The sequence below is a fragment of the Bradyrhizobium sp. LeoA1Lang genome (genome assembly GCF_055413685.1).
Genome location: NZ_JBVAPG010000051.1, coordinates 1 through 52369 on the forward strand (window position 1 = coordinate 1; position 52369 = coordinate 52369).

General features: G+C 61.5%; 36 protein-coding genes and 3 pseudogenes. 27 read left to right on the forward strand and 12 right to left on the reverse strand.

Annotated features, from left to right (window positions below):
- Positions 1-70 precede the first annotated feature (70 nt).
- The 5 genes from ACZYOF_RS18790 to ACZYOF_RS18810 all read right to left on the reverse strand — a co-directional run bounded on the left by ACZYOF_RS18790 (position 71) and on the right by ACZYOF_RS18810 (position 7951).
- Entirely contained in the window at positions 71-709 is a 639-nt protein-coding gene (locus tag ACZYOF_RS18790) for a response regulator transcription factor (RefSeq protein WP_463716684.1), read from the reverse strand.
- A gap of 147 nt (positions 710-856) precedes the next feature.
- Positions 857-2722 (reverse strand): tetratricopeptide repeat protein, encoded by a 1866-nt coding sequence (locus ACZYOF_RS18795; RefSeq protein ID WP_463716685.1) that lies wholly within the window; start codon positions 2720-2722, stop codon positions 857-859.
- Positions 2719-4125 (reverse strand): HlyD family type I secretion periplasmic adaptor subunit, encoded by a 1407-nt coding sequence (locus ACZYOF_RS18800; protein ID WP_463716686.1) that lies wholly within the window; start codon positions 4123-4125, stop codon positions 2719-2721. The genes ACZYOF_RS18795 and ACZYOF_RS18800 overlap by 4 nt, the downstream gene beginning before the upstream one ends.
- Positions 4088-6244 (reverse strand): peptidase domain-containing ABC transporter, encoded by a 2157-nt coding sequence (locus ACZYOF_RS18805; RefSeq protein WP_463716687.1) that lies wholly within the window; start codon positions 6242-6244, stop codon positions 4088-4090. Before ACZYOF_RS18805 ends, ACZYOF_RS18800 begins: the two co-directional genes overlap by 38 nt.
- Before the next feature lie 324 nt (positions 6245-6568).
- Positions 6569-7951: a TIGR03118 family protein gene (locus ACZYOF_RS18810; protein WP_463716688.1), complete on the reverse strand. Its 1383-nt coding sequence runs from the start codon at positions 7949-7951 to the stop codon at positions 6569-6571.
- Between the two features lie 20 nt (positions 7952-7971).
- On the opposite strand from ACZYOF_RS18810, the pseudogene ACZYOF_RS18815 reads away from it, so the two are divergent.
- Both ACZYOF_RS18815 and ACZYOF_RS18820 read left to right on the forward strand, forming a co-directional pair.
- Positions 7972-8181, forward strand: a pseudogene (locus ACZYOF_RS18815) (transposase); the annotation flags it as partial.
- A pseudogene (locus ACZYOF_RS18820) lies at positions 8171-8290 on the forward strand (winged helix-turn-helix domain-containing protein); the annotation flags it as partial. The pseudogenes ACZYOF_RS18815 and ACZYOF_RS18820, both read left to right, overlap by 11 nt.
- 4 nt (positions 8291-8294) lie before the next feature.
- On the opposite strand, the gene ACZYOF_RS18825 reads toward ACZYOF_RS18820, so the two are convergent.
- Positions 8295-8705 carry a helix-turn-helix domain-containing protein gene (locus tag ACZYOF_RS18825; protein ID WP_463716716.1) on the reverse strand — a complete coding sequence of 137 codons (411 nt, stop codon included), beginning with the start codon at positions 8703-8705 and terminating at the stop codon, positions 8295-8297.
- Entirely contained in the window at positions 8662-9594 is a 933-nt protein-coding gene (locus tag ACZYOF_RS18830; RefSeq protein ID WP_463716689.1) for an HpcH/HpaI aldolase family protein, read from the reverse strand. The genes ACZYOF_RS18825 and ACZYOF_RS18830 overlap by 44 nt, the downstream gene beginning before the upstream one ends.
- A gap of 252 nt (positions 9595-9846) precedes the next feature.
- Between ACZYOF_RS18830 and ACZYOF_RS18835 the strand changes: the two genes are divergently transcribed.
- The 14 genes from ACZYOF_RS18835 to ACZYOF_RS18900 all read left to right on the forward strand — a co-directional run bounded on the left by ACZYOF_RS18835 (position 9847) and on the right by ACZYOF_RS18900 (position 32949).
- Complete coding sequence (locus tag ACZYOF_RS18835; protein ID WP_463716690.1) at positions 9847-10959, forward strand: helix-turn-helix domain-containing protein; 1113 nt, start codon at positions 9847-9849, stop codon at positions 10957-10959.
- Positions 10960-10984: 25 nt separating this feature from the next.
- On the forward strand, positions 10985-11602 hold the full coding sequence (locus ACZYOF_RS18840; protein ID WP_463716691.1) for a beta-keto acid cleavage family enzyme: 618 nt from the start codon (positions 10985-10987) through the stop codon (positions 11600-11602).
- Positions 11590-11859 carry a 3-keto-5-aminohexanoate cleavage protein gene (locus ACZYOF_RS18845; protein ID WP_463716692.1) on the forward strand — a complete coding sequence of 90 codons (270 nt, stop codon included), beginning with the start codon at positions 11590-11592 and terminating at the stop codon, positions 11857-11859. Before ACZYOF_RS18840 ends, ACZYOF_RS18845 begins: the two co-directional genes overlap by 13 nt.
- Before the next feature lie 114 nt (positions 11860-11973).
- Positions 11974-12423, forward strand: coding sequence for a PaaI family thioesterase (locus ACZYOF_RS18850; RefSeq protein WP_463716693.1), 450 nt, complete (start codon positions 11974-11976; stop codon positions 12421-12423).
- Between the two features lie 120 nt (positions 12424-12543).
- The gene (locus ACZYOF_RS18855) at positions 12544-13452 is read left to right on the forward strand and encodes a cupin domain-containing protein (RefSeq protein ID WP_463716694.1); all 909 of its coding nucleotides are present in this window, start codon (positions 12544-12546) and stop codon (positions 13450-13452) included.
- 41 nt (positions 13453-13493) lie between these two features.
- Complete coding sequence (locus tag ACZYOF_RS18860) at positions 13494-14414, forward strand: DUF6282 family protein (RefSeq protein ID WP_463716695.1); 921 nt, start codon at positions 13494-13496, stop codon at positions 14412-14414.
- Between the two features lie 317 nt (positions 14415-14731).
- On the forward strand, positions 14732-16153 hold the full coding sequence (locus ACZYOF_RS18865; RefSeq protein WP_394569669.1) for an MFS transporter: 1422 nt from the start codon (positions 14732-14734) through the stop codon (positions 16151-16153).
- A 132-nt stretch (positions 16154-16285) separates the two neighbouring features.
- Positions 16286-16477, forward strand: a complete 192-nt coding sequence (locus ACZYOF_RS18870) for a hypothetical protein (protein WP_463716696.1) — start codon at positions 16286-16288, stop codon at positions 16475-16477.
- Between the two features lie 35 nt (positions 16478-16512).
- Entirely contained in the window at positions 16513-18000 is a 1488-nt protein-coding gene (locus tag ACZYOF_RS18875; RefSeq protein WP_463716697.1) for a porin, read from the forward strand.
- Between the two features lie 157 nt (positions 18001-18157).
- Positions 18158-18832 carry a dioxygenase family protein gene (locus tag ACZYOF_RS18880; RefSeq protein WP_463716698.1) on the forward strand — a complete coding sequence of 225 codons (675 nt, stop codon included), beginning with the start codon at positions 18158-18160 and terminating at the stop codon, positions 18830-18832.
- A 550-nt stretch (positions 18833-19382) separates the two neighbouring features.
- Positions 19383-20120: an STN domain-containing protein gene (locus ACZYOF_RS18885; RefSeq protein ID WP_463716699.1), complete on the forward strand. Its 738-nt coding sequence runs from the start codon at positions 19383-19385 to the stop codon at positions 20118-20120.
- A gap of 69 nt (positions 20121-20189) precedes the next feature.
- Positions 20190-20780 carry an RNA polymerase sigma factor gene (locus ACZYOF_RS18890; RefSeq protein WP_463716700.1) on the forward strand — a complete coding sequence of 197 codons (591 nt, stop codon included), beginning with the start codon at positions 20190-20192 and terminating at the stop codon, positions 20778-20780.
- Positions 20770-21738: a FecR family protein gene (locus tag ACZYOF_RS18895; protein WP_463716701.1), complete on the forward strand. Its 969-nt coding sequence runs from the start codon at positions 20770-20772 to the stop codon at positions 21736-21738. The genes ACZYOF_RS18890 and ACZYOF_RS18895 overlap by 11 nt, the downstream gene beginning before the upstream one ends.
- A gap of 162 nt (positions 21739-21900) precedes the next feature.
- Entirely contained in the window at positions 21901-32949 is an 11049-nt protein-coding gene (locus tag ACZYOF_RS18900; RefSeq protein WP_463716702.1) for a filamentous haemagglutinin family protein, read from the forward strand.
- 117 nt (positions 32950-33066) lie between these two features.
- On the opposite strand, the gene ACZYOF_RS18905 is transcribed toward ACZYOF_RS18900, so the two are convergent.
- From ACZYOF_RS18905 to ACZYOF_RS18915, 3 genes are all read right to left on the reverse strand, one after another.
- Positions 33067-34005 (reverse strand): GlxA family transcriptional regulator, encoded by a 939-nt coding sequence (locus ACZYOF_RS18905; protein WP_463716713.1) that lies wholly within the window; start codon positions 34003-34005, stop codon positions 33067-33069.
- Positions 34006-34286: 281 nt separating this feature from the next.
- A complete protein-coding gene (locus ACZYOF_RS18910) occupies positions 34287-34808 on the reverse strand; it encodes a prolyl-tRNA synthetase associated domain-containing protein (RefSeq protein ID WP_463716703.1) in 522 nt (173 codons plus the stop codon).
- Positions 34809-34832: 24 nt separating this feature from the next.
- Complete coding sequence (locus ACZYOF_RS18915; RefSeq protein WP_463716704.1) at positions 34833-36659, reverse strand: CocE/NonD family hydrolase; 1827 nt, start codon at positions 36657-36659, stop codon at positions 34833-34835.
- 359 nt (positions 36660-37018) lie between these two features.
- Here ACZYOF_RS18915 and ACZYOF_RS18920 point away from each other — a divergent pair, with 359 nt between their 5' ends.
- From ACZYOF_RS18920 to ACZYOF_RS18965, 10 genes are all read left to right on the forward strand, one after another.
- Entirely contained in the window at positions 37019-38557 is a 1539-nt protein-coding gene (locus tag ACZYOF_RS18920; protein ID WP_463716714.1) for an amidohydrolase, read from the forward strand.
- Positions 38554-39594: a CobW family GTP-binding protein gene (locus tag ACZYOF_RS18925; protein ID WP_463716705.1), complete on the forward strand. Its 1041-nt coding sequence runs from the start codon at positions 38554-38556 to the stop codon at positions 39592-39594. The genes ACZYOF_RS18920 and ACZYOF_RS18925 overlap by 4 nt, the downstream gene beginning before the upstream one ends.
- 189 nt (positions 39595-39783) lie before the next feature.
- Positions 39784-41037, forward strand: a complete 1254-nt coding sequence (locus ACZYOF_RS18930) for a sarcosine oxidase subunit beta family protein (RefSeq protein ID WP_463716706.1) — start codon at positions 39784-39786, stop codon at positions 41035-41037.
- A gap of 18 nt (positions 41038-41055) precedes the next feature.
- Entirely contained in the window at positions 41056-41379 is a 324-nt protein-coding gene (locus ACZYOF_RS18935; RefSeq protein ID WP_130580089.1) for a sarcosine oxidase subunit delta, read from the forward strand.
- Positions 41376-44372, forward strand: coding sequence for a sarcosine oxidase subunit alpha (locus ACZYOF_RS18940; RefSeq protein ID WP_463716715.1), 2997 nt, complete (start codon positions 41376-41378; stop codon positions 44370-44372). Before ACZYOF_RS18935 ends, ACZYOF_RS18940 begins: the two co-directional genes overlap by 4 nt.
- A gap of 16 nt (positions 44373-44388) precedes the next feature.
- On the forward strand, positions 44389-44961 hold the full coding sequence (locus ACZYOF_RS18945) for a sarcosine oxidase subunit gamma (protein WP_463716707.1): 573 nt from the start codon (positions 44389-44391) through the stop codon (positions 44959-44961).
- Between the two features lie 4 nt (positions 44962-44965).
- Positions 44966-46339: an L-serine ammonia-lyase gene (locus ACZYOF_RS18950; protein ID WP_463716708.1), complete on the forward strand. Its 1374-nt coding sequence runs from the start codon at positions 44966-44968 to the stop codon at positions 46337-46339.
- 11 nt (positions 46340-46350) lie between these two features.
- On the forward strand, positions 46351-47643 hold the full coding sequence (glyA, locus tag ACZYOF_RS18955) for a serine hydroxymethyltransferase (protein ID WP_463716709.1): 1293 nt from the start codon (positions 46351-46353) through the stop codon (positions 47641-47643).
- Between the two features lie 31 nt (positions 47644-47674).
- A complete protein-coding gene (locus ACZYOF_RS18960; protein WP_463716710.1) occupies positions 47675-48106 on the forward strand; it encodes a dihydroneopterin aldolase in 432 nt (143 codons plus the stop codon).
- Positions 48097-49995 carry a gamma-glutamyltransferase family protein gene (locus tag ACZYOF_RS18965; protein WP_463716711.1) on the forward strand — a complete coding sequence of 633 codons (1899 nt, stop codon included), beginning with the start codon at positions 48097-48099 and terminating at the stop codon, positions 49993-49995. Before ACZYOF_RS18960 ends, ACZYOF_RS18965 begins: the two co-directional genes overlap by 10 nt.
- Positions 49996-50012: 17 nt before the next feature.
- Here ACZYOF_RS18965 and ACZYOF_RS18970 read toward each other — a convergent pair whose 3' ends face one another.
- Entirely contained in the window at positions 50013-50915 is a 903-nt protein-coding gene (locus ACZYOF_RS18970; protein WP_130578644.1) for a LysR family transcriptional regulator, read from the reverse strand.
- 154 nt (positions 50916-51069) lie between these two features.
- Between ACZYOF_RS18970 and ACZYOF_RS18975 the strand changes: the two genes are divergently transcribed.
- Positions 51070-51792: an isochorismatase family protein gene (locus ACZYOF_RS18975; protein ID WP_463716712.1), complete on the forward strand. Its 723-nt coding sequence runs from the start codon at positions 51070-51072 to the stop codon at positions 51790-51792.
- Positions 51793-51857: 65 nt separating this feature from the next.
- Here the strand turns inward: ACZYOF_RS18975 and ACZYOF_RS18980 are convergent.
- Positions 51858-52241 (reverse strand): annotated as a pseudogene (locus tag ACZYOF_RS18980) (N-acetyltransferase family protein); the annotation flags it as partial.
- Positions 52242-52369 lie beyond the last annotated feature (128 nt).

A 52369-nucleotide genomic window follows, 5' to 3' on the forward strand; every position in this document is an offset into this window, starting at 1 on the left:
AGCAGCCGGTTCTCAAGGGTGAGGTCGGCCACAACTTCCTTCAACGCGGCCGTCTCACGACGCAGATCCTTTACCTCGCCGGAGGTTGCCGCACGTGCCGTATCCCCCGCCAGACGGCGCTTACCAGATTCGTCGCAGGATCGAAATGCAGACCCCAGACGTGCTGCAGCAGCAGACTTCGAGTGATGACTTCACCGGTATGGCGAGCAAGATACTCCAAGAGTCTGAATTCCCGGGGCCTTAGCCCGATCTGTCGGCCAGCCCGGGACGCGGTTCGGGCCACGAGGTCCATCTCCAGATCGCCGACCCGCAGCACGGTTTCCTGGCGAACCGAAGTGCCACGCCGGGACAGCGCATCAACACGAGCATGCATTTCTGCGCAGGCGAACGGCTTCACGAGGTAGTCGTCGGCGCCTGCACGCAGACCGTTCACGCGATCAGCAACTTCGCCGAGCACACTGATGATCAATGCGGGAGTCCCGATTCCGTCTTGCCTGAGGCGGCGGATGACTTCGATCCCATCGATGTCCGGCAAAATGCGATCGACGGTCATGACGAGATATTCGGCAGCGCGACCAAGGCGCAGCCCTTTCTCGCCGTCAGTCGCGATTGAAACGTCATAGCCAGCGGCACCCAGGCAGCTACCAAGCTCCCTGGCGGTCCACCAATCATCCTCGATGACGAGAACACGACGCGTACTGTTCGGCATGACATCACCTCCACCGCGGGTTCCGGGCTTCGGGATCGTGTCGGTCGCATTGAGACGTCAATGCACTAACACCGCCGCTGATGGACAATTCCGCAGGCACTTGGAGACGACCGATCATTTTTCAGTCGCAGACTGTTTAGAGCTGCATCAGAGATCCGCGAGATCGGTGACATGACGTGCCCGTTCGCATGGTTGCGTCGGCAGCATGGGACGAATGGATGCGAGATCGAGCTCTGCGTCCGCCAGCCCCTGAGCTGCCGCACGCCCTAGCCATAGACGTGCCGCTTCCGGATCGCGTTCGCCCGCCAGCCCGCGCGCTAAATATCGGCCCAGCATTTTCTGAGCTTCCGCATGCCCCCGCTCAGCGGCCGCTCGGAACCAGTGCTGCGCGACCGTGCGGTCGGTCGGCACGTCATAGCCACCGCCGCTCAGCAAGCCTAGCGCGAACATGGCGCCAACGTGACCCTTGCCGGCAGCCTTCTCGAACAACGCCGTTGCCGCGAGAGGATCGCGCGGTCCACCCCGGCCGTTCACCATCATCTCCGCCAGCGCCGCTTCGGCGTCCGCGATGCCGACCGCGGCGGCGCGCGAAATCCACGCGCGGCCTGCTTCGGCGTTTGCCTCAATGCCACGTCCATCGACAAGCATGCGGCCATACCAATACTGCGCGCTCGCAACTTCGTCAGCCGCTCGGCGCAGATACTGGGTCGCCTGCCGCTCGTCCCGCTCAACGCCAACGCCCGTCGCCAGACAGAGCCCGTAGTTGAGTGCCGCCACCAGATCGCCGGCCGCAACTGCCTGCTCGAGCCAAAGGCGCGCCTTGGCCAGGTCTTCGGGGTCGCCATCACCGACACCTCGCAGGAGAAGGTTGGCGAGATCCACCCGGGCCTGCAGATCGCCGGCGTCAGCGGAGATCCGGAGCCAGTTCGCCGCCTCTCTCGGATCGCGCGCCACCCCGGCGCCGGTCAGATAAAGCAAGCCAAGCGCCCGCGCCGCCGTGTGGTGGCCGGCCTCTGCCGCACGGCGGAACCAGATCGCCGCCTCTGCGTAGTTGGGCGGCAACGATCCGCCCCTGACATATAAGTCGCCGACAAGCGCCGCCGCGTCCGGATCACCGGCCAACCCCGCCCTGCGCAGCCACGACTCGCCTTCTGCCAGGTTTGGTTTGACTCCAAGCCCGCACATCAGTGCGCGTCCCCAGCTCGCCTGGCCGGAGCGATTGCCCTTGACGGCCGCCTGCCGGTAGAGCTCGGCCGCGACCGCGAGGTCGCGTTCCGCTCCAACCCCGCGTTCGGTCATCACACCAAGCAGATAAATCGCCGATACCAACCCTGCCTGTGCCGCATGCCGGAGATTTTCGACCACCTTGCGCTGCCCTTCGTCATCGGTGACCGATCGCGCTAGCGACTGTGCGTATCCCAGCGCGCCCTGAGGACAACCGGCTTCGGCGGCGCGCTGATACCACCGGCGCGCCTCCTCCAGGTTGCGCATCGATTCCGGGCCGGACGTCAGGATGTAGGCAAGCACAGCCTGTCCGTCCGCGGAGCCGTGCTCGGCTGCCCGCCGTGCCCATTTCTCCGCCGCCACAAAATCAGGTTCTAGCGCCACTTGGTCTGAGAACAGGCCTGCCACGCTCGAGTTGCCTGCAACAGCTTGCCGGTTCACTGAGGGGCCAGAGCCGTGGACGTGCAGCGCGGCGAGCAACCACTGGGCCTCAACATGGTCCTGAGCCGCGGCACGCGCGAGCCAACGCACGCTCTCTGTGAGGCTGACCGGGACGCCCGAACCTTCCAGATAGCAGCGGCCGACCCGGTATTCGGCCTCTGCGATGCCAGCGCCGGCGGCACGGGCGAACAGCATGAAGGCCTGCGTCACGCGGGACTGCTTGCTCAGGTGGATTGCGCGCCGCAGTGCTGCCGATGCCGACAGCAGGCTGATGATACGATCGAGAAAACTCAACCGCGTTGTACGTGCATTCTTGCGGCTCGTGGTCACTTTGCCGGTGCATCTCATGGCTCGCGCATTCCCTCCGACATCACTGGTAGAATTTGGCCAAGGAGGTAAGCCATGACAGTGCGCTTGCCGACCTTGATGTCGGCAGCAACCGGCATGCCGGGCATAATGTGAAAGCCAGCCGGCAAGTCGTGGAGCATCAACCGGTCGAGGGTGATGCGCGAACGGTAGAAGGGCTCCGTGTTGGCGGGGTTCACAGGAACCGAGCCAGAGTGGGCCTTCGTGCTGTCCTGCGCGGTGAAGCTGTCGGCGCTGACGGTGCGAACCGTTCCGTACGCCAAACCGTACTGTGTCGACGGAAGGGTGTCGAACTTGACCGCCACCGCGGCACCGACGTGGACGAAGCCGTTATCACGCCCTGCAATGTTCGCTTCGATCTCAAGAGGAGCATCAACGGGCACCAGCGTGATCAGTTGCTCGCCCGTTTGCAGCACGGAGCCCTCGGAAACCTTGGCAACCGTCAGCACCGTGGCATCTCGTTCGGCGTGCAGTTCGATCAATTGGCGCCGCAACCGCGCCTTGTTCAGCGATTCCCGGGCATCGCTCAGCTTTCGGGATCCTTCCGACAGCGCCTGGGCGATCTGGACGCGCCAATTCTGATCGTAGGCGTCACGCTCGGCAATCATGGCGGCGAGTTCGGCCTTGGCGCTCTCGCCCGTTTTGATCGCAGTGGACAGACTGCGCTCGATCTCGAGCCGGTTGTCGGTTGCGATCAAGGCGTTGAGCTGACTGCCGACTTGCAGTGCCTCCAATTTCTTGCGCATCGATTCCACTGTTTGCGCGACGGCCAACCGCTCGCGGAAGGCCGTTACATCCGTGGTCGACCGCGCCGCTGTTGATGCCAGGGCATCGATCTTCTGACGATACGACTCCAGCTTTGACCTCCGTTCCGACTCGCGCTGCGCATGGATCGCAGCCTGCAGCAACATCGGCGGATCAACTCCGGAATATTGGAAGGACCGGTCCTCCACCTCCGCCTGCATGCGCGCCGCCTCGGCCTGCAGGCTGGAGACCTGGGCTTGCAGCGCGCCGACATCGGCGCCGGCGAAGGTAGGATCAAGCCGAGCAAGCATGTCGCCCCGATGAACGCTTTGCCCTTCCGTCACATCGATCGAGCGTACAATCGACGTTTCCAGTGGTTGCATGACCATCATCGGCGCCTGGGAGATCACCTTTCCCTGTGCGGTCACAACCCTGTCGATCGGGATCAGCCACATCGCCACGATGCATGCGGCAAACATGCTGCCAATCATCCAGATTGTGCCGCGCGCCGCGCCGGGGACTGGGGCGGCGATGATGGCTTTGGTCGGCGACTGGAATTCCAAGACCGCCAGAAGCGTCGTCTCCTCCGATCGGCTCGTGAGACTAGCTGCGCTGGGCGGGCGAGTGAGCAAGAGCGACATGACATGGCCCTCGACTGTCGAGATGGCGGCTCTGTTGCATCCAGAGCTGGCGGTAGATGGCGCAGCGTTCGAGGAGCAAGCGGTGCGGCGCGATGTCAACCACCTTGCCCCTTTCCAGGACAAGGATCTGATCACAGTCAATCAACGACGACAGGCGATGCGAAATGATCACCATGGTCCGGCCGCGTGCGATGCGAAGCAGACTGGCGTTCAGCAGGGCCTCGCTCTCCGGGTCCAGCGCGCTGGTCGCCTCGTCCAGGATCAGGATTCGTGGATCGTTGATCAGTGCACGCGCAATTGCAATCCGCTGCCGCTGTCCGCCTGAAACGTTCGGCGAGCCTTCCTCGATCAGCGTCTCGTAGCCATTCGGCATGCGCTCGATGAATTCCTCGGCACCGGCGAGGCGCGCGGCGACCACAGCGTCGTCCAACGTCAACCCGGGCCGTCCGGCGATGATATTGTCGCGTATCGAGCCGCGGAACAGAAAGTTCTCCTGCAGCACGACACCGAAGCTCTGGCGCAGGTGACGCAGATTGATCTCGCGCACGTCGTTGCCGTCGATCTTTAGGAAGCCGCTGTAGTCGCGGTTGATCCCTTGCAACAGCCGCGCCAATGTCGATTTGCCGGATCCGCTGCGCCCAACGATGCCAAGCATCGTGGCGGCCGGCACCTCGAAGGTGACGCGGTCGAGCGCGGGAATCTTCGTGCCTTCATAGGTGAAGCTGACATCCTCGAACGAGATGGCGCCGGCAAATCGCGGCAGGAGCCCGCCAAATGCGGCCTCCGCCTCCGGCGGCCGATTCAGCACGGAGGCGACTTCGCCGATCGCGGCTGAAACCCCCTGGTAATCCTCAATCAGACGCGCCAGCCCGACGAGCGGCTGGGCGACGCGCATGCTGAGCATCATGAAGGCGAACAGCGCACCGACCGCATAGCCGGTATTGTCCGTCAGGGCCATGTAGGCGCCCACCAGCACGATACCGACCGACATGAAGCGTTCGATCGGCGCGACGATCGTCTGGGGCCAATTCGTCAGCTTGCCGAAGGCGAGGCGCCACGCCGCGGCATCTGCGACACGCGCGTCCCACAGCGCCCTGCGCTGCGGCTCCAGGGCGAGCGATTTTATCGTCTTGATGCCGAAAACGGTCTCGCCTAGTGCCGATGCCTTCTCGGTCTCGGCGCGAACCACCCTGCCGAACACGTGTCGCAGCGGCCGCAAGAAAGAAAGAATAACCAGCATGATCGACGCCGCGCAGGCCAGAACCATCGATGCCAGGAAGGTGTTGAGATAGAACAGGAATGGCAGCAGTACGATGAGCGTCGTCAAATCGAGGAACGTGCTCAGCAGCTTGCCGGTGAGGAATTCGCGGACCTTGTACACTTCCACGATCTTGTGCATCGTTTCGCCGGCGGGGTGCCGCTCGAAATAGTCAAGCGGCAGCCGCAGCACGCGATTGAAGACATGCAGGTTCAGTTTTGCGTCAAGTCGCATGCCTACGATGAGAACGATCAGCCGGCGGGCGTAGCCGAGGAGGACCTCGAACACGGCTGCAATGGCGAGCAACGCACTGAGCAGCGCGAGCGTCGAGTAGCTATTGTGGGTCAGAACCTTGTCCACCACGTTCATGACCAGCAATGGCGGAAAGATCGTCAGAAAGCTCAGCGTCAGCGACGCAAGCCCCACATCGCGCAGCGATCGCCTCTCCTGCAGCACCAGGCCGGCGAGCCAGCCCAGGCCAAACGGTCTGTCGGTCTCCGGCTGACCGCGCCGCGCGCGCAGCAGGACCGCCTCGCCTGACCAGACCCGCTCCAGCCGCAGCTGGTCCACCGCAATGTCGCACTCGCTCGCGCCAGCGCGAGGATTCCTGAGGATGACCACATTGTGCTCGGCATTCACGCCGACCAACAATCCGGCGCCACCTTCGGTGAACAAAAGCACCACCGGCCCGGCGTCCTGCAACCGCATCAGTTGACGCCATCGCAGCCGTACCGCTCGCGCCCACATGCCGGCGTTCTGTAGCCAGGCGGAAAGCGCCGCAGCGGACGGCATTTGCTCACCATGGATGCAGGGAAACTCGCGCGGATCGAGCTCCATGCCATGGAATCTGGCCGCATTCATCGTGGCCGCCAGGCGTGGGTGGATCTCGTCGCCGCCGGCACTGCTATGGCGTGCCGCGCCATCCCTCACCGCACGACACCCATCGCCGGGACTGGCTGCGGATACCAGCCCCGCGCTATGGATGCCCAAGCCGAAAGTCTGCCGCCCAAGAGCTCCACGAGCGGCCCCTTCCAATCCATCTTCAACCCAACGGGCGAGGCATTCGCTTCGGCGAGGCGGGCGTTGTCGCCGCTTCAAGCCTCGGCGGAAGCCTGCATCGTCCTCGTTTGAGTCACCCGTGCAGCGGGCAAAGCCAAACGCCATCGGTAAGCGCTGGCCCGGCCCTCAGCCGTGCGGATGAGAGCCCGGCATCGACATGGTGGATCGATCCGGTTCAGGGATCGCCGCCAAGCTGCCAAACAGGCCATGCGCCTCGTTCTCCACGCCGGCCGTAAAGTAGATCTTGTTGGGATCGCTGTTGGCACTGCCATTGCCGGGAACGAGGGCCCAGAGATCGCCAATCGTGATTGGCGCACCCTTGGCGTCGAGCAACTTGCCCTCAAAATGATCGTCCTTCAAATCGAAAACATTAATCGTGCCGTCACCGAAATTCCCGACAAGAAGATCGTTGGCGAACTCTCCAAAGCTGGAGGGCGCGATCGCAAGCCCCCACGGAGAATCGAGCGGCCCGCGCGATGCTACCCTGTTGAGCAAGTGACCTTCCAGGTCGAACTCGTCCACAAAGCCGTGGCCGGCACCAGCAACGTCATCATGCTTGTCCGCATCCTGCAATGCGAACGTAACGAACAAATGGCCATCAAGAACCTGGACGTTGAAGGGCGCATAGCCCTTCGGCAGATGCCGATCGGTGAAGCTGTTCACCTGCTTGAAGTTCTGGTCGAAGACATCGACCGTTCCGTTGTGGAAGTTGGCGGCGAAAAGGAAGGTGCCGTCGTCGTTGCTGCCGATCGCAAGGCCCTTGTAGACGGCACCCTCGCCCGATTTATCGACCGCGATGACCGAGCTTGTGGGGTCTACGTTGGGATTCCATCCGGATATGGTGCCGCTCTCGGTTGCGAACATGAACAGCGAGGATCCTGTCGTGCCGTGGCTGCTGACGTCGAAACCGCCTCCGCCGTTGAACACCTGCCCGGTGGGATCGGAATGGTCCTGGCCCGGGAGCGCGGCGACCGTTACAAGCTTAGGCCCGGCCGGCATTCCGGCACCATCATAAATTGTCGCCACGCCCGTGCCGTTGTCCGAGACCCAAAAAGGACTGGTCGAGCTGTGGGCAACGCCCCAGGGATTGATGAGGTTTGGATCGATCGTCGGCGCGGCGCCAGGGGTATCCGAAACCAGATTGGTCTGCGTGAAGGCGACCTCCTCCTGGTTTTCATGATGGTGATGGTGGTTATGATGGTCGTGATCCAGACTCATTGCGTCCATGGTTTCCTCCAGTTTCGTAACGCGCGTGTCTTCCGCCCCGGTCGACGGCACGTTGATCTGAGGCCATCCCCTTTCGGAGGTGACAGCGCTTCTGGAAAAGGGAAATTCTGAACGCCCGTGGGGCACGAGCGACAACCTATAGTATCTGTTCGGACATCGCGCCGACTCAAATGACCTTTTTGTTAGTTTTTTCACGATCGGGTGACAGTTGGCAGATTTGTTCGCCGTCGAGACCTTTGAGACAAATTGAAGGATTTTGCGGAGGGAGGATTTCTGGTTCATCGTAGCCACCAGGAGCGAAGATGAAACAGAAATCCGGACCGGGCAAAGCGCCGGCAGAACAAGTGCTAAAGGACATTCGGCGTCAGACGCGCCGGCATTACTCGGCAGAAGAGAAGATCCGCATCGTGCTGGAAGGACTTCGGGGCGAGGAGAACATCTCCGAACTTTGCCGCCGAGAAGGCATCGCCGCCTCGATGTATTATGGCTGGTCCAAGGAGTTCCTCGAATCTTATTGATGTCTACGTCGGACGTCTGCGAAGAAAGATCGATAGCGAACAAGCCTATCCAATCATTCATACAGTTCGCGGTGTGGGATTCTGTGTCCGGCCCTCTGTTTGAGACTTCACAGTTGGGTCTCGGACCGAGGTCGAGGTGTACGACCTACACCAGCCTTTTCGCGCGCGATCTCGTGGCGCAGCACTTCGATACCTGGAATATCTGAAGGCGGTGAAAGAAACTCGCGCTCAAAGCCGTTTGCTTTGTCCACGAACGTCAATCGAGCGCTGGATGGCACTACGCGGATCGCGCCACTGGATGCTTCAGCGTCTCCAACGAGCACAGAAAGACTTAGCCCGAGCCCGCGAGCAATCTTGCTCGCGATCGGAATAGTTCGGCTTTTTCCTCTTTCAACTTTCGACAGCCTCGCGCGGCTGACGATCCGCGCGGCCGGATCGCACTTGATTTCGCGATTCCCGGGAAGATTTCCGAATTTAAAGCTGCCACTTCTTCGGATCGCTGTAAGCGTCCAATGCACTCTTGGCGGCAGCCTTCAGAAAGTTTTGGTCGTTCGAGACAACGTAGGCGGTCGCGCCGATGTCTCGCAACGCCGCAGCGTCCTCCAGGCTTGACACTAGCACCATCATCGGCATCCTCGCAGCATTGGCCGCCGCGGCAATCCTTGCGACCGCCTTTTTCATTCCCGTGCTGCCCATCGACGCAGTCAGATCACCCCTTCCGATGAAGAAAGCATCGACCCCACTTTGCGACGCGATGGCGTCGATTTCGTCCAGCGCAGCTTCATCCTCGATCATCGCTACACAGGCGACCCGGGCATCCTGTTCGTCCATGTGATCAGACATGGAGGCACCGCCAAATCGGCCCGCTCGGGTCGTGCTCGAAAAGCCTCGGCTTCCCCCGCGATAGCGACAGGCTTGAGCGATCGCCTTCGCCTTGGCCAATGAATCACAATGGGGAACGAGGACGCCGGTGGCACCGCAGTCCAGAACAGACAATATGCTGGCGGCTGTTGGCTCCGAAATCCGGACGAGCGCAGCCGTTCCACTCGCTCTGGCAGCAAGACAAGCCAGATCAATCGTGCCGCGGTCGAAGGGGGCATGTTCCTGATCGACAATGACGAAGTCGTAGCCGACGTCGCCGATAATCTCGATCGCGTGACTCGTCGGCGTCTTGATGAATGTTCCGAGAACATGCTCACCCTTTCGAAGCCTTGAGCGAAACTCCGTGACTGGCGAACGCAGGCTGGCCATGTTTTCTTCCTCTCGCAAAAAAGCAACTTCGTTCGGCGCCCAATCAGCCGGCAGGTCGGCATCGCTTGGGCGGCCTTTGGAATTGTGGCGCTCGGTTGGACGACGACCGTAAGGCTCCGGACGTTTGTTCTGGAGCGCTTTCGACAGTGATTTCATCAAATGAAACTCGGTTTTGCGCAGGCCAGGGCACCGCAGGCCGGTTGTCCGGTTTCGGACCGGAGTGACCTGAATGTTTCATCTGGTGAAACATTTCTCGAATTGCGTTGGCGAGGGGGATAATCCTGTTCAGTTTAGGAGACGGGCAGGTTAGCTCGGCAATGCGCTAAGCCGCTCGACTCTTGGCGAAGCGCAAACAAACAAGGTCCGATCCACGGGCCGGTATCGAACGGGCACCGGGAGGCCGTTGAAATGAAGCTTGATTCATCAATCTTGATCGATTCCTACGCCAGCCATCTGCAAGACTGGCCTCCCGCTGAGCAACGCCGCGCCCGTGGCGTGTCGCCCGGGGCGGCAATGACCAAAGCGCGCCAGACGTCCGCTGAAGACGCTTGCAGTGAAGGCGGGCCGACGTTGTCTGCGAAAAAGTCCGGTCAGGTCTCATCCCGCCGATTGGAAAGCGTCATGCCTGATCCGGTTTTAGCTTCCAAAGGTTCGGTTCGCGCTGCGCGAGGACGCACAAAGCAACAAAGCGGAGATCGTTGTCGGTCCAACTCGAAAAGGGGCGATGCGCTGCCGGCCGAGTGCTCTTATCAGCCCGTCGAAGCCGCGCAGCGGGTACTGCGCGTGCTTCGCGCGATGAATTCACTCCGCTCCGCGTCGGTTGCCGAGCTTCACACGATCACCGGGCTTTCGAAATCAACCATCGTCAGGATGCTCGATACGCTCATCCATGAAGGCTATGTCATGCGTGACAATTTCATCGGCGGATATCGAGTTACTTCCGAGGCGCAGCACCTCAGCAATGGATTCCGAGGGCTTCCACTCGTTATCGAGGCGTCGCGGCCATGGGCAGTGAAACTCACGGAACGGATCAAGTGGCCGGTCAGCGTCGCCACGGTCCACCACGGCAAACTCAGCGTTGATTTCACCACCTCGGCCATCAGTCCATGGGCGTTTCCATTTGCCACCCTGCACCGTCAATTGAGCTTGGCGAATAGCGCGTTGGGACGCTGCTATCTGGCCTTCTGCTCCCCGAGGGAGCAGGAAGATTTGCTGCGTGGCCTGGGAACGAGCGGAAAAGCTGAAGAGAAATTCGATCCTGTGGTCCTTGACCACGCGTTGAAAGCGGCTCGCCAAAATGGGTTCGCGGTCGAGGACGGGATGCGCGGCTCTCGGAAATTCCAATTTATCGGCGTTCCCGTTTTCAACGAGGGCGTGTGCGTTGCGTGTCTCGGCGTGGGATTCTACGCCACGGCACCGGCGGCGGCGCATATCGTATCCGACGTTTACACTCCGACACGCGAAGCGGCGGATATGATCGAAAAGGGCATCGCGAGATTGCGGGTGTGGTCGGTTGAATAAGCTTGGAAATCCAAGAGGCAGTTTCATGAAGCGTAAGGTCATAGTCACGTGTGCGGTAACCGGGGCAAGCGCACTCACGAGCAATAGCAGATACGTGCCGATCACGCCGAAGCAGATCGCCGACGAGATCGTCAACGCCGCCAAAGCCGGCGCTGCCATTGCCCACGTGCATGTTCGCGATCCGCAAACGGGAGCACCTTCCAGCGATCTGGATCTCTACGAGGAGACCGTCGACAGAGTTCGATCCTCCGCAATCGACATTGTTCTCAATTTAACCGGCGGTCCGGGAGCAGGTTATGATCCACCGGTCGAAGATGGGGGCGAGATTGTGGGTGTGGTTTCGCCCGCCAAACGGACGCAGCACATCGTGCAGCTACGGCCCGAAGTCTGCACCCTCGATGTCGCAACAATGAATTTCGGGTCGCGGGCCATTGTCAATACACCAACCCATCTGAAGTTCATGGCGGCGAGAATGGTCGCGGCCGGCGTAAAGCCCGAGTTGGAAGTTTTCGACCTCGGTCACTTGCGCCTCGCCCTTCAATTGCAGAAGGAGGGGCACCTGCCAACACCCTCTCGTTGTTCCAGTTCTGTCTCGGAATTCCCGGCGGTGCGCCAGCCAATACGGAAGCAATGCTGCTCATGAGAAGCATGGTTGAGGCGGGCACGACCTGGTCGGCGTTTGGCATATCGCGGGCGCAGTTTCCGATGGCAGCGCAATCCATCATTCTCGGCGGGCACGTTCGTGTTGGACTGGAGGATAACCTTTTCCTCTCGGAGGGCGAACTTTCGCCGGGCAACGCTCCGCTGGTAGAGCGCGCGTGCGCCATTGTGGATTCGCTTGGCTGTTCGGTGGCCACACCCAAGGAAGCCAGGGAGCTGTTGTCCCTTACGGCCAGGTGAGTCGTTGGGGGCCGCTTATTCCGCGAATATCCACAACTCCCGAATCGGGTGCGAATACGTCAAGTTCGCAAAACAGCGCGTCGGGTCATGGCCCGGCAAATCAGGAGGTCGTCGTTGGAAGGTGCAGGCAACAAGAAACATCCCGACCCTTCATCGCAGGGGTGGATGATACGGCCAGGAAAAATCTCCACCCTTGTCGGACCATTCTGGGAGCGACGCGTTGGCGGCGACGTACAGATTGGAATCGTTTGCGACCCCCGCCACGACAACGGCAAGGGCAAGATGCACGGCGGCCTGTTGATGACGCTGGCTGACATGGGCATGGGAGCGGTCATTCGTTCAACCGGCGACGATGTCCAGTGTGTCACCGTTCAACTCGACGTCGCGTTCCTGCAAGCGGTCGACATTGGCGACTTTGTTACGACCGAATGTCACATCCAGCACAGGACGAGCCGTACGATCTTCGTGTCGGGTACGCTCAAAACAGGTGAAAAAGCGGTCGCCAGTGCTCAAGGCGTCTTCAAGTCGTTAGCCAATGTCGGGTTGGCGTGGCAGGGGGGCTAACGTTTCAGCGAGCGAAAACATCGAAATACGTTCTTCCAATCCTCGGCGAAATTGGTCTGATTGGCAGACTTTCGCACGCCGGCTGCAAAGCCACATCGCTGCTAAAATCGGAGAAAAGCCGTGTACGCCGCAGACGATCCAAGGAGCACCATGCCTCAAGCGGGGACGACCGCGAACGCCGCCAGGACGTTCAAAAGGGCCGAATATGCCCGCTGGTACGAGCAAGCTCCACAGGAGCAAGGTCCGGGAACGCAGACCTGGTACACCCGCGGCCAAAACATGATCGTGACATACACAAAGGCAGATGTGGGGGCAGTGCTCGCGCGCGATGCCCAGCCGGACGAATACATGCTGCTTCTTCCGTCGAAAGACAGTGTCGTGCAAGTTACGGCCGGTGAACAGAGCGAAACCGTGCCCGGCTATTCCGTCGTGGTGGTGCCGCCAGGACGAAGTTCGATAGAGGTCAAGGCCGCTGGCCCGATCGTTCGAATCTTTTCGACGAACGCGCTGGACCTCCTTCCGAAATGCTCCAATGCGGAATCATACGCCACGGAACCAGACCCAAACGTCAAGCCGTTCGCTGCATGGCCTGATCCGCCGGGCGGCTTCGCAATTCGCAGCTACAGCCTGGATATTCCCAAAAGTCCCACCCGATTTGGCCGGCTGTTCCGCTGCTCGACGATCATGATCAATTGCATTCATCCGTCCCCGCCGCGCGATACGAAAAATCTCTCGCCTCATCACCACGCCGACTTTGAACAGGGATCGCTTTGTTTGGAGGGAGCTTACACCCACTATCTCCGCTGGCCGTGGGTGACCGATAAGGCGGCATGGCGGGCAGACGCCGCTGAACTCTGTCGTGCGCCGTCTCTTTGCATCATTCCGCCGCCCGCAATTCATACGTCGCAGTCGATGGACGACACCAACGTGCTGGTCGATATTTTCGCGCCCCCGCGCGCCGACTTTTCGTCGAAGCCAGGTTGGGTTTTGAATGCGGACGAATACCCAATGCCTGCTTCAGCTACATGAAGCAACGAGTTTCCGAACCCGGAAACGCCAAGGAGAACGCAATGAACGTGGCGACAGCACAGGTCGAAGACAGCAGCATCTCGGAACAGGTTTCCGCCCTCATGATTGGTGCGGTGGACCTTCACTGTCACAGTGGCCCAGCAGCCATGCCGCGGATGCTCGATCATCATGAAGCGATGCTGGACGCCGCTGCGGCCGGCTTTGAAGCGTTGCTTTATAAGGACCATTATTACGCCGGCATGGCGCACGCCAAGATCCTCCAAAAGCTCGTGCCCTACGTCAAGACGCGCCTCTATTCCGGCATTGCCCTTAACAATGCCAGCGGCGGGATAAATCCATACGCAGTCGACCATGCCATCAAGCTGGGCGGAAAAATCGTATGGATGCCAACCTTCTCCGCTGCGAACCACATCGATAAGAGTAGCACTGAGGCGAAAACCTTCCCGAAATCCATCAAACCCATGCTGACGCCGACGCCGCTTTCCGTTCTCGGTGTGGATGGAAAACTGACTGAAGAGACGCAGCAGATCCTGGATCTTATCGCGGAGGCGGACATCATTCTGGCAGGCGGGCATCTCAGTGCGCGTGAGCAGATCATCATGTTTGAGGAAGCCAAGCGGCGAGGCGTCAAAAAGATGCTTGTCAATCATCCGACCTACGTCATTGGCTGTTCGGATGACGATATTCGCCGCCTCGTCAGCCTTGGCGTCTACATGGAACACTCGATTTGCATGTTCATCCAGATTGAGGGTCGAGAGCAAAAGCGCGACGTCAATGATCTTTCGCGCATCATTCAGGTTGCAGGTGTGGACCAGACCATACTCGGCTCAGACCTTGGCCTTGTCGGGATGCCCCGGCCGGTAGAGGGCTATAGACGGATAATCGGCGATCTCCTTCGCATCCAGTATGGTGAAAGGGATATTCGCAAGCTCGTTGGAGGCAATGCGGCGGGGCTGCTGTGATCGGACATCGCCTTCCATTGCACTGATGTCCTGATAAAGCGGGCAACGGCGCAGTGGCCACGGAGATCATATGAAGATCGCAGCGGGTTCGCTGAAACCGGATCTGGAGCAAGGGCGGCGTGCCGCCCTTGCTCCGATTCTGGCGAGACGCATCGTCAAGTCATTCGGGATGGTTGCAATTCCATTTGGTGAAACGTCGGTCGATAAACATAGTCAGCTAACGAATTCAAGTTCAGCTTCAACTGGACAACAAGCGGGGCTCACTAGAAGCCGACTCCTTCGTGGGGCAGCCCGCAGTAACTCCTGAGGAAGCGCACATGAATGAGAGCATCGGAGCATTGACCCCCGCCCTCGATCCGGATTTCCGAAAGAAAAGAAAGCGAGCGATCCTAAGCGCCTGGGCTGGATTCGCCTTGGATTCATATTCCATCTTCATTGTGGTATCGACGCTCCTGCCTGCGCTGGTCTACTTCCAAGGCGATATGTCGGCGCAGGAAAGGTCGATATTCGCCGGAATGACTCTCGCTGTGACGCTGCTCGGTCGACCGCTCGGAGCGCTGATCTTTGGTCACTTCGCTGACCTTCTTGGCCGACAGAGAATCGGCGCTATTACGATCTTCGGATTCGGCACCATTTCGCTGTTGATCGGATGCCTGCCAGGCGCGGAACTGGTTGGGGCAACGGTGGCCACCACATTGCTGATCGGCCTCCGGTTCATTGAAGGGATATTTTTGGGCGGCGAATACACCGCTGCCACTCCGATGGCGCTCGAGTATGCACCGCCGTCACGCAGGGGATTCATCGGTGGATTGATCCAGTGCTCGGCCAGTGGGGGAGGATTTATTGTCGCGGTTCTCAATAGTCTGGTCCTGATGGTGGCAGTCAATGACGGGCTTCATTCGCCTTACGTCCAATGGGGCTGGCGAATACCGTTCATCCTGGGCTTCGTCCTGTCTTTCGCAGTGGCCTGGTTTCTGCGGCGCAACGTCGAAGACTCCGCAGTCTGGAAAAGCGTGGATGCATCGAGCAAGAAGAGCTCTCCCCTGAAGGAGCTGTTGAAAGGCAGGTCCGGGAGGGCGTTCATCCAGTCGTGGGTGATGATGACTGGTGTTTTCTTCCTCATCAATATCGGAAGCAGCGTGCTGAATCAGTTCCTGCTCCACAACAACGCAGGATACACCGCGGCCGATCTGGCTCATACGCTGCTCGTGGTGCCGCTGTTCGGAATGACATCCTATGTCTTCTTTGGCTGGCTCAGCGATCATATCGGCCGCAAGCCAACTCTATACATTTCCGGCGTGCTCATTGTCCTGCTGACGCCGGTGACCATGGCGTTGATCGGCGGCGGATCGGTGCAAGGATGGCTCAATCTGACGCTCCTGGCCGCCGCCACGCAGATGCTGTTTGTCGGTCCCCTGGGTGTGGTGCCAGCCTACATCAACGAGCGTTTCGCGACGTCGGTTCGCTCGTCCGGGTGGGGCGTTGCCTACAGCGCCGCTGTGATCATCCCTTCTTTTTTTCCTTACTACATGATCTGGCTTAGCCATTTCATGACGTTTGCCAATGCGGCAGGTTTCCTCATGGCATTCGGCGGCATCATCATCCTGGCGGCGACGGCTTGCGGGCCGGAGACGCGCGGGGTTGATTTGAGAACGGCGGGTCTGAAAGCGGACCCGCCCGCCGCCACCGTCGAATCGCCCGGAAACGTCGTCGTGCAGGCGACCGGCTCTATGACCTAGGCCAGATCAGCTCGTGATGGCCGCATCGCGATCGGCGCTTTCATTGTGCGCCCGCTGTGCAGCTTCCTCGAAGGCTGCAAGTGCAAGAGCCGCGAAACCGGAAACTTGCTTCAGCAAATAGACGCCGCGGGTATGGGCCAGACGATCCTTTGCTCGGATCTCGGCCAGACCAGCACGTTCGGCCCGCGCGAAGGATTCCGCGTTGGCATCAAGCTCTGCATGAACCTCGGCTGCGACGACGAGCGGATCCGCGAGATGATCTCGGCCAACACCGCGCGCTCGGCATCGAGGTTCTTCGCCAAGACCAAATGCAATTTCACATAGGGCTGTCTGGGAACGGCCGATAAGGGGGAGACGTAATGAGTTCTAGATCTTGGTTTGCTGGAAGGTTCATCGGCAGTGTGGGGAAAGGCTTGGTGTGCGCTACCGCGTCGGCGGGTCTTATTGCCAGCGCGAGCGCGGCGGACGTGGGCGGCTTGTTGAAAGCGCCGCCGGTGGTGCCGGACCTCACCTGGCAGGGGGTGACCGTTTTTGGCACCTATGACATTGGCGGGCAATATGAGTCGCACGGAGCGCCGACCGGGGGCAACGGCGCGGCGGGGATCATCACCGGGATGAATCGAGGCCCGCAGTGGCTGTTGGTTCCCAACCAATCGTCGCAAACCGCCGTGGGCGTCAAAGTCGATAGAAATATAACCGAACAATTGCATTTCATCGCTCGGTTTGAGACAGGATTCAATTCGACCACTGGCGAACTGTCAGACTCGCTCAAGGGCATGCAAAAGAACAACGGCATTCCGTTGAATCAGCAGACCGTGAACGGCGGCGGTCCTCGCGCTGGGCAGCTCATCAATGGTGAGGCCTGGGCGGGCTTCGAAGACAAGACTTGGGGGACGTTGCATATCGGCCGAAATAATGTGGTTTCGACCGACATGGTTGGTGCGTACGACCCGCTTGCCTCATACGGCTTCTCTCTCCTCGGTTACTTCGGCCTTCTCGCGGGGCAGGGGAGTTCGGATACCGCTCGTATCGACCAGTCAATCAAGTACTACAATAATTACGGGCCGTGGCGGATGTCGGCGATCTACGGGAAACCAGGGACAAACGTCAACGATTTCTATCAGGGGTCGGTTGGTGTGGTGGGCCCGAATTTTTCGGTCGATCTCGTCGCTGGGCACGGCTCCGATATTGTGTCGACATTCGCACTATCAGGGCCGGCTAATCTCAATTCCAAATACCTGGGTGCCAAGGTATTTGACACCGACATGTATGGAATATTCGGCAAGTATGTTTTCGACCTCGGTCGAAACGGCCTGCAGGATCCAGCCGAGCAGAAATTTACGGTGACCGGAGGCTATAGCAGGATCGATTTCTCCAACCCGGCCGGTGGAGGGTTTGCGCCCGGACATTCAACGATTGGCGGCTATGAGATCGGGCCGATATTATCAACGAACGGGTCGACCGGGTCTGGTATCGTCAATTACGCTTTCACCGGCGGCGACCGTTTCGTGAATATCAGCTTCATTACGGGCAAATATCAACACGATGCGCAATGGTCGGTCGCGGTCGGATACTATCGCTACGATCAGAAGTCCTACGGATTGGGCGTCAACAGCATTCCGGGCATCGTGGCGCCAGGGTATTCGAGGACGGCGTGCTCTAGCAGCACCTACATCAACTGCGCTGGCGCGGAGCAAGTGGTGTCGTTTCGAATAGATTACGATTGGACCAAGAACTTCCGGATCTATGCCGGCGTCGCGTACTCCCAGGTCAGCGGAGGATTTGCGTTCTCATATCTCAATACGTCTGAATACAACCCAACTGTAGGTATGAGGTTCACGTTCTAGTCAATGAAGCGAAGGGGTGAGCTGCGATGCAGCCCACCCCTTGTTTCCTTCAGCCGGCTTCAACGCCTCTTGCCGGTCGAAATACGCAATTCTCCCATTCCGGTTGACGTGGAAATTCACTCGACGGCCACTTGCTTCAAGGCTGGAGGGCGTCTGGTTGAGGCTTGACGAAGCCGAGTACCGCGCCGTCCTTGCCGGCGGCACGACGCGCACTATCGAAGGTCCGCTCTATGTCGCCGGTGCGCCGCTCTCGAAGGGCGAAGCCCGGCTCGACGACGGCACCGATGATGGCGAGATACTGTTCATGGAAGGCCAGGTGTTCGACACGGAGGGCAGGCCGATTTCCGGCGCGATTGTCGATGTCTGGCACGCCAATTCGTTCGGCTTCTATTCGTTCTTCGGTCCGCCCCAGTCGTCCTACAATCTGCGCCGCCGGATCGAAACCGACCTCGACGGCCGCTATCGCTTCTGTTCGATCATGCCGTCGGGCTATGGCTGCCCGCCCGGCTCCAACACCGAGACGCTGCTCGCGAAGATGGGGCGCCATGGCCAGCGGCCGGCGCACATCCACTCCTTCATCACCGCGTCAGGCTATCGGCAGCTCACCACCCAGATCAACATCTACGGCGACAAATACCTGCACGACGATTTTGCTTTCGGCACCCGCGACGACCTGATCCCACCGGTCGTACGCGTAACGGAAGCCACCGAAATCCGGGAGGCGGAGCTCAACAGGCCATTCGCGCGGATCGGATTCGACTTCAAGGTCACCCGCGAGGTCGCGGGCGCTCCGGCGACCGTTGTGCACCGCGAGCACGCGGTGGCGGCGTAACTCGAGGTGGTTAACAGCACTGCGCGAACGTTCCGATCCATGGGGAATCGTGCAGCCGTCTGATGCGTGTGAATCCGCGTGGCTCGCCGGGCACGCAGCTGGATTTCTGCCGGTGGCAGCTGACGCGGTGCCAGGATCTGCGGAACTGCTTGGCCAGCGGCCCTTGAAGTTGGACTCGCTCTCGCGCCCATGAACAGCGTCAGGCGGAAGATTGGATAAGATATCGCAGGCTCGGTTGGTGTGGGGAAACGCGGGAGCGCTCCCCCGCCACCAGATCTGCGAATTTACACGCCAGACTACATCTCGCACAGGCGGTGCAAATTTACCGCCGTAAAGCTCGATACTGCGCCGCGCATCAAACACCCAAATCGATCATTAGTTCGGGATGAGACGACGCCTTTCGAGTAAACGACGGCCTTAGCATTGGGTGACACTAGGTCCGTAGTCGAGGCGTGTCACAATACCGTCTTGCGCAGCGTCGTAAGTTGGGAGGAGTTTCTGATTGACCGGCGTCTGGTTCAATTCGTAACGGATCGATCCGCAGCCATCCGTGAGTCTCGTGTTTGCCAAGGTGAACCAGCATTTCATGAACATCGTCAGCTGGTGGAAGTGTGTGATCACACGCGATCTTGCCGTTGTTGTCGCGCATTTGATGATGGTTTCGGCTCTGTCGCACGCATCGCCGGCGGGAGCGACTTCCTTCGACATCCCCGCGCAACCTCTGGCGTCTGCCATAGACGCGTTCTGCGCGGCGACCGGGACCGAGGTGTATTACGACGGCGCAGCGGCGATCGGACAGCGATCTTCTGCGGTGACCGGCGCCCTTGCGCGTGACGATGCTCTCAGAAACTTGCTCGCAGGGACGCAACTCGTCCCACTGCGCGCGCGCGAAAACAGCTACTTGCTAATTCATCCCGGCGACGATACGGCGCATGCGTTCGCTACGGCACGGATCGCCCAGGATGGTCAATATCAACGCTATTTCGCCGTGGTGCAAGACGACATCCTGCGCATTCTGTGCCGGTATCCCGGCACGCGCCCCGTGAGTTATCGGCTGGTGATCAAGTTGTGGATCGGTTCGTCGGGATTGGTGCAGCGCGCAGAACTCGAAGGATCGGCCGGCGAACAGGCAAGTCACCGGATGCTGTTGGCGACGCTTGGCAAGTCACGCATGACCGAACCGCCACCGGCGCAGATGCCGCAGCCGATCACCATGGTTGCGCTGCCGGGGGGAGCGGCCGACGCGAGGCTCTGCGCATCACCCGTCGACCAGAAGGCCGGGCGCTAGCATGTCGGTGCGCGAGACAGCGGGCGCGTACGATGCTCACGGGACAAGGGTCCAGGGTCGCGATTCCGCATGACCCACAGCAGCCGCGCCGAATTGCGCCGTTTTTTGACACTCTGCTATGATGATTTGCGAGCCAAGTTGGCCCGTCGATTGAATTCGGTGGAGCTTGCCGGTGACGCCTTGCAGGACACGTATATGGAGCTTTGCCGGGGCGCGGATCTGCCGCCGGTGCAGCGGCCGCGCTCTTACTTGCTGCGCATGGCCAAAAATATCGCGCTGAGGAAACTGCACTCGGAAAAATACACAGTTTCGCTCGATGACGCGAAGATCGCCTTCGACATTGCCGATGAAACGCCCGGTCCCCAACGAAGTCTGGAAGCGAAGATCGAGCTCGAAGCCTTTCAACATGCGATCAGGGAATTAACCCCGCGACGGCGCGTTATCCTGCATGCAGCGCGCGTCGAAGGAAAACCCCTGCACGCAATTGCAGCACAGTTGGAGATATCACAAAGACTGGTTGAGATCGAGTTGAAGCATGCGTTAGCCCATTGCGCGCTTCGTCTGGATCGGCAACTCGTGCAAAGATTCGGCCCTCAGCCCGTTCAGCAATCGCATGGACAGAGGGCCGACAAGCGTGTTGATGACAGGGATGACCGATAGCCCACCCGAAAAGTTGGACCGGATCGAGCGCGAAGCGCACGATTGGCTGGTCCGTTTCACCTCGGGGGAAGCAGGACCTGCGGACCTGCGGGAAGGCAAGATGTGGATCGAGCGCGATCCGGCGCATCGTACCGCGTTTATGAAGGCCACCCGGATGTGGGAGGCCTTGGGGCCGGAGGCATTTGAGGGGGATCGCCCAGCCGCGCGGACGTTCGCCTCTATCTCGATGTCACGTCGTGCTGTGCTCGGCGGCGGGGCCGCCGCCATCGCCGCGAGCGCGGCGTATCTCGTCGTGCAGCCGCCGCTCGGCCTCTGGCCATCCTGGTCGGAAATGGCGGCCGACTATCGGACGCACACCGGCGAGCGGCGGCGTATTGTGGTGGCCGAGACGACTTTCGTCGAGATGAATACCCAGACCAGCATTGCGCTGCGCCAGGTCGCGAAGGAGGCCGCGGGGATCGAGTTGATCTCGGGCGAGGCGCTGGTCGCGACGCCATCCGGTGCGGGGCCGGCCTTTGTCGTGACGTCCAGTCAAGGCCAAACCAGCGGAATTGAAGCGAAATTCAACATACGGAATGATGGGCACGCGGTTTGCGTGACCTGCGTCGAGGGGAACGTTCACGTCTCGTACGGCGCGGCGATAGCGTCGTTGCGCGCCCGCGAGCAGATCAGCTATGATCGATCCGGCTTGGGGAAGCCCGCGTTCGTCGATGCAGCGATCGTGACCGCCTGGCAAGACGATCTGTTGATCTTCCACTCCAAGCCGCTACGTGAAGTCATCACGGAAATCAATCGTTATCGTTCCGGAAAAATCATCGTCGTGAATTCTGCGCTCGGCGCGCGGTTGTTCAGCGCCAATTTCCGGGTTCGCAACGTCGATGCGGTCCTCGAGCAAGTCGAGAAACTGTTTGGCGCGACCGTCACATCCTTGCCGGGCGGCATCGTCCTGCTGAGCTAAACGCCGTCGATCGCTCGGGAATTCCTGACCTCAAATTATTTCTTACTTTTTTTTCGGTGCCGCGCTTCGGCATGTCTCTACGCAGAGGGAAAGCGTCGCTTCGAGTGACGTCATCCACGTGAAATCAGCTTCACGTCAAAGTCTTTGCCGAGAGATCAAGCCATGTCCGTCCAGCCTGCCGCCTGCCGATTCCGCCGCGCTACCCTCAAGAACAACTTGCTCGTTGGGGTCAGTGCCGCTGCTCTGCTGCTCGGCAGCATTGCGGGGGCGGAGGCGCGCAGCCTGGGGAGCGCAAGCACGGGTTCGGGTTCGGCTACGGCAGCCGCTGCCGCGGCCGCGCAGTTGGCCACCCAGCAGTCGTCGCTCGCGGCCAAGCAGGCGGTGGAGTCGATGGCGCGCGCGGCGGCTTCATTGCAGGCACTGCGCGACAGTCAGGCCGCCGCGCGTGCGGCGGCGCTGGCGGCACAAAGCGCGGTCCCGAACGGACTGACGCCCGGAGGACTGGTGACGGCGCCGGGGGCCGGAGCCGTCCCGGGCGTCTGGACCGGCGCCGATCTGCCGACGCAGGCGCAGGGCGGAGGCCGCACCACGGTGACCGTTAGGCAGACCGAGCAAAAAGCAATCCTGAACTGGTCCAGCTTCAATGTCGGCCGCGAGACCAATCTCCACTTCGATCAGAGCGCCGGCGGCGCGAACGCGTCGAACTGGATCGCACTTAACCGCGTCACCGATCCGAACCTCGCCCCGAGCCGCATCTTCGGCACCATCAAGGCCGAGGGCCAAGTCTACGTCATCAACAAAAACGGCATCATCTTCGGCGGATCGAGCCAGATCAACGTCAACACTTTCGTCGCCTCGTCGTTGAGCCTGTCGGATGAACAGTTCCGCGCCGGCATCAACAGACAGCTCATGGTCTTCGACGATTCGTTAGGAAGCGGAGCCAGCATCGCAAAGCCGCAGTTCGGCTATCTCGGACAACAAAACCCGAACCAATCTGTCGGGCTCAACGATCCCAGCCAGGTCGCAGGCGCGATCATCGGCGACGCTCCGGGCGATGTGCGGATCGAGGCCGGTGCGCAGCTGACAATGGCGAGCGGCGGCAAGGCCCTGATCTTTGCGCCGCATGTCCTCAACTCCGGCCGTATCTCGGCGCCTGACGGCCAGGTCATCATGGCGGCGGGCGAACAGATCTACCTCACGACCGATCAGTTTGGCGTTCGTGGTCTCGACGTCGCCGTCTCGGCGCCGATGCGCTGGATGTTCGACTACTACCATATGGCGACAGTGACCGATCAGGGAAACTGGAGCAGCGACAACGACTATACGCTCGGCCTGAAGAACGTCGTGTTCCCGGAGATGGCGGCGCGTCGCGCTTCGGTCGGTTACAACGTCGTCAATAATGGCATGGTGCGGGCCGACCACGGCAACATCACTCTGATGTCCCGCGAGATCGTGCAGAACGGCGCGCTCGAGGCCTCGACTGCATTGAACAACCGCGAAGGCTCGATCCGGCTGCGCGCCTGGGGCGAAGGCATGATGTCCTACGGCAGCTCGATGCCTGTTGGATCGCCGCTGCGCTACTGGTCGACTGGTACCTTGGTTCTGGGATCAGGCAGCGTCACCACGGCGATGCCGGACCTCACTGATGCCAGTGACATCGAACTGACGTCGCTGGCGACACGTTACAGTCCCGGTCGCATCGAGATGCGCGGGAAATTCATCGATATCGAGGCCCGGGCCAGCGTCATCGTGCCGGCCGGCACAATCAGCATCGTTGCCAGCACATCGGCCCTGTCGGGCGATGTTCCCATCACAGGGGAGCCGGTGAAGCGCGACGGCAGCCGCGTGTATATCGGCGAAGATGCCTATCTCAGCGTTGCGGGTCTGCAGGACGTCTTGCTCACCATGGAGAGCAACGTCGTCACTGGTGAATTTCGTATCAACGAACTGCGCGATTCGCCTTTGTATCGTGACTCGTGGCTGCGCGGACTGACAGTCAGCGTCGACAAGCGCGTCAGCGGCTTGTTCGGGGACGGGCCCATGGCCGATGTCAACTGGATCGCAGGTTCGCCCGGCAAATGGATTGGTACGCCGCTCGGCGATTTCTCCGGCTGGATCGGGGTTGGCAAGACGACGCTGGGTGAGCTGTCCACCAAGGCGGGTTCGATCTTCGTCAAGTCGAGTGGCTCAATCGTAACCCGCGAAGGTTCATTGCTCGACGTCTCGGGCGGCTCGGTGCGCTATGCGGACGGCTGGATCACCACGACCAAGATTCGGGGGGCGGACGGTCGAGTCTACGATATCGGTGAGGCGACGCCCGATCGTCTCTATGTCGGTCTCGCGGGCGGTTTCACTCGCAGGCATGAGCGTGCCGGCATCACCGAGACCTGGCGCAACCCGCTGGATCGCAGTAACGGCACGCGGTTCGAGCAGGGCTATACCGAAGGTCGCGATGCCGGTTCGATCCAGTTCTTCGCTGCCGAAGCCATGGTGCTCGAGGGGGGCTACTGGGGTGGGGTCATCACGGGGGAACGGCAGGCGGCGTCCGGCCAGCTCGCCACCGCCGGCACGTTCACGATTGGCGGCAACGCCGACGAGCATCGCCAGTGGCTGCTGGGCAATCTCATCATCGCTGCCGAGCCGGAGATGCTGCCTGCCAACTTTACCGCGAGCAGCCCGTTGGATACGAAATGGTACCACGGCACCCAGGATAGAGATACATCGGTTCGCGATAAGACCACCTATCTCGATTCCGATGTGCTGGCCGAAGCCGGCATGTCGAAGCTTGCCTTCTATGTCGCCACCAGTTTCACGCTGGACAAGGACGAGAAACTCGAGCTCGCGCCGGGCACGACGTTCAACGTGATTGCCAATGTTGGCACTCAAAATCCGGCCAGCTTTGCTGTTGACGGCAGCATTCGCATTGCTGGCGGCAATGTTTGGTTTGCCGGCGCGGAGACGGCGACCTTCGGTCGCGGCGCCGCGATCGATGTCAGTGGCGAATGGATCAATGGCCCAGGCGGGGCGCAGCTTCCCGTGATCAAGGGCGGCACGATCCAGCTCACCGGCGATTTCGCGCCGGGCATCACCCTGGACGTGTCCGGCGGCGGCTGGTACGACACGCGCGGCGCGAAGCCGAAGTTGAAACTCGGCGATGCCGGCGCCATCACGCTGTCGGTCACGGATGCCAATCAGTTGTCGGAACTCGATCTGCGCGGCTACGCGGCAGGTTCGGGTGGCTCACTCACGATTGTTACGTCAGGATCGGTCCAGGTAGGCGGCACCGCTCCGGCCGATCCCGCCGTGTTGCGGCTGTCGGAGACGCTCTACAGCGAACGTGGCTTCCGCGCCTTGTCGTTGACGAGTACCGGCAACATCACGGTCGCGGATGGCGCCACGATTTCGCAGCTTCCGTTGAATGTCGATCTCGCCGGCGTCGATGTTTCCGCCTTTGCATCGGGCACACCGATCACTGCAATTGGCAAGCTCGCGTTGCTCCCGACGGCGGACCGGCTGGATCGCAAGCCAACTTCGCTGTCCCTGATCGGCGACAGCGTCACCGTCGGCGCCGGCTCTGTGGTGCGGACCGATGTCCGCGGCTCCGTCACGCTGGCTGCCATCGGTCATAAGGATCCGGCCACCGATACCACCATCCCCGGCGACGTGATCGTGCGTGGCGCGATCGACGCGCCGGCGGGCTCGATCTCCGTGTCCGCCAATGGCGAGCTCGCGCTTACGGCAGGAGCGCAACTGCTGGCACGCGGCACATCGGTGACGGAGATCGACGCGCAAGGTCTGCGCTCCGGGACGGTGCTGGCTGGAGGCGGTGTCAGCCTCGCTGAGGCGGCGGTGATGAAGATCGAAGCCGGTTCGCTGATCGATGTCTCGGGGGCGAGCGGCACTTTCGATCTGGGGAGGGGGAGGGGCGCGGTCTCGACCTATAGCCTCGCCAGTAACGGCGGTACGATTGCGCTCAAGCTGAGCGGCGCCGCCAATGATGTCGTCGCAGGATCATTCCAGGGATATGCCGGCGGTGCTGGATCGGTCGGAGGCACGATCGATATCTCGGTGGGGAGCACTTCGGAGCCGACGCCGAGCTTCATGCTTCCGGCGCTGTACTACGTTGACAGGGACACCGGGGCGGTCGTCGCGGTCAACCTACGGCAGAACCTGGACATCTACAGGGAATACAGCTCGGGTTCGGAACCGGCCTTTCAGTTCGCTATCGTACGAAACGCAATTCGGGACGCGACGACCGCTCTCACGCGCGGCGGGGGATTGGCCATCATCGATCTCAACGCGGACTCGACGCCCGGCAGCCTCCCCCAGCCGCTGGCATCGGTTACGCCACAACTCACCAACCAGATCGCGTTGCTGTCGAAAAACTTCTTCACGGATCCTGCCGCCACTCAACGCCTGGAGTTGCCTACCGCCAACGTCAAGGTCACGAAGATCTCGGCCGACACCGTGAACAACGGCGGCTTCGGTACCCTGAACGTGAATTCGACCGCCTTCATGGTTGCGCCGGGAATCAATCTGTCGTTCGGCAAGTCGATCTCGATCGGCGGCGCGATCAACAGCGGCGGCGCAGGAACGGCTAAGGTGACCGCGCCCTATATCGCGCTCCTCGGAGGATCCGGTTCCGCCGGCCCGGCCGGTGTCGGCAAGATCGTGCTGACTGCCGATCTGATCGACATCACCAGAATGGCCTTTAGCGGATTCGCTGAAACGCAGTTGGTAGCGCGTGATCTCCGGATGGGCGGCCTGCTGACCGATCTGCGGTCAAACCGCACCTCGTCGCTCGATGCAGACGGCCGTCTCGAGCTGAAGGTCGGGCAGGTCTATCCGGCTACCGGCATCCTTGCTTCGATCAAGGCCGGCACGCAATTGGTCATCGCGCGCAACGGCGATACTGGGCTGCCGCTGTCGGCCGCTGGCACCTTGAACCTCGAAGCGCCGGCGATCGCGCAGAACGGCGTGGTGCGCGCGCCATTTGGCAGCATCACTTTCACAGCCACGGACAGCATCGCACTGGGCGCCGGAAGTATCACGTCGGTGTCCGGCGACGGTCTCGTGCTTCCTTATGGGACCTTGAGCAACAACGAGTTCTGGAACGATCCGCTCGCGAAGCCGACCGAGGCCAATCCGACGCCAACGCTAGGCAAGCTGCCGGAAAAGAATATTGTCCTCAATGCGCCCGGCGTCACGCTCGCGGCCGGTTCGGTTGTCGACATTCGCGGTGGCGGCGATCTTTATGCTTGGGAGCACGTCCCCGGCCCCGGCGGCTCGCACGACGTGCTGACCCAGCCAGGACTTTACGCGATCATGCCGGGGCTGAATGCATCGACGGCTTCACAGGATCAAATCTGGCTTGCCGGGGGCAATGGCCTCGCCGCTGGCTGGTACGCCTTGCTGCCGGCGCGCTATGCCTTGCTGCCCGGGGCGTACGCGGTGTCCGTCGTGAAGGGATCCGCTGGCAAGGAGGTCCTCAATTCCGTGCCGATGGCGGATGGTTCGGTGCTGATGAGCGGTTACCGGGCAGATGCCTATGGCGGCGGCTTCGAGCAGCTCCGCTCGACGTGGCAGGTGATGTCGGGCTCGACCTTGCGCAGCTACAGTGAATACAACGAAGCCTTCGCCAACACCTACTTCGCATCCGATGCGTTCAAGCTCGGGCAATACCGTCTCACCGGCATCAATATCGTTACGCCGCGGCTTCCGGCCGACGGCGGATCGGTGGTGTTCAAGGCGACAACCGAGCTCGTGCTGCAAGGTCTGCTGCGGTCGCAACCGGCCGCGGGCGGTCGCGGCGGTCTGGTGGATATCGCCGGGAGCAGGATCGCGATCGTCGGCAGCGGTCAGGATCGCAGCGATCTGACCGGCTATCTGGTGGTCGACGCGAACTCGCTCAGCAATTTCGGCGCCGGCAGCCTGTTGATCGGTGGCGTTCGCAGTGGTGACGCGAGAGGCCTGCGTATCGATGTGACAGCGAGCGACGTTGTCATTCGCAACGATGCGACGAGCGCGTTGATGGGATCGGAAATCCTCTTTGCGGCGAGCGGCACGATCGGCGTCGGCGACGGCAGCGTCATCCTCGCAAGGGGAACCGCCCCGGGCAGCAGCGTTGATCTCGTGATGGCGCCGCAGGTCAAGGCGGTCTACGGCGACATCGGCGGCGTGAGTGATGGCAATCCCGACAACGATGTGCTGTTGAGCCCGTCGAAGGATTACGGTGCGCTGCTTCGTGTCTCCACCGGCAATGCTGTCAAGGTGCTGCGCGAGAATGTCGACATCACGATGGGCGGGATCGTGACGATCGGCGCCAATGCGACACTTGCGGGTGGCAATGCGCTGCTGATCGATGCGACGCAGGACACGGTGGTCGCCGGCACTGCGAAGCTTTCAGGCGTGGCTCTGTCACTGTCGAGCGGCCGGATCGGCTTCGGCGGCGGCACCTCCGGCCTCGTGCTCGATGCGGTGTCACTGGCGCAACTGGCCAATACGCAGGCTCTCACCTTGCGCAGCTACAGCACGATCGACGTCTACACCTCCGTCAATCTTGGCGGTGCCGGTCTGAATGCGGTGACGCTGGATTCCGCCGGGCTGGTTGGTTACGGCAATGGTACCATCGCGATCAGCGGTCGCAGCATCGCGCTCGACAACAGCGGCGGCAGCTTCAGCAGCCCCGTCGGGGCCGGCCGTCTCCAACTGACACTGAGCGCCGACGAAATCGTTCTTGGCAGCGGCAACAAGGTATTGCGGGGCTTCGACGCGGTCACGCTGAATGCGGGCCGCCAGATCGTCGGGCAGGGCAACGGCAGCATCGAAGCCGATATGGCGACCGTGACGTTGGCGAGTCCGGTGGTGACCGGGCGCGGCGGCGCATCGCAATCGATCGTCACCCAGAGCGCGCTTCGGGTGATCGGCGGCGGCCACAGCGTCATCGATCGTCCCGAACTCAGCCTCGGTACCCGCTTTTCGCTGACAGGATCGAGCGTCGATCTCAGTGGACGCATCGTGGCGCTCGGAGGTGCCGTCAATCTGACTGCGACCGGTGGCAATGTCGTGATCGGCCAAGGCGGCCTAATCGATGTCGGTGGCTTCAGGAAGGAGTTCTTTGACGTCGCGCAATTCGCCGATGCAGGGAGCATCGCATTGACGGCGGTTGGTTCGGTGCAACTGACTTCGGGCGGAACGCTCAATCTTGCCGCGCATGCCGATGGCGGCGCGGCGGGCAAGCTCTCGATGGCCGCATCCAACGGCGGCACCGTGGTGCTCGACGGGCGCATCCAGGCCCAGGCGAAAGCCGGCGAGAAGGGCGGTTCGTTTGCGCTGGACATCGCGACCCTGCCGGACTTTGCCACCATGAGCCAGACGCTGAACTTGTCGGGCTTCTCCGCGTCGCGGCAGTTCCGGATACGCTCGGGCAATGTGGTGATCGATGGCATCACCAACGTCGCGGACTTCGCGCTGGTTGCTGACCGGGGCTCAGTCACGCTGGCGGGCTTGATCGATGCTCGCTCGGAATATGGTGGCAAGATCGCAGTCAGTGCCGGCAATGGGCTGACGATGTTGAGCTCCGCCCGGCTCCAGGCCGGCGCCACCGGCGAATTCGGTGGCGGGCGCGTGACGCTGGAAGCCAGCGGCGGCCAGTTGGATCTGCGCGGCGGCAGCATCGACGTTTCCGGCGCCGAGGGTGGTCGTGTACGCTTCCTCGCGCTGCAGTCGGCCGGTCACGACGAGATCGCTGTCAGCAATCTACAGGCCAGTATTGTCGGCGCACGTTCCGCCGTGCTCGAAGGCGTCAGCGTCTATGACAGCAGCTCGGTTGACGCGGTCCGCGCGGCGGCGATTGCCGATGCCAACAATTTCGCTGGCCATGCCGCGGCGATTGCTGCCCGCCTCAATGCCTCGGGCAGCCTTGCCGTGATGCCCGGCATCGAGATCCGCAGCTCGGGCGACCTCGTCGCCGAAACCGACTGGAATCTGTTCGCCGACTTCGGTGCCAACGCCCGCGCCGGCGGACTGACGCTGCGTGCGGCCGGCAATCTCACCATCCTTGGCCATCTCAGCGACGGCTTCTCGGCGGCGGACCGCAGTGGTGTACTGCAGGATACCGCGTCATGGGATCTGCGGCTCGTCTCCGGTGCCGATCCGACATCGGCAAGCGCACTTGCGGTCGCTCCGCTGACGGCTCTGCCGTCAGGCAGCGGTTCGCTCATCGTTGGCGATGCCGCCGCCGGCAAGGTCGTTCGCACCGGTACCGGTGATATCGATGTCGTGGCTGGCCGCGATCTGCTTCTGGCGCACAACGAATCCGTCATCTATACAGCGGGACGAGCTGACCCGACCTCGTTCGCCGACTTCATTGCGCCGGTGAGCGCGACCTATGGCATCAACGGCGGTAATCTCAGAATTTCGGCGCAGGGCAGCGCGCAGTCGGTGCTGCCGGCCAATCCGGACGACAACCAGCTGTTCGTGGAGTGGCTGAAGAAGGTCGGCTCGACCGACAGAAGCTATGTCTATCTGCCGGGCCAGCAGAGCTCATGGTGGGTCGATTACGGCAATTTCCAGCAGGGCGTCGGTGCGCTCGGCGGCGGCAACGTGTCGGTCAATGCGGGCGGTGATCTGGTCAACCTGCTGGTGGCGCTGCCCACCAACGGCCGCGTCCGCGGCGGAATGTCGAGCGGCGAACGCAAGCTTCTCGAAGTCCGCAACGGCGGCCTGATGGAGGTCGAAGCCGGCGGCGCGATCCGCGCAGGCTATTACTATGCGGGACGTGGTGCGGGCACCATCACCGCCGGCGAATTCACCGTCGGACGCACGGTGTTTGCACAGAAGTCGGCGACGCAGATCGATGCCTATGCCATTGCGCCTGTGATTGCGCTTGGCGACGCGACGGTGAAGGTCAGAACCGCTGGTGACCTGCTCCTGCAGACGGTCATGGATCCCCTGTTGCTCAGCTCCGACTCTCTGATGTTCGGCGGTCAGGATTTCTACAACGCGCATATGAGCGGCTACACCGATCGAACGGCGCTCGACCTGCTGGCGGTAGGCGGCAACGTCACGTTGGCCAACCAGGGGAGATTTCTCTCCAAGGACATCGATCTGGCCAGCGGCGGCGTCTACACGAGCGATATCGACTATTCGATCATCGGTCTGATGGCGACCAATCTCTATCCCTCAATGACGCGCATCGCTGCTCTCAACGGATCGGTGACCAACCTCAATCGTTTCTACACGGCTCCCGGAAGCCATCCCGAACTCCGTATCCTCGCCGAAACAGATGTGATGCTCGGTGAAATCACCATGTCACGGGCAAATCTCGAGATGATGCCTTCGCCTTTCAGGCCTGTCGGCGGAGGCTCAGGTGCGGATATCCAGCTCGTGAAGTTTCCGTTCGAAGCCGATTTCCAATCACCGGCGAACAGTGGATTTCATGCTCTCTTGTTCAATACCCTGACGTTCGAGAATCCGATCAGCTACAATTCGCATGGCGGCTATATCGAAAGCGTTCGCAATCCGGATCACTTGGCTAACGAGGGCGACGAGGAGCCCAGTCGTATCTTTGCAAGAAGTGGCACAATATCGAACTCGCCGATCGTTGCCGGCAACGTGATGCGCCTCGGAAAGGTCACCACCAACGAGCAGACCTGGTTCCGTGCCGGGGCCGATATTCGCAATATCAGCTACGACCTGCGTAACGTTCATCGTTCTGACGTCTCGCTGCTCGAGGCCGGCAACGATATCATCGGTTATAACATCGATATCCAAGGCCCAGGCATGATTGCCCTGGCGGCGGGGCGAGACGTCTATAGCGCGAATTTCGTGATCAACAGTCGTGGCAACTACTACGCCTACGCCGACCACCGCCCGGTCGAGACCTCGGAGGTTCGGGGACTGCCGCGCGACGGCGCCGCGATCTCCGTGATGGCCGGCCTCAAAGGCAAGCAGCCCTCCTACGATGCGCTGGCGGCAGCTTATCTCGATCCTGCCGATGTCACGGCGATGCCGGATTACCTGAAGGCGACGATCGATGGTGTCATGCTGCCAATCTATCTGACCGATGCCTTCGAAACGCGCGGCGGATCTTCGCACAAGGTCAGGTCCGGCCTGGTCTCGTTCATCCAGGAGATTACCGGCGAGACCTTGTCGCCGCTCGGCGCCTGGGCGCGCTTCCAGTCATTGCCTGCGCTGACGCAGCAGCGCTTCCTGCGCCAGGTGTATATTCAGGAGTTGAGGGCTGCCGGCGACGATCAGAACACGCTCGGTGCGGATGGTCGGCCGATCCACGGCGGCTACAAGCGTGGCTACACCGCGATCGAGACCCTGTTCCCCGGCAAGGACTGGAGCGGCGATATCAAGATCGGCAACACCGCGTTCCTCACTATGGCTGGCGGCGGCATCGAGACGCTGACACCGGGCGGCGGACTACAGGTGGCGGCACTTGGCACGGTCGCGCCGCCCGGCGCCGGCTTGATCACGCTCGGCAATGGCGACATCAACATCTTCGCCCGCGACAGCGTCACCGTGAACCGCTCGCGCATCCTCACCTTCGCCGGCGGCGATGAGGTGATCTGGTCGACGCTCGGCGACATCGATGCCGGCCGTGGTGCCAAGACCACGCGTGTGCCGTCGGCGCCGGAAATCGTCACCGATGCCGACGCCGTTACGAAGGTCATGGAAAAGGCTGACATTTCCGGCAGCGGCATCGGCACCATCATCGGCTTCACCGGTGTCGAGCCCGGCGACGTCTCGTTGATCGCTCCGGTCGGCACGGTGGATGCGGGCGACGCCGGAATCCGGGTCAGCGGCGACCTCACCGTGGCGGCGATGTATGTGCTCAACACCGACAACATCAAGGTCGGTGGTGAGACCAAGGGCGTGCCGAAGGTGCAGGCCCCGGCCGTCAATCTGACGGTCGAAACCAAGGACAAGGCGGCGGCCGACGCGGTCAAGGACGCGACGCAGCAGCCTGCGAATGAGCGGCCGTCGATCATCATCGTCGAGCTGCTCGGCTTTGGCGGCGAGAGCGATCCGCAAACGCCGCGACGCGATGAAGCTCCGCGTCAGGAGGAAGAACGTGGCAGGAAGGAGCGGCGCAGTTACAACTACGATCAGACAAGTCCGGTTCAAGTATTAGGGGCCGGTGCGCTGTCGGATATGCAGACCGAGGCTCTGATCTACGAGAAGAAAAAGCAGGTGCGCTGACCCCAAATGTGGCCGATATCTCCAGCGACTCTCCCGGTATCGTCGACCGGCGGCCGGGGCTTCGGCTGCGCAGTGCCGCTGACTGAGCGCAGCAATCAATCTCTTGAGAAACTGAACTCAGGCAGGATCATAGACCCGACGACCTTCCGCGCTTGGTTCGAGATCGAGGGCGCTACCGACAGATCTCTTGCGATCCTCGGACGGATTGCTTCCAAACGTGGATTTGTACGCCTTGCTGAGATGGGATCCGTCGACAAATCCGGTTTCCGCAGCGATGGCGGCCAGCGTCATCTCGGTCTTCATCATCCAGCGTGCATGCTTCAACCGCAAGCGCAAATAGGCGTTTTGAGGAGACTGACCCGTCTCGTCCTTGAACAGCCGCTCGAGTTGACGCGTGCTGAGGCGGACCTTGGCCGCCAGCCGGGCAATGGAAAGGGGAGACGACAGGTTCTGCTCCATGATCAACAGGGCGCGCGAGATCCGACTATCATTGCCGACGAACTCCGTAGGCGGAGCCGATTGAGCCGATGAGCCGGGTCGCATCCGGTCGATCTGCATGATGTGAAGCGCTTTCTGCGCGTTGGACAAGCCAAGGCGCAACTCGACGATATGCGCCGCAAGATAGGCTGCGCCGATCCCGCCCGAGCACGTGATGCGCCGCCCATCGACAACGAACAGTTGGTCGGCAATCGGCAACGTGTCGCCAAACTCCTCCAGGAAGTCGCGATAGTGATACCAACTGATACAGCACTTCTTCTGGCGCAGGAGGCCCAGGCGCCAGAGAATGAAGCTGCCGGTGCAGACACCGACGATCGCCGAGCTTGAGTCGGCCGCCGTCAAAAGATATTTGCCGGTGCGCTCGTCTATCTGTGGGCCGTCGTGAAGCAGGCCCCCGACCACAACGATGTAGTCGAGCTCGGACGGGTCGATGAATTTGGAGGTGGGCGTGACCAGCACCCCGCTGCTGGACCTGATTGGATCACCGCCCGCGGACATGATGTGCCATTGGCATCGGATTGGACGGCTGTTGTCCCCGTCGTCGGCCGCCAATCGCACGACGTCCAGGAAGTTCGAGAACGCCGTCAGCGTGAAGTTGTTCGACAATATAAAGCCGACGCGAAGCGGTCGTATCGTCCTCTCCATCCTTGCCTCCGTGCGTGTCCGCGCGAGGGCCGGGGCTTCGGCCTTGTCGTGGAACCGCATCTCCCCAATCTCGCGATCGGGGCGTCATATTGCGGGTATTACGAAAGCAAAAACAAGACCATTCGGGAGGCCGCGAACCCGGACTCTGCGCCAGCGACCAACCAAGCGGGGGGAGGCCGCAGCAGATCGATCGCTCAGGTCGGGCCGCTGTCGTCCTCCAGATCGAGGTAGGAAGGATCGCGGCCCGTAACGGCCAGGAACTTCTCGAGCGACTCCCGTGACAACGACGTCGTCCTCTGGTTGCTGAGGGGATGGCAATTGATCGTCGCCACGCCGGCCAATCGTTGGTCCAGTACGACCCTGACTTTTCGTTCCTTGTCGTTGACAACCGCCAGCACCGAGACGGCGCCGGGTTGGATGCCGAGCAACTCCAGCAGCGCATCGGCCGATCCGAACGATAGGCCTCCTTTCGCTCCGATCTTTCGAGCCAACTGCTTGAGATTGATGGCTGCGTCCTCGTCGGTCACGAAAAGAAGGTAGTTCTTCTTGCCGTCGCGCAGGAACATGTTCTTGGTATGCAAGCCGGGAATATCGCCGCGAAGGCTCTTCGACTCCTCGACGGTGTGCACCGGCGGGTGTTGGAAAGTGCGCGCCTCGATGCCGTTGCTCTCGAGATAGGCCAGAAGTTCGTCGCTTTGGTTCATGCTGCTGCCCATAGATCGCCTTCCTCTAGCCGCTGCTCATGCCAACCGCAACGGCAGCTTGATGTGTGAGGCATTGCCGCCACCACGAAGTACCTCGATCCGCAGTGGGCCCGTCGCGGGGATGCGCTGGAAATGGTCTGCATCGGCGCCCGTGAGAGACAATCTGATCCTGCTCCCCGCCAGAAAGGTCCAGGCGACCGGAAGCAGCGAAAGGCGAAACAGATGCGGTTGACCCGGCACCAACTCTCGCGCCTGATCTCGCCTACAAGCGTGGAATATGCCAGGCGTCTGATAATTGCGCGGCATGGGACTTTCCGCCCGATGGAGCGCACGAAGGCACCCTTCGGTGACGTAGAGGGATTGCCCATCGTGGAGTATCTCGGAGAGATAGGCGTGGACGGCGAAGTCACGCGCCGGAGCCGAGATCCAGAGATTGACCAGGCAATGGCCGCTCAGTTCGGCGCTGTGAGGCAATTCGGAACTCGTGTAGTTCAGCATGGAGCGGTCGCGGCCATCCCAGTCCGTGTAGTACTGGCGACTGTCGATCGCCGCGATCCGCTCGTATCGCGTCTGTCTGCCTGTTCCCGCACCAAAGTCGATCTCGTGGGAGTCGGTCGCCGCTTTGCCTGCCGCATCCTCGAGCTTTCCGTCGAGCGCCAGAAATAGCGTTTTCGATGCGTCGAACGGCGGCCAGGTATCAGCGCCGCGCCACTTCTCGTCATGTACGGAGAAATAGTGCACCGGCTTCTCCGAGCGGAGGCCGGTCTCATGTCCGGCGAGGTGCTCGTCGAAGAACCTCAAGACCTCAGCGAGAATGTCGAATTCCGGGAGTTCGTCCGCGCGCCACCGTGAGCAATTGATGCGCGCGCCATGATCCCAAGGGCCGAGGAGAAGGTACTTGTTCTCGTTCGGCAAGGTGAGAAACCGGCTGATCGCTCCGTTCGCGTAGCCGGCGCCGTCCATCCAGCCGGAGACGGAATAGACTGCCACATCTCGCCTGATACCCTCGCAATAGCTCGCAGGGCTGATGGCATCGGACGAGTGCCCACCGAATTGGGAAAGGGGTTCGCTCCTGTATTCCATGGCGCGCATCAGCTCCGGCATGCGGAAGTTGCCGGAGTGTGCGTCGATCGCCGCTCTGCAATCGGAGCCATCCGGATCGTCATCGACCGGATGCGGTCCCCTGAAGGCGGGATTGGAGTAGTAGACAAATTCCCTGAGCAGATCGCGCTTATCCTGGTCGAGGCCGGCCTTCAGGCGATCGTAGACCTCGGCGAGATTGGTCAGAAGTATCCCGCCCGGGTAATAGTTATCCAGATAAGTGTCCCAAACGGAAAACAGCGGAGCGATCGCCTTGACAGCAGGATGCGATGTGGAAGCAAGGAAATCGCTCGCTGCTCCGAGATAGGATATGCCGGTCGCGCCGATCGCACCGTTCGCCCAGGATTGTTGGACGATCCATTGGGCCACCTCGTAGGCGTCGTCGCGCTCGCGGGGAGACCTGAAAATGTCGCGCGTACCAAAGCTCGCTCCCGTGCCTCTGATGTCGACGACGACAAGCGCATATCCTCGCGGGACGAAAGTATCGCGGTATTTGGCGACGTTCGGCGACGGCTCCACATTTTCGGCCGACGGATCGACCGCGAAACGGCGGTAGTACGGCGTTTGAATCAGGATTGTCGGCCAGCGCCCGCGCTTTTCCGTCCCGTCGGGAAGATACACATCGACGGCCAGCCTGCAGCCATCCTTCATTTTCATGTAGACCGATTTCGGCTGAGTTACCTTGTGGGTCGCGGGCCTGCCGCGGATGTACCGGCTCGGAGGTACCATCCAGGCATCTCCGCGCATGTCGTTGTCGGCCATCTGAAAATCCGCAAATCCGGGTTCTGCCGCCTCGCGACGAGCGGCTCGGCAAGGAGCCGATCATCATGGCTGCGCGTCCAGAGGCAAGATGCGAGGCCGTACGTGTCGCGTCGTTACGCGGACGATGTCGCAAGCTTCCAACCGCGAAGGGATGCGAAAGTGCACATTGGTTCACGGTTCGAACAAACGCGCCGCTCGGGTCATCCACGAGCCGACCACACAGTCAGGGGGAAATTCAAATGGGAGATATCACGGTCTATCGGGCGCGGAAGGTCATCACGATGGATCCGGGTCGTCCTTTCGCCCAATGCGTGGCGGTCAGGGATGGTCGCGTCCTGTCAACCGGTACGATCGAGACCATGCAGCCCTGGCTGAAACGGTATCCCTACAAGATCGACGACACCTTCGCGGACAAGGTCATCCTGCCGGGATTCATCGACCCCCACACGCACTTCGCGTTCTCGGCCGGCTATCTCGCGATGCACTACATCGGCCCGATCGACTCGCCGGGACCCCACGGCATCAACAAGGGACTGCCCACCCGCGCGGAAGTTGTCGCCAAGCTTCGCGAAGCCGCCAATGCCGACCCTGATCCGAATGCGGCGCTGATTGCCTGGGGATTGGACCCCGCATCGCAGGGCGGACATCTCCATCGCGATGAGCTCGATGCCATCTCCCTTAAGCGGCCGATGTGGGTGATCTCTTACGCTCCGCATTTTATTTACCTGAACAGCGCGGCGCTGGAACGGGCCAAGGTTCCAGACAACACGAACGTGCACGGCGTGATGCGGTATCCGGACGGCAGGTTGAACGGACAGTTCGTCGAACTGGAGGCCGGACGCCTCGCTCTGGGCGCAATGCGCGAAGCGATTGCAGAGCGCGGCGGCGTCGATGGCCTGAGGAGAATGGGTGACATCGCGCGGAAAGCCGGCGTCACCACGACCGCCGAAATGATCTTTGGCAAGGGAAACTTCGAGAACGAATGGGCGCTTCATTCGAAAGTGGTTCCGGACGAGAGCTTTCCGTTACGTATGGGTCTTGTTTCGCTCGAACTTGCGCTCCACTCCGATCACGGCAGCAAGGGCGCGGATTTTCTTCTCGACGCGATGAAAAGGAGCGGCGACAAGCTTTTCTTTCATGGCGTGAAGTTTCTGTCCGACGGGTCGTTTCCCGCGATGTCCCTGCGGCTGAACTTTCCCGGCTATCTCGACGGAAGCAACGGTCTGCGCAACGATGTCCCGTGGGACGAACTCCACGAGCGAATGCTTCCCTATTGGAAGGCGGGTATCCAGATCCACTGTCACGCAAACGGTGACGAAGCGGTGGACGCTTCGCTGAATGCGCTGGCCAGGCTTCAGAAAGTGCAGCCGCAATTTGATCATCGCTTCACGCTGGAGCACTACTGCATCAGCACGCCCGACCAGGCCCGCCGGCTCAAGACGCTCGGCGGTGTCGCCAGCGTGAACAATTATTTCGTGCACTATCGCAGCCAACTCCACGCCGAAGAGGGATTCGGGCCGGATCGTTCCGAAGCGGTGGCGAGACTAGGATCCCTTGAGCGCGAAGGCGTGATCTTCACGCTGCATTCCGACTATTCGCTGGTCCTGGTTCCGCTCCATCCGTTGACCGCCGCCTGGGTCGCGGTCAACCGCATCGCCCTGGACGGAAAAACGGTGTTGGCTCCGGGCGAGCGGATCGGTGTCGAGCGCGCGTTGCGTGCAATCACGATCGATGCGGCTTACGTGCTGGGCGCAGAACAGCGACTGGGGAGTCTGGAGCCGGGGAAATTCGCCGATTTTGCCATCCTCGAAGCTGATCCATTTGAGGTCGATCCCGTCGATCTCAAGGACATCAGGATCTGGGGCACGGTCCTCGGCGGCAAGCCGCAACCTGCATGACCGCCGGATCCCACGATCGAGCCGACGACATTATCGTGCCCGTCAGTCCGGCCGCCGGCAAAGAGACTCTGGCCATGTTGATGGGCATCTTTGAGGCCGCGAGGGTCGTCCCCCGCGCGGTTGCCACGGTATCGCTGCCGCTGACGATCGTCAGCGGCTTCCTGGGATCCGGAAAGACGACCCTGGTGAACCGTCTCCTTTCCGAGCCCGGCGGCAGGAGGATCGCCGTACTCGTCAATGATTTTGCGGCCGTAAACATCGACGAGGAACTGATCCGCTTTCAAAGCGAGGATACGATCGGCCTGACAAACGGTTGCGCGTGCTGTTCGATCAACGGCGATCTGGTCAACGCGATTCAGCGGCTGATCGAGCGAAAAGAACCTCCCGACGCCATCGTTCTCGAAGCGAGCGGGCTTGCGGATCCGCGCGGCATCGCGCAGGTGGCATTGGCCAATCCTGCGATACGGCTCGACGCCATCCTCACATTGGTGGATTGCGAAACATTCCCCGAGCGCATCAGGGATGAGAGAACCCGGCCGACGATGCTGGCGCAGTTGTCTGCGGCCGATATCATCGTAATGAGCAAATCCGACCTCATCGAGGATCGCCGGGACGCGATCAAGGGCCTGATCGAATTATCGGCTTCGGGCCGCACCATCCTCGAGGCGATGCACGGCAACATTCCTGCGGACATCGTGCTGGGCGTAAACGCCAGCCCCTCGTCCGCGTTCCGATGCTCTGCCGCTGACCATCACACCTCATTCGCATCAACGACGCGAAGCTGGTCGACACCGATACAAAGAGACGTGATCATGCGGGCGTTGCGCGAGCTTCCGCAGAATATCGTACGGGCAAAAGGTCTCTTCTGCTTCAAGGACGACGAACGTCGAAGATTCGTCTATCAGCGAGTCGGCAAGCGCGAGAGTCTCGAGGCGGCGCCGGAGCTGTCGTCGATTGCCCAGCATGGCTCAAGGCTTGTCCTCATCGGCTTTTCCGACCAGTGGGATGAAGCGGAGGTGTCCCGGCTCATACCATGACCGGGCTCCGGCTATGCACTTCGGCCTGGTGAGGTGCCCCGGTCGCTACCGTCTGGGCCGAAAGTCAGGCGCCTCTGGCGACGTCAGCCGTCGGGATGTCGCTTTCATCCAACAAGCACGGCGAGCGGATGCTGGCGAGATCGTATCGGCAGGCGATAATAAATCGCAGTCATTCTGGCACGGGCACCCATGAGACGATTCTCTGCAATTTCCTTGTTTCGCGAAGCTCTCGGGGGACACGAGAAGTGGCCACGGCAGTGGCGTTCGCCCGAGCCGAAACCTGCCTACGACGTCGTGATCGTCGGAGGCGGCGGGCATGGCTTGGCGACGGCGTTCTACCTGGCTGAACGATACGGACAAACTGACGTCGCAGTGGTGGAGAAGGGATGGATCGGCGGCGGCAACACCGGCCGCAACACGACGATCATCCGATCGAACTATCTCTTTGACGAGAGCGCCAGGTTCTACGAGCATGCCTTGAAGCTTTGGGAAGGGCTCTCGCAGCAACTGAACTACAATGTGATGTACTCCCCGCGGGGCGTGCTGATGCTCGCCCACAACATTCACGACGTCCAGAGCTTCAAGCGGCATGTCCATGCCAACAGGCTCAACGGCATCGACAATGAATGGCTGTCGCCACAGGAGTGCAAGGAGTTCTGTCCTCCGCTGAATGTCGGCGGTGCCATGCGCTATCCCATCCTTGGCGGTGCTTTGCAGCGGCGGGGCGGTACGGCCCGACACGATGCGGTCGCGTGGGGATACGCAAGGGCCGCGGACGCGCGTGGCGTCGACATTCTGGAAAACTGCGAGGTCCTCGGCATCCGCCGCGCGATATCGGGCCGGGTAGAAGGCGTCGAAACGTCAAGGGGCTTCATTCGGGCCGGCAAGGTCGGAGTCGTCGCGGCTGGCAATACCAGCGTCGTCATGAACATGGCCGGGGTAAGGTTGCCGCTGGAGAGTTTTCCGCTCCAGGCCCTGGTCTCGGAGCCCGTCAAGCCCGCTTTTCCCTGCGTGGTGATGTCAAACACCATCCACGCCTACATCTCGCAATCCGACAAGGGAGAGATGGTCATCGGTGCCGGCACGGATGCTTACACATCCTATTCACAGCGGGGCGCACTGCATATCGCCAGCCACACGCTCGATGCCATTTGCGAGCTTGTGCCGATGTTCAGAAGACTGCGGATGTTGCGCAACTGGGGTGGCATCGTCGACGTGACTCCCGATCGATCCCCGATCGTGGCGAAGACGCCGGTGCCCGGGCTCTATCTTAATTGCGGTTGGGGCACCGGAGGCTTCAAAGCGACGCCTGGCTCAGGTGACCTCTTCGCCTGGACGATCGCAAAGGACGATCCTCATCCGATCAACGCGCCCTTCACGATCGAGCGCTTTCGCGATGGCGTGATGATCGACGAAGCCGCTGCTGCGGCCGTGGCCCACTAGTCTTGGAAATTCAGTCACATGCTTCTCATCAAGTGCCCCTTCTGCGGCCCGCGGCCAGAACTCGAGTTCTCCTATGGAGGACAGGCGCATATCGCGCGCCCGAAGGATCCCGCGTCTCTCGATGACGAGGCGTGGGCGGAATACCTGTACATAAGAAGCAATTCGAAAGGACTGCACGCGGAACGCTGGAGGCATATTCACGGCTGCGCGCGTTTCTTCAACGTGCAGCGGAATACGGTCTCCGACGCGATTGTGTCGACCTACAAGATTGGCGAGGAGCCTCCCAAGCCGGTCGAACCGGGGCTGGAAGAGCGGTCCAGCAGGAGCGGAGCGGCGCTATGAGATACCGGCTTCCCGCGGGCGGCCGCATCGATCGCGACAAGCCTATGTCGTTCCACTTCGACGGAAAGAAATATTCCGGGTTCGCAGGCGACACGCTCGCTTCGGCACTTATCGCCAACGGCGTCCATCTCGTCGGCAGATCGTTCAAGTACCATCGTCCTCGCGGCATCATGTCCGCCGGCGCGGATGAGCCGAACGCGCTCGTGGGTGTGGGCAACGAGGAATCGCGCTATACGCCGAACCTTCGCGCAACGCAGGTCGAGCTCTACGACGGCCTCGTGGCCGAGAGCCAGAACCGTTGGCCATCCCTGTCGCTGGACTTCAGCGGCGCAAACGACCTGTTCTCGCGATTTCTCCCGGCGGGCTTCTACTACAAGACCTTCATGTGGCCGGCGTCGGCGTGGAAGAAGCTGTACGAGCCGATGATCCGGCGCGCCGCCGGGCTGGGGCGCGCCCCGGACGCGGCCGACGCCGACCGTTATACGCAAGTGTACGGGCATTGCGATGTCCTGGTCGTCGGGGCGGGGCCAGCCGGGCTTGCGGCCGCCCTGGCGGCGGCGCGATCGGGAGTGAGGGTCTTCGTCTGCGACGAGCAGGACCAGATGGGAGGCTCGCTGCTGTCGGAGCGGGAAGCAACCATCGACGGGCAGGCGGCCGCTGATTGGCTGGAGCAGACTATCCAGGAATTGAAGTCGCGAACGAACGTGGTCCTGTTGCCGCGGACCACCGCGTTCGGTTGGTATCCGCACAATTTCCTTGGGCTATGTGAGCGCGTCACGGACCATTTGGGACCGGCAATCACAAAGCAACCGCGGGAGCGGATGTGGCAGGTACGGGCTAGGGAAGTGGTTCTCGCGACGGGTGCGATCGAAAGGCCGATGGTATTTCCAGGCAATGATCGCCCCGGAATCATGATGGCTGAGGCGGCGCGAACCTATGCCAATCGCTATGGGGCGTTGCCCGGCACCAGGGCAGTCGTCTTCACCGCTTGTGACAGCGCTTATCGTGCGGCACTCGAGCTGAAGAGCGCCGGGATAGAGATCACCGCGATCGCGGACGTGAGATCAAATCCGAACGGGCGGTGGATCGAGCGGGCGCGAGCGGCCGGCATAGACGTGCGTCCCTCCACTGTAGTTGCCGGCACTTACGGCCGTCTGCACATCTCGCATGTCGATGTGGCCAGGATCTCGGGAGGAAGCGCAGGGCATCCCGAAACCTTCGCGTGCGACCTTCTGCTGATGTCGGCGGGCTTCACGCCGAGTGTGCACCTGTTCTCGCAGTCGCGCGGCAAGCTCGTCTACGACGAGGATCTGAAGGCATATCTGCCGGGTGAATCGGTCGAGCGCGAGCGTTCCGTGGGAGGTTGTCGAGGCGTGTTCGACCTCAGCACATCTCTCGCCGACGGGTTCGCGGGAGGACTCAGCGCGGCAAAAGCGGCGGGAGGGACTGTAGCGGCCGAGCACAAATTTTCGGTTTTCGCCCAATCGTTGGGGAGAGACGGTTTCGTTGGCGCGCCGCCGAGCGGCGGCGGATCGCGTCGAACACGGGCCTGGGTCGACTTCCAGAACGACGTCACCGCAAAAGACATTGAACTTGCGACGCGCGAAGGCTTTCGCTCCATCGAGCACGTCAAGCGCTACACGACGACGGGTATGGCGACCGACCAGGGCAAGACTTCCAACATGAACGCGTTGGGTATCGTCTCGCAGACTCTGGCGCTGCCCGTCTCCAAGGTCGGCCTGACGACCTTTCGTCCGCCATATACGCCGACAACCTTCGGCGCATTTGCCGGTCAGTCGAGAGGACAGCTGTTCGATCCGGTTCGGAAGACGTCGATCCACGAATGGGCACGCGAGAACGGCGCCGTCTTCGAGGACGTGAGCCTTTGGAAGCGGGCCCATTACTTCCCGCGGCCGGGCGAGGACATACACGCGGCGGTCAGACGCGAATGCAAGGCTACGCGGGAATCCGTCGGCATTTTCGATGCCAGCACGCTCGGCAAGATTGAGGTCGTCGGCAAGGACGCCGCCGAGTTCATGAACCGGATGTACACCAATGCGTGGACGAAGCTCGAGCCCGGACGTCTACGCTACGGAGTCATGCTGCGCGAGGACGGCTTCATCATGGACGACGGAGTGGTCGGGCGGATGTCGCCCGACCGATTCCACGTCACGACAACGACAGGTGGCGCAACCCGCGTACTCGCCCTCATGGAAGATTACCTGCAGACGGAGTGGTCGGATCTTGACGTCTGGTTGACGTCGACGACGGAGCAATGGGCGGTCATCGCCGTCCAGGGACCGAATGCCCGCAAGGTGCTCCAGCCGCTTGTCCAAGGCATCGACATCTCCCAACAGGCGATGCCGCACATGAGCGTGCAGGAGGGACGTATCTGGGGGGTGCCGACGCGACTTTTCAGGGTCTCCTTCACCGGCGAACTGGGTTTTGAGGTCAACGTCCCCATGGGATACGGGCGCGGTGTGTGGGAGGCGATCTGCGCCGCGGGACGTGAGTTCGGCATCACGCCCTACGGCACCGAAACGATGCATGTTCTCCGGGCCGAGAAGGGATACATCATCGTTGGCCAGGAGACCGACGGCACTGTGACCCCCGACGACGTGGGGCTGGCATGGGCGATCGGAAAAGCCAAGAAGGACTTCGTTGGCAAACGTTCGCTGGCGCGGCCCGCCATGAGCCGAAGCGATCGAAAACAGCTGGTCGGGCTGCTCACCGTGGATCCGAAGATCGTATTGGAGGTGGGGGCGCAGGTCGTCGCCGACCCATCCGAACCTGTCCCCATGACGATGATCGGTCACGTAACGTCATCGTATTGGAGCGCTGCGCTCGACCGTTCGATCGCTCTTGCCTTGGTGCAAGGAGGCCGGGCGCGGATCGGCTCACGCCTGAGCGTTCCGATGCCAAGCGGGCCCGTGACGGTCGAAGTGGTCCAGCCGATTTTCTACGATCCGGAGGGGAAGCGTCTCGATGGCTGAGGCAACGATCGTCAGGGTGAACTCGCTGGCGGCCGTCAGCCGCGACAGCGCAAATCCTCCGCGGGCTTGCCTAGCGGTGCTGCCTGACGCTGCGAAATTGGTGTTTCGCGGACGTCCCCCGTCGGTTGGCGCCGCCGCAGAGGCATTCGGCGTCGAGTTGCCCCAAACCGCCAATCGTTTCAGCGAGGCGGGGCCGCGCAAGGCCTATTGGTTGGGCCCGGACGAGTGGCTGCTGGAAGCGATCGGGCAGGATTCTTCGGAACTCTTCTCAGCGATGGCCGAAAGGCTCGCCTCCCATTCCTGCTCTCTCGTCGACGTCAGTCATCGATCCGACTCCATGGAAATAAGGGGACCGATGAGCGAGTACGTGCTCAACCACGGCTGCCCGCTCGATCTTTCGGAACGAGCGTTCCCGATCGGGATGTGCACGCGCACCATTCTCGGCAAGTCGCCGATTATACTTTCCCGAACGGAGCGTGAAGTGTTTCACCTGGATGTTTGGCGTTCGTTCTCGCCTTACGTCTGGTTGCTTCTGGATGACGCCCGCCGGGAATTCCTCGACGATGAGTCTGCCAGGTCGCCCACGTGATTTCATGATCGGAACGTTCGAGCTCTTCAAGATCGGTATCGGCCCATCGTCGTCCCATACGGTCGGCCCCATGAAGGCGGCGGCCCGCTTTGCCGAGAGCGTAGAGCTTGCTGGTCTGCTGCCACGCGTGGCGCGGGTGCGGGTCGACCTGTTCGGATCGCTCGCCTGGACCGGTAAAGGGCACAGCACGGACAAAGCCGTCATTCTCGGCCTTGCCGGCGAGCTTCCTGATGCGGTCGATCCCGATGATGCCGACAGGATCGCCGCGTCGGCCCGGCAGGGAAGGGTCCTCCATTTCGCGGGCAAGTATCGGATCGCCTTCGACCCCGAGGCGGACATCGTGTTCGACAGCATCACCCCTGCGCTCCATCATCCCAACACGCTGGCGCTTACGGTCTTCGATTCGGCCGGGGAGCGGCTTCTTGAACAGCGATGGTGCTCGGTCGGCGGCGGCTTCGTCGTCGAGGAAGCCGAGGTGGGAAAACCATCACCTATCTCGTCGACGCCGGTGCCCTATCCCTTCCGCTCGGGCCGCGACCTCCTCACGATGGGAGCTTCGTCCGGCCTCTCCATTGCCGAGATGGTTCTGGGCAACGAAACCTCGCGGCTGCCGCGCGAGGAGGTCGAGAGCAATCTCGATCGCATCGTCGCGGTCATGATGGCTTGCATAGACCGCGGCATGGTGACGGAGGGAGAGCTCCCCGGCGGTCTCGAGGTGCGGAGGCGGGCGCCCGCACTGCACCGGAGGCTCCTCGTGGCATCCGGAGCGAACAATCGCGCGCAGCATGCCGTGATGGATTGGGTTAGCCTGTATGCGATCGCCGTCAACGAGGAGAACGCCGCCGGAAGCCGCGTCGTCACGGCGCCGACCAACGGCGCGGCCGGCATCATTCCGGCCACGTTGCGTTACTTCCGCGATCATTGTCACGACGCCGATGCGGAAGGGCTGCGCCGCTTTCTCCTCACCGCTTCCGCGATCGGAGCCCTGTTCAAGACGAACGCATCCATCTCCGGTGCGGAGGTCGGATGTCAAGGGGAAGTCGGCGTCGCCTGCTCGATGGCGGCCGCGGGATTGGCAGCCGTTCTCGGCGGCACCAACGAGCAGATCGAGAATGCTGCCGAAATCGGCATGGAGCACCATCTCGGCATGACCTGCGATCCGATCGGCGGTCTGGTGCAGATCCCCTGCATCGAGCGAAACGCGTTCGGGGCCATCAAGGCCATCAGCGCTGCCTCGCTGGCGCTCCAGGGCGACGGGACACACGTGGTGTCGCTCGACAAGGTCATCGCGACGATGCGCGAGACTGGCCGGGATATGCAATCCAAATACAAGGAGACCTCGCTCGGAGGGCTCGCGGTGAATCTGGCGGAATGCTGAAGGAAACACACATGGGACAGGTTGCGTCGAACAAGTTCTTCACCACCGACATCTCGATCCTGGATCCCGAGATAGCCTCGGCTATAGCGGACGAGCTAAGGCGACAGCAGGAAGAGATAGAGCTGATCGCTTCCGAGAACATCGTGTCGCGCGCGGTTCTGCAGGCGCAAGGCTCGGTTCTGACGAACAAGTACGCGGAAGGCTATCCGGGACGACGCTACTACGGCGGATGCGCGCATGTCGACGTGGCGGAGGAGGTCGCGAGGGAGCGCGCGAAGAAACTCTTTGGCTGCGCCTTCGCGAACGTGCAACCGAATTCGGGCAGTCAGGCCAACCAGGGCGCCTTCATGGCTCTCATGAAGCCGGGCGATACTTTCATGGGACTGGACCTGGCCGCAGGGGGCCATCTTACCCACGGCGCGAAGCCGAACATGTCAGGCAAATGGTTCAATGCGGTGAGCTACGGCGTGCGTCCGGATGATCACCGGATCGACATGGACGCGCTGGAGCGCCTCGCATGGGAGCATAAGCCGAAGGTCATTGTCGCAGGCGGGTCGGCTTACTCACGATTCTGGGACTTCGCGGAATTCCGTCGCATCGCGGACTTGGTCGGCGCATATCTCATGGTCGACATGGCGCATTTCGCCGGCTTGGTCGCCGGTGGCGTGCATCCGTCACCCATCCCTCATGCGCATGTCGTGACGTCGACGACCCACAAGACGCTGCGCGGTCCTCGCGGCGGTCTGATCCTGTGCAACGACGCGGAGTTGGCAAAGAAGATCGACTCGTCGATCTTTCCGGGGCTTCAAGGCGGGCCGCTGATGCATGTGATCGCCGCCAAGGCGGTTGCGTTCGGCGAAGCACTGACGCCGGAGTTCCGCCGATACGCAAACGAAGTCGTCAGCAACGCCAAAACGTTGGCGAGCACCCTGATGGAACGGGGATATTCCGTTGTTTCTGATGGGACCGACAATCATCTGTTGCTGGTCGATCTGCGTTCCAAGAACCTCAACGGCAAGACGGCTGAAGCCGCGCTCGGGCGCGCTAACATGACCTGCAACAAAAACGGGATACCTTTCGACCCCGAGAAGCCGACCGTTACCTCGGGAATTCGGCTGGGAACTGCGGCAACGACATCACGGGGGTTCGGTGAAAGAGAATTTCAGACGGTGGGCAATCTGATCGCGGACGTATTGGACGCCGTGTCGCTCGCGAATACCGGCGCGGCGCCGGCCGTCGAGCAGCGCGTGAGAGGGCAGGTCGCCGAGCTCACGAAGGCGTTCCCCATCTATCCGCTTGCTTGAAGTGACGCGTTGTCCGGCACCTTCGCGATCGGTGGATTCCGACGGAATTTTCGTCCGCGGATTGCTGGTCAACTCGCCCGTTGATCTCATCGACCGGACGACGATGCGATCCCTGGAGGTTGATTTGGACTTGTCGATCGATCTAAGCAAGGCCGCTTCGAGTGACAACCTGGCGGATACCGCGAACTACTCGGATCTCGTCCGCGAGATTTCGCGCGCCTTCGCGTCGTCCGATCACGCCTCCCTCGCTGAGGCAGCGGCATCCGCTGCGGAGGCGGTCCTTGCGGCCGCCGCCAATGCCGATGGAGTGAAGCTGACCGTGCGCGATCCTCGTGTGACGTTTGGGACGGCCGTTGGCAGGATCGGTGTGTCGGTGGAGCGGAGCAGGCGCGGAACCGTCGAAGTTGCGCCACATGATGATGCAGCCAACATGCGTCTTTCCGCGAAGCGAGGATGGGCCTGAAGCAACGAGAGGCGAAAATGTCGAGCAATTTGGCACTGGGAAATTTCCGGCTCAGCTACGGCCCCGATGCCGGCGAGGGCGCGTTCACGACGAGGCCGGAAATCGTCGGCGCGTTCGGGGTGGTCGCTTCGACTCATTGGCTGGGAACCGCCGCAGGCATGCGCATCCTCGAAAAGGGAGGCAATGCCTTCGACGCCGCCGTGGCCATCGGCTTCGCGCTCCAAGTCGTCGAGCCGCATCTCAACGGCTTCGGCGGTGAGGTCCCGATCATCTTCCATGACGCGAAATCGGGACGGGCGCGCGTGCTGTGCGGGCAAGGAGTCGCGCCGGCGGGCGCCACGATTGAGGCGTTCGCCGGGCTGGGTCTCGACATCATTCCTGGAAGCGGGTTTCTTCCCGCGTGCGTTCCCGGCTCGTTCGGCGCCTGGATGAGGCTGCTCCAGGACTACGGGACAATGGGCGTGGGCGACGTTCTGGAATCCGCCATCACCTACGCTCGCGACGGTTACGTGATGCTTCCCAGGATCGCCGCGGCGATTCAAACGGTCGCTCCCCTTTTCCGGGAGGAATGGCCGACATCGGCGAGCGTCTATCTGAAAGATGGCCTGCCGGCGCCAGGCTCTCTATTTGCGAATCCGGACCTTGCATCGACGTATGAGAGAATCGTCCGGGTCGCCGAGGAAACGCGCGGGACGAGAGAACAGAAGATAGAAGCCGCCCGCAAGGCGTTCTACCAGGGGTTTGTCGCCGACGCGATCGAGCGGTTCGTCCGGACGCCCGTGATGGATACGTCGGGATCGCGGCATGCCGGACTCATCTCCGGACAGGATCTCTCGCTCTGGCAAGAGACGTACGAGGATCCGCTTTCCCTGAGCTATGGCGACTTTCAGGTGCTCAAGCCGGGACCGTGGACGCAGGGACCGGTGTTCCTCCAGCAGCTCGCCCTGCTCAAGGGATTCGATCTGTCCTCGATGGATCCCCTCGGCGCCGACTTCATTCACACCGTCACCGAGTGCTCCAAGCTCGCGTTCGCCGATCGCGAGAAGTATTACGGCGACCCGAATTTTGTCGATGTGCCGATGGCAAGGCTTCTGAATGAGGACTACGCGAGCGCGCGACGAGAGTTGGTGGGCAGGGCTGCCTCACTGGACTTCCGGCCGGGCTCGATCGAGGGCTTCGATCATGCCGTGCCCTATACCGTTGGCGACGCCGAGGACGGGAGCGCGGCGCTGGGCGCCGGTGAGCCGACGGTCGCCCGCTCCACGGCCGTTAGCGGAGAGCCCGCGATCAGCCGCCGCGGGGCCGTGCGTGGCGATACGGTCCATCTCGACGTGATCGATCGGCACGGCAATATCGTTTCGGCAACGCCGAGCGGAGGCTGGCTGCAAAGTTCGCCGGTGATCCCTGGACTCGGATTCGCGCTCGGGACGCGAGCGCAGATGTTCTGGCTCAAGCCGGGGCTTCCATCGTCGCTTGCTCCCGGCAAGCGGCCCAGGACAACACTTTCCGTTTCGCTGGTGTACAGGGACGCGGAGCCATACGCGAGTTTCGGTACTCCGGGCGGCGATCAACAGGACCAGTGGAGCTCGGTCTTCTTTCTGCGCCACGTGCATCACAATCTCAATCTGCAGCGCGCGATCGACGCACCGATGTTTCACAACGACCACATGCCGAGCTCGTTTTTTCCGCGCCGCGCCAAACCCGGTTCATTGGCCATGGAAAGTCGTTTTTCAATGGACGTGCAGAAGGAGCTTGCGGACAGGGGCCATCGCATCGAAATCGTCGACGGATGGTCGCTCGGAAGGCTTTCGGCGGTTTCCAAAAGAGCGAGGGTTCTGCGCGCGGCGGCGAACCCTCGCTATATGCAGGGTTACGCCTTTGGTCGTTAAGTAATACCGCGCGATCATCAGCCGATGGATGGGTGGCCTTGCTCGGCCAGCTCAATGAAGGCGCGGACCGTCTTGGACCTGTTCGTTCTTTTCCAGACCAGAAGCGTTTCCAGACAGAACCGTTGATCGTCGATCGGACGCAGATCGATGTTCTGACCGGCGAACCCGATCAGGCTCTTCGGATAGATCGTAACGCCGAGGCCGGCCGCGACCAGTCCGAGCAGCGCCATCGGATTCGACGCTTCCAGGCTGACGTTCATGCTCAGGCCTTCCGCCGAGAAGATGTCGCTCAGGCGCCAGCGATACGCCTCCCACTCGCCCATATCTCCGAGAATAAGATCCTGCCCGGCGAGATCGGCTGGACGTATCGTTGGTGCACGGGTCAACGCGTGATCCCGCGGCGCAACGAGATAAAGCGGCTCCACGCAGGCCACCAGGCTCTGGAAATCGGGATGGTCGAACGGCCCGATCATGTAGCCTACGTCGATCTCGTCATGTGCGAGCGCCAGCTTCTGACCCTGGGTACGCATGTAGCGCAGGTTCAGCGCGACATGCGGGTAGAGTCGTCTGTACCGAGAGACTGCCGAAGGCATCAGCGTCGTTGCCGCGAAAGACATGTAAGCCAATCTCAGCTCTCCGGTCTTGCCCTGCGCAACGAGACGAGCCGCGCCGACCGCCCGTTCGTAACCCCGCAACAGCTCGACATTTGTTTCGTAAAACGAGCGGCCCGCTGGCGTGAGCGAAACTTCTCGGGTGGTACGCTCGAACAGCTTGAATCCGAGCTGCTGTTCCAATCGCTGAATACGACGGGTCAGAGCCGACTGATCAATATTGAGGCGTTGGGCGCCGCGTCGGAAGCTGAGTTCCTCGGCAACCACCACAAAGGACTGCGTGAGTTCGATACCTTCGTCTCCGCACATTCGGCGCCTTCCCTACGGGCGAGTGAAGGATATCGATTGATGCAGGCCGTGCAACAACAATTGGTGAACGGTCACTTCCGCTCGCGCCGCCTTTCGTCATGATGGCCTCGATGGAGCCGTCGGTCAGGGCGGCCGGACAATGAGGAGATTGACCGTGCAGGACATCGACAATCGTGAGCTCAATCGCATGTTGCAGCAGGCCTTCGATGCTTCGACGAAGATCTATCAGGAGCGCGGTTTCCAGCGTCGCATCGGATTCGGAACACGTCCGGCGCTGGTGAGCGTCGACCTCGCCAACGCCTGGACGCGCCCGGGCAATCCCTTCACTTGCGATCAGGAAGCGATGGACAACGAGATCATCCCGGGCATGCAGCGGCTCCTGAAGGGCTGCCGTGCGAACGGCCATCCGGTGATCCACGTGACCACGGCCTACGAGATCACCGACCGGAATGCACCGTTTACCGACATGGGCTTGTGGCACTGCAAAATACCGATCGAAGTCGTCAATCTCAACGATCGGGCGCTCTGGGCCATCGACGCGCGCATCGCTCCGGTCGAGGGGGAATATACGTTGCTGAAGAAACGGGCGAGCGCGTTTCATGGCACGGGCCTTGGGGGAATTCTGCGCGCTGCCGGCGTCGACACCATCCTGGTAACCGGCGTGACCGCGACGGCATGCGTCCGTACGACGATCTGCGATGGCTTGGCGGACGGTTTTCGCACCATTGCCGTTCGTGAGTGCATCGGCGACCGCGTACCCGGTGCGGTCGCCTGGAACCTCTACGACATCGACGCCAAGTTCGCTGACGTGCACAGCGTCGATGAATGCGTTGATTATTTAAACAGCATGGGATCGACACGCGTAGCGGCCGAGTAGCGCTCTCGTGGCGACGGCGAGATGGACAGAGTCTCGCCGTCGCCCGATCGTGAGCGGTTCGGCAGTTACAGCGACTTGAACATCACAAGCGCATCGACATAGTCGCCAGAGGGCCGACGGAAGGCGAGTGGCAGGCGACCGACGTCCCGGAAGCCAAGAGAATGCCAGAGGCTGACGGCGCGCTCATTGCTGCTGACAACGAAATTGAATTGCATCGCGGAAAATCCCTGGCTCTTCGCCTGCAACAGGGAGTGTTCGCACATCCGCCGAGCGATGCCTTTTCCCTGCGCGCTCGGGTGCGTCATGTAGCCGCAATTGGCGACATGCGATCCGCCTCCGGCCTGATTGGCGCGAAGGTAGTAGGTGCCCAGCGCGATTCCGTCTTGCACTGCAATAAAGGTTTGACGATCTGTCCCCATCCAATAGCTAAGAGCGTCCGCCTCCGACATGTGAGCTATGGCGGAATCTGGGTGATGACGGCCTGAGAAGGGCGGCGTATCGAGGCGGGTAACCAGCCAGCCAGAACCTCACATGGGATGGTTCGTGTCAAGGCCATCAATCGCAATGCATCAGCAGT

Coding starts and splice junctions, on each gene's coding strand:
- ACZYOF_RS18790 (WP_463716684.1), bottom strand. CDS start 709: ATGCCGAACAGTACGCGTCGTGTTCTCGTCATCGAGGATGATTGGTGG.
- ACZYOF_RS18795 (WP_463716685.1), bottom strand. CDS start 2,722: ATGAGATGCACCGGCAAAGTGACCACGAGCCGCAAGAATGCACGTACA.
- ACZYOF_RS18800 (WP_463716686.1), bottom strand. CDS start 4,125: ATGTCGCTCTTGCTCACTCGCCCGCCCAGCGCAGCTAGTCTCACGAGC.
- ACZYOF_RS18805 (WP_463716687.1), bottom strand. CDS start 6,244: ATGAATGCGGCCAGATTCCATGGCATGGAGCTCGATCCGCGCGAGTTT.
- ACZYOF_RS18810 (WP_463716688.1), bottom strand. CDS start 7,951: ATGAACCAGAAATCCTCCCTCCGCAAAATCCTTCAATTTGTCTCAAAG.
- ACZYOF_RS18830 (WP_463716689.1), bottom strand. CDS start 9,594: ATGAAATCACTGTCGAAAGCGCTCCAGAACAAACGTCCGGAGCCTTAC.
- ACZYOF_RS18835 (WP_463716690.1), top strand. CDS start 9,847: ATGAAGCTTGATTCATCAATCTTGATCGATTCCTACGCCAGCCATCTG.
- ACZYOF_RS18840 (WP_463716691.1), top strand. CDS start 10,985: ATGAAGCGTAAGGTCATAGTCACGTGTGCGGTAACCGGGGCAAGCGCA.
- ACZYOF_RS18845 (WP_463716692.1), top strand. CDS start 11,590: ATGCTGCTCATGAGAAGCATGGTTGAGGCGGGCACGACCTGGTCGGCG.
- ACZYOF_RS18860 (WP_463716695.1), top strand. CDS start 13,494: ATGAACGTGGCGACAGCACAGGTCGAAGACAGCAGCATCTCGGAACAG.
- ACZYOF_RS18865 (WP_394569669.1), top strand. CDS start 14,732: ATGAATGAGAGCATCGGAGCATTGACCCCCGCCCTCGATCCGGATTTC.
- ACZYOF_RS18870 (WP_463716696.1), top strand. CDS start 16,286: ATGGGCCAGACGATCCTTTGCTCGGATCTCGGCCAGACCAGCACGTTC.
- ACZYOF_RS18875 (WP_463716697.1), top strand. CDS start 16,513: ATGAGTTCTAGATCTTGGTTTGCTGGAAGGTTCATCGGCAGTGTGGGG.
- ACZYOF_RS18890 (WP_463716700.1), top strand. CDS start 20,190: ATGACCCACAGCAGCCGCGCCGAATTGCGCCGTTTTTTGACACTCTGC.
- ACZYOF_RS18895 (WP_463716701.1), top strand. CDS start 20,770: ATGACCGATAGCCCACCCGAAAAGTTGGACCGGATCGAGCGCGAAGCG.
- ACZYOF_RS18900 (WP_463716702.1), top strand. CDS start 21,901: ATGTCCGTCCAGCCTGCCGCCTGCCGATTCCGCCGCGCTACCCTCAAG.
- ACZYOF_RS18910 (WP_463716703.1), bottom strand. CDS start 34,808: ATGGGCAGCAGCATGAACCAAAGCGACGAACTTCTGGCCTATCTCGAG.
- ACZYOF_RS18915 (WP_463716704.1), bottom strand. CDS start 36,659: ATGGCCGACAACGACATGCGCGGAGATGCCTGGATGGTACCTCCGAGC.
- ACZYOF_RS18920 (WP_463716714.1), top strand. CDS start 37,019: ATGCAGCCCTGGCTGAAACGGTATCCCTACAAGATCGACGACACCTTC.
- ACZYOF_RS18925 (WP_463716705.1), top strand. CDS start 38,554: ATGACCGCCGGATCCCACGATCGAGCCGACGACATTATCGTGCCCGTC.
- ACZYOF_RS18930 (WP_463716706.1), top strand. CDS start 39,784: ATGAGACGATTCTCTGCAATTTCCTTGTTTCGCGAAGCTCTCGGGGGA.
- ACZYOF_RS18935 (WP_130580089.1), top strand. CDS start 41,056: ATGCTTCTCATCAAGTGCCCCTTCTGCGGCCCGCGGCCAGAACTCGAG.
- ACZYOF_RS18940 (WP_463716715.1), top strand. CDS start 41,376: ATGAGATACCGGCTTCCCGCGGGCGGCCGCATCGATCGCGACAAGCCT.
- ACZYOF_RS18950 (WP_463716708.1), top strand. CDS start 44,966: ATGATCGGAACGTTCGAGCTCTTCAAGATCGGTATCGGCCCATCGTCG.
- glyA (WP_463716709.1), top strand. CDS start 46,351: ATGGGACAGGTTGCGTCGAACAAGTTCTTCACCACCGACATCTCGATC.
- ACZYOF_RS18965 (WP_463716711.1), top strand. CDS start 48,097: ATGGGCCTGAAGCAACGAGAGGCGAAAATGTCGAGCAATTTGGCACTG.
- ACZYOF_RS18970 (WP_130578644.1), bottom strand. CDS start 50,915: ATGTGCGGAGACGAAGGTATCGAACTCACGCAGTCCTTTGTGGTGGTT.